At 63.3% G+C, this 55217-nt stretch carries 57 protein-coding genes and 1 riboswitch (1 of these 58 running past the window's edge); of the genes, 31 read left to right on the top strand and 26 right to left on the bottom strand.

Going from position 1 to position 55217, the window contains the following annotated elements:
- Positions 1-433, top strand: the 3' end of a protein-coding gene (locus CIT26_RS15900; protein WP_095493451.1) for an HlyC/CorC family transporter. The gene continues 461 nt to the left of window position 1, outside the view; only the last 433 of its 894 coding nucleotides appear in the window; its start codon lies off the left edge, out of view; the stop codon is at positions 431-433.
- 108 nt (positions 434-541) lie between these two features.
- Complete coding sequence (locus tag CIT26_RS15895) at positions 542-1345, top strand: alpha/beta hydrolase (protein ID WP_095493450.1); 804 nt, start codon at positions 542-544, stop codon at positions 1343-1345.
- A gap of 3 nt (positions 1346-1348) precedes the next feature.
- Here the strand turns inward: CIT26_RS15895 and CIT26_RS15890 are convergent, their stop codons facing one another.
- The gene (locus CIT26_RS15890; RefSeq protein ID WP_077372975.1) at positions 1349-1651 is read right to left on the bottom strand and encodes a BolA family protein; all 303 of its coding nucleotides are present in this window, start codon (positions 1649-1651) and stop codon (positions 1349-1351) included.
- 193 nt (positions 1652-1844) lie between these two features.
- Here CIT26_RS15890 and CIT26_RS15885 point away from each other — a divergent pair, with 193 nt between their 5' ends.
- The 4 genes from CIT26_RS15885 (at position 1845) to CIT26_RS15870 (ending at position 6557) form a co-directional block, all read left to right on the top strand.
- Entirely contained in the window at positions 1845-2474 is a 630-nt protein-coding gene (locus CIT26_RS15885; RefSeq protein WP_036262308.1) for a J domain-containing protein, read from the top strand.
- 122 nt (positions 2475-2596) lie between these two features.
- A complete protein-coding gene (cobS, locus tag CIT26_RS15880; RefSeq protein ID WP_095493472.1) occupies positions 2597-3583 on the top strand; it encodes a cobaltochelatase subunit CobS in 987 nt (328 codons plus the stop codon).
- A 47-nt stretch (positions 3584-3630) separates the two neighbouring features.
- The gene (cobT, locus tag CIT26_RS15875) at positions 3631-5529 is read left to right on the top strand and encodes a cobaltochelatase subunit CobT (RefSeq protein ID WP_095493449.1); all 1899 of its coding nucleotides are present in this window, start codon (positions 3631-3633) and stop codon (positions 5527-5529) included.
- Positions 5526-6557: an esterase-like activity of phytase family protein gene (locus CIT26_RS15870; RefSeq protein WP_095493448.1), complete on the top strand. Its 1032-nt coding sequence runs from the start codon at positions 5526-5528 to the stop codon at positions 6555-6557. Before cobT ends, CIT26_RS15870 begins: the two co-directional genes overlap by 4 nt.
- 32 nt (positions 6558-6589) lie before the next feature.
- On the opposite strand, the gene CIT26_RS15865 is transcribed toward CIT26_RS15870, so the two are convergent.
- From CIT26_RS15865 to rpmB, 3 genes are all read right to left on the bottom strand, one after another.
- Positions 6590-7291: a spermidine synthase family protein gene (locus CIT26_RS15865; RefSeq protein ID WP_095493447.1), complete on the bottom strand. Its 702-nt coding sequence runs from the start codon at positions 7289-7291 to the stop codon at positions 6590-6592.
- Between the two features lie 62 nt (positions 7292-7353).
- Positions 7354-8034, bottom strand: coding sequence for a queuosine precursor transporter (locus CIT26_RS15860; RefSeq protein ID WP_095493446.1), 681 nt, complete (start codon positions 8032-8034; stop codon positions 7354-7356).
- A gap of 81 nt (positions 8035-8115) precedes the next feature.
- Positions 8116-8412 carry a 50S ribosomal protein L28 gene (gene rpmB / locus CIT26_RS15855; protein ID WP_023797188.1) on the bottom strand — a complete coding sequence of 99 codons (297 nt, stop codon included), beginning with the start codon at positions 8410-8412 and terminating at the stop codon, positions 8116-8118.
- Positions 8413-8668: 256 nt separating this feature from the next.
- Between rpmB and CIT26_RS15845 the strand changes: the two genes are divergently transcribed.
- From CIT26_RS15845 to CIT26_RS15835, 3 genes are read left to right on the top strand one after another with little or no spacing between them, the layout of a single operon-like run.
- Complete coding sequence (locus CIT26_RS15845; protein WP_095493444.1) at positions 8669-9457, top strand: DUF3108 domain-containing protein; 789 nt, start codon at positions 8669-8671, stop codon at positions 9455-9457.
- A gap of 28 nt (positions 9458-9485) precedes the next feature.
- Positions 9486-10373 carry an aromatic amino acid exporter YddG gene (yddG, locus tag CIT26_RS15840; protein WP_095493443.1) on the top strand — a complete coding sequence of 296 codons (888 nt, stop codon included), beginning with the start codon at positions 9486-9488 and terminating at the stop codon, positions 10371-10373.
- On the top strand, positions 10373-11041 hold the full coding sequence (locus CIT26_RS15835; RefSeq protein WP_095493442.1) for a lysoplasmalogenase: 669 nt from the start codon (positions 10373-10375) through the stop codon (positions 11039-11041). Before yddG ends, CIT26_RS15835 begins: the two co-directional genes overlap by 1 nt.
- Before the next feature lie 166 nt (positions 11042-11207).
- On the opposite strand, the gene CIT26_RS15830 is transcribed toward CIT26_RS15835, so the two are convergent.
- Complete coding sequence (locus CIT26_RS15830; RefSeq protein ID WP_095493471.1) at positions 11208-11636, bottom strand: cupin domain-containing protein; 429 nt, start codon at positions 11634-11636, stop codon at positions 11208-11210.
- A 22-nt stretch (positions 11637-11658) separates the two neighbouring features.
- Positions 11659-12426 carry a hydroxyacylglutathione hydrolase gene (gloB, locus tag CIT26_RS15825; RefSeq protein ID WP_095493441.1) on the bottom strand — a complete coding sequence of 256 codons (768 nt, stop codon included), beginning with the start codon at positions 12424-12426 and terminating at the stop codon, positions 11659-11661.
- Positions 12427-12626: 200 nt separating this feature from the next.
- On the opposite strand from gloB, the gene CIT26_RS15820 reads away from it, so the two are divergent.
- The 3 genes from CIT26_RS15820 to CIT26_RS15810 all read left to right on the top strand — a co-directional run bounded on the left by CIT26_RS15820 (position 12627) and on the right by CIT26_RS15810 (position 16247).
- The gene (locus CIT26_RS15820) at positions 12627-13403 is read left to right on the top strand and encodes a class I SAM-dependent methyltransferase (protein ID WP_095493470.1); all 777 of its coding nucleotides are present in this window, start codon (positions 12627-12629) and stop codon (positions 13401-13403) included.
- A 119-nt stretch (positions 13404-13522) separates the two neighbouring features.
- Positions 13523-15349: an ABC transporter ATP-binding protein/permease gene (locus tag CIT26_RS15815; protein WP_095493440.1), complete on the top strand. Its 1827-nt coding sequence runs from the start codon at positions 13523-13525 to the stop codon at positions 15347-15349.
- Between the two features lie 85 nt (positions 15350-15434).
- Positions 15435-16247, top strand: coding sequence for a DUF1194 domain-containing protein (locus CIT26_RS15810; protein WP_095493439.1), 813 nt, complete (start codon positions 15435-15437; stop codon positions 16245-16247).
- A gap of 73 nt (positions 16248-16320) precedes the next feature.
- Here CIT26_RS15810 and metW read toward each other — a convergent pair whose 3' ends face one another.
- Together metW and metX are read right to left on the bottom strand one after the other, a co-directional pair.
- Positions 16321-16935, bottom strand: a complete 615-nt coding sequence (gene metW, locus CIT26_RS15805) for a methionine biosynthesis protein MetW (RefSeq protein ID WP_095493469.1) — start codon at positions 16933-16935, stop codon at positions 16321-16323.
- 172 nt (positions 16936-17107) lie between these two features.
- Positions 17108-18277, bottom strand: coding sequence for a homoserine O-acetyltransferase MetX (metX, locus tag CIT26_RS15800; RefSeq protein ID WP_095493438.1), 1170 nt, complete (start codon positions 18275-18277; stop codon positions 17108-17110).
- A 119-nt stretch (positions 18278-18396) separates the two neighbouring features.
- A riboswitch (SAM riboswitch) is annotated at positions 18397-18474 on the bottom strand.
- A gap of 309 nt (positions 18475-18783) precedes the next feature.
- On the opposite strand from metX, the gene hisC reads away from it, so the two are divergent.
- On the top strand, positions 18784-19893 hold the full coding sequence (hisC, locus tag CIT26_RS15795) for a histidinol-phosphate transaminase (protein ID WP_095493437.1): 1110 nt from the start codon (positions 18784-18786) through the stop codon (positions 19891-19893).
- Between the two features lie 6 nt (positions 19894-19899).
- Positions 19900-20835: a prephenate/arogenate dehydrogenase family protein gene (locus CIT26_RS15790; RefSeq protein ID WP_206072771.1), complete on the top strand. Its 936-nt coding sequence runs from the start codon at positions 19900-19902 to the stop codon at positions 20833-20835.
- A 139-nt stretch (positions 20836-20974) separates the two neighbouring features.
- Here CIT26_RS15790 and CIT26_RS15785 read toward each other — a convergent pair whose 3' ends face one another.
- On the bottom strand, positions 20975-21898 hold the full coding sequence (locus tag CIT26_RS15785; RefSeq protein WP_095493435.1) for a sugar kinase: 924 nt from the start codon (positions 21896-21898) through the stop codon (positions 20975-20977).
- A 55-nt stretch (positions 21899-21953) separates the two neighbouring features.
- Positions 21954-22952: a DUF2125 domain-containing protein gene (locus tag CIT26_RS15780; protein WP_095493434.1), complete on the bottom strand. Its 999-nt coding sequence runs from the start codon at positions 22950-22952 to the stop codon at positions 21954-21956.
- A gap of 120 nt (positions 22953-23072) precedes the next feature.
- Between CIT26_RS15780 and CIT26_RS15775 the strand changes: the two genes are divergently transcribed.
- A complete protein-coding gene (locus CIT26_RS15775; RefSeq protein WP_095493433.1) occupies positions 23073-23618 on the top strand; it encodes a gamma-glutamylcyclotransferase in 546 nt (181 codons plus the stop codon).
- An 85-nt stretch (positions 23619-23703) separates the two neighbouring features.
- On the opposite strand, the gene CIT26_RS15770 is transcribed toward CIT26_RS15775, so the two are convergent.
- Positions 23704-24684 (bottom strand): quinone oxidoreductase family protein, encoded by a 981-nt coding sequence (locus tag CIT26_RS15770; RefSeq protein WP_167391421.1) that lies wholly within the window; start codon positions 24682-24684, stop codon positions 23704-23706.
- 168 nt (positions 24685-24852) lie between these two features.
- On the opposite strand from CIT26_RS15770, the gene CIT26_RS15765 reads away from it, so the two are divergent.
- From CIT26_RS15765 to CIT26_RS15755, 3 genes are all read left to right on the top strand, one after another.
- The gene (locus tag CIT26_RS15765; RefSeq protein WP_095493431.1) at positions 24853-25821 is read left to right on the top strand and encodes a GlxA family transcriptional regulator; all 969 of its coding nucleotides are present in this window, start codon (positions 24853-24855) and stop codon (positions 25819-25821) included.
- Positions 25822-25974: 153 nt separating this feature from the next.
- The gene (locus CIT26_RS15760) at positions 25975-26922 is read left to right on the top strand and encodes an aldo/keto reductase (RefSeq protein ID WP_095493430.1); all 948 of its coding nucleotides are present in this window, start codon (positions 25975-25977) and stop codon (positions 26920-26922) included.
- A gap of 124 nt (positions 26923-27046) precedes the next feature.
- The gene (locus CIT26_RS15755; protein ID WP_095493429.1) at positions 27047-27664 is read left to right on the top strand and encodes a LysE family translocator; all 618 of its coding nucleotides are present in this window, start codon (positions 27047-27049) and stop codon (positions 27662-27664) included.
- 26 nt (positions 27665-27690) lie between these two features.
- On the opposite strand, the gene CIT26_RS15750 is transcribed toward CIT26_RS15755, so the two are convergent.
- Together CIT26_RS15750 and CIT26_RS15745 are read right to left on the bottom strand one after the other, a co-directional pair.
- Positions 27691-28485 (bottom strand): lysophospholipid acyltransferase family protein, encoded by a 795-nt coding sequence (locus CIT26_RS15750; protein WP_095493428.1) that lies wholly within the window; start codon positions 28483-28485, stop codon positions 27691-27693.
- Positions 28486-28564: 79 nt separating this feature from the next.
- A complete protein-coding gene (locus tag CIT26_RS15745) occupies positions 28565-29476 on the bottom strand; it encodes a LysR family transcriptional regulator (RefSeq protein WP_095493427.1) in 912 nt (303 codons plus the stop codon).
- Positions 29477-29583: 107 nt separating this feature from the next.
- Between CIT26_RS15745 and CIT26_RS15740 the strand changes: the two genes are divergently transcribed.
- From CIT26_RS15740 to CIT26_RS15730, 3 genes are all read left to right on the top strand, one after another.
- On the top strand, positions 29584-30135 hold the full coding sequence (locus CIT26_RS15740; protein WP_095493468.1) for a carboxymuconolactone decarboxylase family protein: 552 nt from the start codon (positions 29584-29586) through the stop codon (positions 30133-30135).
- Positions 30136-30251: 116 nt separating this feature from the next.
- The gene (locus CIT26_RS15735) at positions 30252-30722 is read left to right on the top strand and encodes a nuclear transport factor 2 family protein (RefSeq protein ID WP_095493426.1); all 471 of its coding nucleotides are present in this window, start codon (positions 30252-30254) and stop codon (positions 30720-30722) included.
- A 12-nt stretch (positions 30723-30734) separates the two neighbouring features.
- Positions 30735-31367: a pyridoxamine 5'-phosphate oxidase family protein gene (locus CIT26_RS15730; RefSeq protein WP_095493425.1), complete on the top strand. Its 633-nt coding sequence runs from the start codon at positions 30735-30737 to the stop codon at positions 31365-31367.
- A 17-nt stretch (positions 31368-31384) separates the two neighbouring features.
- Here CIT26_RS15730 and CIT26_RS15725 read toward each other — a convergent pair whose 3' ends face one another.
- From CIT26_RS15725 to ftsE, 3 genes are all read right to left on the bottom strand, one after another.
- Positions 31385-32104, bottom strand: coding sequence for a YdcF family protein (locus CIT26_RS15725; protein ID WP_095493424.1), 720 nt, complete (start codon positions 32102-32104; stop codon positions 31385-31387).
- An 81-nt stretch (positions 32105-32185) separates the two neighbouring features.
- The gene (locus tag CIT26_RS15720) at positions 32186-33175 is read right to left on the bottom strand and encodes a cell division protein FtsX (protein WP_095493423.1); all 990 of its coding nucleotides are present in this window, start codon (positions 33173-33175) and stop codon (positions 32186-32188) included.
- On the bottom strand, positions 33168-33827 hold the full coding sequence (gene ftsE, locus CIT26_RS15715) for a cell division ATP-binding protein FtsE (protein WP_010911739.1): 660 nt from the start codon (positions 33825-33827) through the stop codon (positions 33168-33170). Before ftsE ends, CIT26_RS15720 begins: the two co-directional genes overlap by 8 nt.
- Before the next feature lie 192 nt (positions 33828-34019).
- On the opposite strand from ftsE, the gene CIT26_RS15710 reads away from it, so the two are divergent.
- From CIT26_RS15710 to CIT26_RS15700, 3 genes are all read left to right on the top strand, one after another.
- Positions 34020-34664: a hypothetical protein gene (locus CIT26_RS15710; RefSeq protein ID WP_095493422.1), complete on the top strand. Its 645-nt coding sequence runs from the start codon at positions 34020-34022 to the stop codon at positions 34662-34664.
- Positions 34665-34690: 26 nt separating this feature from the next.
- Positions 34691-35233 (top strand): hypoxanthine phosphoribosyltransferase, encoded by a 543-nt coding sequence (gene hpt, locus CIT26_RS15705; RefSeq protein WP_095493421.1) that lies wholly within the window; start codon positions 34691-34693, stop codon positions 35231-35233.
- A gap of 63 nt (positions 35234-35296) precedes the next feature.
- On the top strand, positions 35297-35668 hold the full coding sequence (locus CIT26_RS15700; RefSeq protein ID WP_095493420.1) for a response regulator: 372 nt from the start codon (positions 35297-35299) through the stop codon (positions 35666-35668).
- A 19-nt stretch (positions 35669-35687) separates the two neighbouring features.
- Here CIT26_RS15700 and CIT26_RS15695 read toward each other — a convergent pair whose 3' ends face one another.
- The gene (locus CIT26_RS15695; protein WP_095493419.1) at positions 35688-36638 is read right to left on the bottom strand and encodes a DMT family transporter; all 951 of its coding nucleotides are present in this window, start codon (positions 36636-36638) and stop codon (positions 35688-35690) included.
- Positions 36639-36861: 223 nt separating this feature from the next.
- On the opposite strand from CIT26_RS15695, the gene CIT26_RS15690 reads away from it, so the two are divergent.
- Positions 36862-37719, top strand: a complete 858-nt coding sequence (locus CIT26_RS15690; RefSeq protein WP_095493467.1) for a LysR family transcriptional regulator — start codon at positions 36862-36864, stop codon at positions 37717-37719.
- A 12-nt stretch (positions 37720-37731) separates the two neighbouring features.
- Here the strand turns inward: CIT26_RS15690 and CIT26_RS15685 are convergent, their stop codons facing one another.
- Both CIT26_RS15685 and CIT26_RS15680 read right to left on the bottom strand, forming a co-directional pair.
- The gene (locus tag CIT26_RS15685; RefSeq protein WP_095493418.1) at positions 37732-40380 is read right to left on the bottom strand and encodes a TIGR02302 family protein; all 2649 of its coding nucleotides are present in this window, start codon (positions 40378-40380) and stop codon (positions 37732-37734) included.
- A gap of 173 nt (positions 40381-40553) precedes the next feature.
- The gene (locus tag CIT26_RS15680) at positions 40554-41495 is read right to left on the bottom strand and encodes a threonine/serine dehydratase (RefSeq protein ID WP_095493417.1); all 942 of its coding nucleotides are present in this window, start codon (positions 41493-41495) and stop codon (positions 40554-40556) included.
- A 50-nt stretch (positions 41496-41545) separates the two neighbouring features.
- Here CIT26_RS15680 and CIT26_RS15675 point away from each other — a divergent pair, with 50 nt between their 5' ends.
- The gene (locus CIT26_RS15675) at positions 41546-41848 is read left to right on the top strand and encodes an ArsR/SmtB family transcription factor (RefSeq protein WP_095493416.1); all 303 of its coding nucleotides are present in this window, start codon (positions 41546-41548) and stop codon (positions 41846-41848) included.
- 349 nt (positions 41849-42197) lie between these two features.
- On the opposite strand, the gene CIT26_RS15670 is transcribed toward CIT26_RS15675, so the two are convergent.
- The 4 genes from CIT26_RS15670 to argH form a co-directional block, all read right to left on the bottom strand.
- On the bottom strand, positions 42198-42500 hold the full coding sequence (locus tag CIT26_RS15670; RefSeq protein WP_095493415.1) for a DUF1236 domain-containing protein: 303 nt from the start codon (positions 42498-42500) through the stop codon (positions 42198-42200).
- A gap of 232 nt (positions 42501-42732) precedes the next feature.
- Positions 42733-44001 (bottom strand): diaminopimelate decarboxylase, encoded by a 1269-nt coding sequence (gene lysA, locus CIT26_RS15665; protein WP_095493414.1) that lies wholly within the window; start codon positions 43999-44001, stop codon positions 42733-42735.
- 52 nt (positions 44002-44053) lie between these two features.
- Positions 44054-44260, bottom strand: a complete 207-nt coding sequence (locus CIT26_RS15660; protein ID WP_095493413.1) for a lipoprotein — start codon at positions 44258-44260, stop codon at positions 44054-44056.
- 227 nt (positions 44261-44487) lie between these two features.
- On the bottom strand, positions 44488-45888 hold the full coding sequence (argH, locus tag CIT26_RS15655; RefSeq protein ID WP_095493412.1) for an argininosuccinate lyase: 1401 nt from the start codon (positions 45886-45888) through the stop codon (positions 44488-44490).
- A 35-nt stretch (positions 45889-45923) separates the two neighbouring features.
- On the opposite strand from argH, the gene tlpA reads away from it, so the two are divergent.
- The 5 genes from tlpA to CIT26_RS15630 all read left to right on the top strand — a co-directional run bounded on the left by tlpA (position 45924) and on the right by CIT26_RS15630 (position 51130).
- Entirely contained in the window at positions 45924-46610 is a 687-nt protein-coding gene (gene tlpA, locus CIT26_RS15650; RefSeq protein ID WP_095493411.1) for a thiol:disulfide interchange protein TlpA, read from the top strand.
- A 310-nt stretch (positions 46611-46920) separates the two neighbouring features.
- Entirely contained in the window at positions 46921-48231 is a 1311-nt protein-coding gene (ugpB, locus tag CIT26_RS15645; RefSeq protein ID WP_095493410.1) for a sn-glycerol-3-phosphate ABC transporter substrate-binding protein UgpB, read from the top strand.
- Between the two features lie 82 nt (positions 48232-48313).
- A complete protein-coding gene (gene ugpA, locus CIT26_RS15640; RefSeq protein ID WP_095493409.1) occupies positions 48314-49198 on the top strand; it encodes a sn-glycerol-3-phosphate ABC transporter permease UgpA in 885 nt (294 codons plus the stop codon).
- 8 nt (positions 49199-49206) lie between these two features.
- Entirely contained in the window at positions 49207-50055 is an 849-nt protein-coding gene (gene ugpE, locus CIT26_RS15635; protein WP_095493408.1) for a sn-glycerol-3-phosphate ABC transporter permease UgpE, read from the top strand.
- 7 nt (positions 50056-50062) lie between these two features.
- Complete coding sequence (locus tag CIT26_RS15630; RefSeq protein WP_095493407.1) at positions 50063-51130, top strand: sn-glycerol-3-phosphate import ATP-binding protein UgpC; 1068 nt, start codon at positions 50063-50065, stop codon at positions 51128-51130.
- 49 nt (positions 51131-51179) lie between these two features.
- On the opposite strand, the gene CIT26_RS15625 is transcribed toward CIT26_RS15630, so the two are convergent.
- From CIT26_RS15625 to CIT26_RS15615, 3 genes are all read right to left on the bottom strand, one after another.
- On the bottom strand, positions 51180-52262 hold the full coding sequence (locus CIT26_RS15625; protein WP_095493406.1) for an ABC transporter ATP-binding protein: 1083 nt from the start codon (positions 52260-52262) through the stop codon (positions 51180-51182).
- Positions 52259-53845 (bottom strand): ABC transporter permease, encoded by a 1587-nt coding sequence (locus CIT26_RS15620; RefSeq protein ID WP_167391420.1) that lies wholly within the window; start codon positions 53843-53845, stop codon positions 52259-52261. The genes CIT26_RS15625 and CIT26_RS15620 overlap by 4 nt, the downstream gene beginning before the upstream one ends.
- A 176-nt stretch (positions 53846-54021) precedes the next feature.
- On the bottom strand, positions 54022-55029 hold the full coding sequence (locus CIT26_RS15615; protein WP_095493466.1) for an iron ABC transporter substrate-binding protein: 1008 nt from the start codon (positions 55027-55029) through the stop codon (positions 54022-54024).
- Between the last annotated feature and the right edge of the window lie 188 nt (positions 55030-55217).

Genomic DNA, 55217 nt, shown 5'->3' with positions numbered 1-55217 from the left:
ACCGTGGTTCGTGCCCGACACCACGACGCTGCAGGAACAGCTCAACGCCTTCCTGCGCCGCAAGGCGCATTTCGCCATCGTCGTCGACGAGTATGGCGAGGTCGAGGGGCTGGTGACGCTGGAGGACATCATCGAGGAGATCGTCGGCGAGATCGCCGACGAGCACGATATCGACATGCAGGGCGTCAAGCAGGAAGCCGACGGCTCCGTTGTCGTCGACGGCACTGTGTCGATCCGCGACCTGAACCGGGCGCTCGACTGGAACCTGCCGGACGAAGAAGCCACCACCATTGCCGGTCTCGTCATCCACGAGACGCAATTGATCCCGGACGAGAAGCAGGCTTTCACCTTTCACGGCAAGCGCTTCGTCGTCATGAAACGCGACAAGAACCGGATCGCAAGGCTGAGGATCAGGCCGGCCGGCGACATTTAGTTCTGGTAGCTCTGGTAGTTCTGGTAGGTTCTGTCCCGGCTAACCAATCCTTGACTGGACGCTCGCCGCGCCGGCGTGCACTTTCGACTGGACTGTCTGGAGATGACGGTGATCGATCGGCGAACCCTGCTTTTGATGTCGATGGCCTTGTTGCCGGTCGGCGCTCCGGCGGCATCACGCCGGCGCTCGCCGTCTCCGCAAACCTTCGACTACGGACCGGCCAGGCTCGACATCTACTCGCGCGATGGCGCAAGCTCCCTGCCTGTGGTCCTTTTCATCCATGGCGGTGCCTGGCGGGCCGGCAATCGCACCAACGTCAACGTCAAGCCGGCCTTCCTGCTCGACAATGGCTTCTGCTTCGTCTCCATCGACTACCGGTTGCTGCCTAAGGCCGATGTCGCCACCCAGGCCGAGGATGTCGAGCAGGCATATCGCTACGTGCGCGCCAACATCGCCAAACATGGCGGCGATCCGAACCGGATAGCGGTCATGGGCCATTCGGCCGGCTGCCATCTCGCTGCATTGACCGGGCTGCGCGGCGGTCTGCCCGGCGTCGCGGCGCTGGTTCTGAACGACACCAGAGCCTATGACCTGGAAGCGCTTGCGAGGAGCGGCGGCATGACACCGGCCTATGCCCGGGCATTTCCCGACCCGGCGCAGTGGCGCGCGCTGTCGCCTGCCACCCATGTCGGGAGCCGCAAACATCCGCCGACCTTCATCGCCTATTCGCGCGCAGCGGGTCGTGCGGCAGCCTCACGGGCCTTCGCCGAGCGCCTGCGGGCGACCCGAACGGAGGTGACACTGTTCGACGGCAGCGCCTATTCGCACATGTCGATCAATCGCAATTTCGGCGACGAAGGCGACGCCTTGACCCGTGCGGTGATGATTTTCCTGAAGGCAGCGCTCGGCTGAGGCCTACCACCTGGTCTTTTCGTCCGGCGCGGCCGGCTCGATCGCCAGCGCGTGAACACCAGCCTTCAGCTCGTCGGCCAGCAATGCGTTGACCGCGCGGTGGCGCTCGATGCGACTCATGCCGGCAAAGGCCGAGGAGACGATGCGGACGCGGAAATGCGTCTCGCCGGTACCGTCATAGGTGCCGTGATGGTCGGAGTCCTGATGGTGATGACCGGCATGCAGATGGCTTTCGTTGATGATGACCAGCCGCTCCGGCGAGAACGCCTTCTTCAACTTGCCTTCCATTGTTGACTGTATGGACATTCGTACTTCCCTTCACCACATATGGCTGGCGCATGACCCCAGAAAATCGGTGCCCTTTGCGCGTCCAGAAGGACGCGCGGTGCCGCCGCCGCGACAAAATTCGCCGATCGCCCGCTTTATGCCGCGATTCAGCGGTTAGGGCGATCATCGCGAAAATGTCAATTCTTGTTTCGCACCAGCGAACAGCCCATAAATGGGTGAGATGAAACCGTACCCCAAATATTTCGAGAAAATCCGCATCCGCCCGGAGAAGGATGCGGAGCTGAAGTCGCGCTCGCCGATCTGCCAGTGGGACGGTTGCAAGGAGGCCGGCACCCATCGCGCGCCGGTCGGACGTATGAAGGAGGGCGAATATTTTCAGTTCTGCTTCGATCATGTGCGCGAGTACAACAAGGGCTTCAATTATTTCTCCGGTGTCCCCGATACCGAGATCGCCCGCTTCCAGAAGGAAGCGATGACCGGCCACCGGCCCACCTGGAAGATGGGCGTCAACGGCGCCTCGACGCGCTCCTCGCCCGATTTCGCCCAGCAGCGCTCCGGCCGCGCCGGCTACTACAACCGCATGCGCGATCCGTTCGACCTGTTCAAAGGCCCGAAGGATCCGCGCGAAGCCCGCGAGCGCAAGGCCAAGCCGCTTGAGGCCAAGGCGCTGGAAACGCTTGGCCTTGATACAAAGGCGACTGGCAAGGATATCAAGGCGCGTTATAAGGAACTGGTGAAACGCCACCATCCGGATGCGAATGGCGGCGACAGAGGTTCGGAAGACCGGTTCCGCGATGTGCTCCAGGCCTATCGCGTGCTCAAGCAGGCAGGATTGTGCTGAGCGACGTTACGGTTCGTGTCGTTTTCCAACTTTCACAAGGTTGGAAAAGTCTTTAAGACCGCCCCCGAACAAATCGATTGCCGGCGAAATCAGGCGTTTCGCCCGTGGAGACGTTGATAAAGATGAACAAGGTCGATCGCGACATCGCCAACCTGCCCGACACCACCGTGTCGGTGAAGGAGAAATTTGGCTTCGAGTCCAAGATGGTGGTGCCGGCCTATTCGGTGACGAGCGAGCATGTGCCCGACATCGACCCGGACTATCTGTTCGACAAGAACACGACGATGGCGATCCTCGCCGGCTTCGCCTACAACCGCCGCGTCATGGTGGCGGGCTATCACGGCACCGGCAAGTCGACGCATATCGAGCAGGTCGCCGCCCGCCTCAACTGGCCTATGGTGCGCGTCAATCTCGACAGCCATGTCAGCCGCATCGACCTCGTCGGCAAAGACGCCATCGTCGTCAAGGAAGGGCTGCAGATCACCGAATTCCGCGACGGCATCCTGCCCTGGGCCTACCAGCACAATGTTGCGCTGTGCTTCGACGAGTACGATGCCGGCCGTCCGGACGTAATGTTCGTCATCCAGCGCGTGCTGGAATCGTCCGGCCGGCTGACGCTGCTCGACCAGAGCCGGGTCATCCGCCCGCATCCGGCGTTCCGGCTGTTCTCGACCGCCAACACCGTCGGTCTCGGCGACACCACCGGCCTTTATCACGGCACCCAGCAGATCAATCAGGCGCAGATGGACCGCTGGTCGATCGTCACCACGCTGAACTATCTGCCGCACGACAATGAGGTGAACATCGTGCTGGCCAAGGCCAAGCACTATCGCGACGGCAAGGGCAAGGAGATCGTCAACAAGATGGTGCGCGTCGCCGACATGACGCGTTCGGCCTTCATCAATGGCGACCTGTCGACAGTCATGAGCCCGCGCACGGTCATCACCTGGGCCGAGAATGCCGAGATCTTCGGCGATATCGGCATGGCGTTCCGGCTGACCTTCCTCAACAAGTGCGACGAGCTGGAACGCTCGCTGGTCGCCGAGTTCTACCAGCGTGCCTTCGGCCAGGATCTGCCGGAGAGCGCCGCCAACGTGGTGCTGGGGTAAGCATGGCTCGATTCCGATTTTCGGGGTCATGCTCCAAGGAATGATCGATGGCGGGTCCGGGCGACAACACGCGCAACAAGTCGAAGACGGGGTCTGAAGCCGACAGCTTCAAGCGCGCCGTCACCGTCTGCATGCGCGCGATTGCCGGCGACAAGGACCTCGAAGTCGGTTTCGCCAAGGATCGGCCGGCGCTCGCCGGCAGCCGCGCCCGGCTCCCTGAACTGCCGAAAAAAGCCTCGAAGGCCGACATCGCCATCACCCGCGGGCTCGGCGATTCCATGGCGTTGAAGCGCGCCTGCCACGACACGCGCATCCACACCAGGCTGGCGCCGGAGGGCAAACAGGCCCGCGCCATCTACGATGCGGTCGAGCAGGCCCGCGTCGAGGCGATCGGCTCCCGCGCGATGCAAGGTGTGGCCGACAACATCGGCTCGATGCTCGAGGACAAATACGCCAGGGGCAACCTGATCGACGTCAAGGACAAGGCCGATGCGCCGATCGAGGAAGCGCTGGCCCTGATGGTCCGCGAAAAGCTGACCGGCCGCGCCGTGCCGAAGAGCGGCGAGCGGCTGGTCGACCTCTGGCGTCCATGGGTCGAGGAGAAGGCAAGTGCCGATCTCGACGGGCTGTCGGCAAAGCTCGACGACCAGCAGGCCTTCGCCCGCGTCGTGCGCGAGATGCTGGCTTCCATGGAAATGGCCGAGGAACTCGGTGACGACCAAGAGACCGAAGACTCCGAAGACAATGACGAAAACCAGCCGCAAGGCGAGGAGCAGAGTGAGGAGGGCGGAGAGGACGATTCCGGCTCCGAGCAGTCGCAGTCCGACGACACCGAGGCGTCGTCCGACGACGAGCAATCGGCCGAGACGGAGGCATCCGATGCCACCGCCGACGACCTGTCCGACGATGACGACGCCGATGCCGAGACACCCGGCGAGGCGCGCCGCAACGACAATCCCTTCACCAATCTGTCGAAGGAGATCGATTATAAGGTCTTCACCACCGCCTTCGATGAGACGGTGGGTGCGGAGGACCTGTGCGAAGAGGAAGAACTGGATCGGCTGCGCGCCTTCCTCGACAAGCAGCTTGCCAACCTGTCGGGCGTTGTCGGCCGGCTGGCCAACCGGCTGCAGCGCCGCCTGATGGCGCAGCAGAACCGGTCCTGGGATTTCGATCTCGAAGAGGGTTATCTCGATCCGGCGCGGCTGGTGCGCGTCGTCATCGACCCGATGCAGCCGCTGTCCTTCAAGCAGGAACGTGACACCAAATTCCGCGACACGGTGGTGACGCTGGTGCTCGACAATTCGGGCTCGATGCGCGGCCGGCCGATCACGGTCGCCGCCACCTGCGCCGACATTCTGGCGCGCACGCTGGAACGCTGCGGCGTTTCGGTCGAGATCCTCGGCTTCACCACCCGCGCCTGGAAGGGCGGGCAGGCACGCGAGAAATGGCTGAAGGAAGGCAAGCCGCCGAATCCCGGCCGGCTCAACGATCTGCGCCACATCATCTACAAATCCGCCGACCATCCGTGGCGGCGGGCGCGCCGCAATCTCGGCCTGATGATGCGCGAGGGCCTGCTCAAGGAAAACATTGATGGCGAGGCGCTGCTGTGGGCGCACAACCGCCTGATCGCCCGGCCGGAGCAGCGCAAGATCCTGATGATGATCTCAGACGGCGCACCGGTCGACGATTCGACGCTTTCGGTCAATCCGGGCAACTATCTCGAACGGCATTTGCGCGCGGTGATCGAACTGATCGAGACGCGCTCGCCGGTCGAGCTTTTGGCCATCGGCATCGGCCACGACGTTACCCGCTACTATCGCCGCGCCGTCACCATCGTCGATGCCGAGGAACTGGCCGGCGCCATGACCGAGCAACTGGCCTCGCTGTTTGGCGAGGAAAGTACGCGGGACACGCGACGCGGTGGCATGCGGCGCGCCGGATGATTTTTTTGCGGGGCGGCTTTCGGCAGACGCTTTTCACCGCCACAGCGCTGTTCGTTGCCGGCATCGCCTTGTCGCCATGCATCGCCGCCGGCACCGTTTCGGTCGAGCCGATCGAAATCTCGGCACGGCCTATAGACCGGTTTCACATCGGCCGTGACGAAAAGCGGTTCGGCCCGCTCGAATTCGTCGGCGGGCTGGAAATGACCTCGCCATCACGCGATTTCGGCGCGCTGTCGGCGTTTCGCTTCCTCAAGCCCGGCAGTGATTTCATCGGCGTCGCCGACACCGGTTTCTGGTTCTTCGGCACCGTTACCCATGATGCCGACAAGCGCCCGTCGGGCATCGAGAATTTCCGTATGCAGCAAATGGCCGACGAGGCGGGCCAGCTGATCGACGAGAAATGGCAGGTCGATGCCGAAGGGCTTGCGGTCAAGGACGGCATTGCCACGGTCGGCTTCGAGCGCAACCCCCGTGTCGCCCAGTTCAGCATTGCCCCGAAAGACATGAAGCCGCCGTTCAGGCAGCTCGACTTCCTGGTTCCTGCCTGGGAGCTCCGACGGAATCGTGGCTTTGAGACCATCACCCACGCCAATCCTCACGGGCAGCACGAAGCCGGGCTGGTCGTGGTCTCGGAAAAGAGCCTCGACAAATCAGGCAACATCTATGCGGCTGTTATCGAAGGGCCGCACAAAGGCGTTTTCACCGTTAAGCGCAACGGCGATTTCGATATCACCGACGGCGCCTTCCTGCCGGACGGCGACCTCTTGCTTTTGGAGCGCAGCTATTCGATGGCCCGCGGCGTCAAGATCCGGCTGCGGCGCATCTATGGCGAGAGCGTCGAGAAGGGCGCCGTTGCCGACGGGCCGGTGCTGATGGAAGCCGACATGAGCTACCAGATCGACAACATGGAAGGGCTAGACGTCTGGACCCGCGACGACGGCGCGCTGATGGTGTCGCTGATCTCGGACGACAACCACTCGATGCTGCAGCGCAATCTCTATCTGGAATTTGTGCTGCACGAGGATTGAGAGGCGGTCGGCAAGGGACGGCCGATAACAAGCTACAGCTTGGCGCCGGTTGCGGCAGGCCGGGGTCCGTTGGTCGCGATCCAGATGACGTGGCGCGCGCCGCGCTTGCCATTGGCGCGGACCTTGACTTCCTCGACCGCGAAGCCTGCCTGCTTGAGCCTGCGGGCGAAGCCGCTGTCGGGTCCCTGCGACCAGACCGCCAGCACGCCGCTGGGCTTGAGCGCTGCTCTCGCGCTGATCAGCCCGGCTATACTGTAGAGAGCATCGTTGGCCTCGTGGACGATTCCTTCCGGACCGTTGTCGACGTCGAGCAGGATGGCATCCCAAGCCGAGGCTTCCGATCGTATGATCTGCCCGACATCCTGCTCGCGAACAGTCACGCGCGGATCGTCGAGACAGCCGCCGAAAACCGCCGCCATCGGGCCGTGTGCCCATGCCACGACGGCTGGCACCAACTCGGCGACAACGATACCGGCATTGGCGCCGAGCTCGGCAAGCGCCGCACGCAGCGTGAAACCCATGCCCAGCCCGCCAATCAGGATTTTGGCTTGCGGGCGGCCGGCAATCCTTTGGCAGGACAGTCTTGCCAGCGCTTCCTCGGAACCGCTGAGGCGGCTGTTCATCAGCTCGTTCGAGCCGAGCATGATCGAGAATTCGGTGCCGCGTTGTTTCAGGCGAAGCTCGTGGTCGCCGTCAGGCGTTTTCGCGGTATCGAGCTGGACCCATGGGATCATGCTCGAGAACCTGTGAGCATGATCTTTTCCGAAAACCGGTTCCCACTTTCAGGGATCATGCTCTATGCCGCCAGTGCCGGCTGGCTCCAGCGGGCGGCAAGCAGCCTGTAGGGGATCAGCGCCACCACGGCTATGATCAGCTTCACGCCGAGGTCGCCGAGCGCCCATGACACCCAGCGCATGGCCTCGACCGGCAGCACGCCCATCAGCGGCGCGGTTTCGAGCGCGAAGCCATCGTTCGGGCCAGCGAAGGCGAAAGCCGCCGAAAAGGCGACGGTGAAGAACACGGCGGTGTCGAATACCGAGCCGACCAGCGTGCCGACGATCGGCGCCCGCCACCAGCTCTGCCGGCGCAGCTGGTTGAATACGGTCACGTCGAGCAGTTGCGCGATCAGGAACGCGGTGCCGGAAGCCGCCGCAATGCGCACCAACCGGTCGGCGGCCGTTTCGAACTCGATCAAGCCGTAGCGGAACAGCAGGGGCGGGATGAGGACCGAGCAGATCACCGCCGCCGCGAAGCCGACAAACACGATCCGGCGCGCCACGGCCGGGCCGTAGCGGCGGTTGGCAAGGTCGGTGACCAGGAAGGAGAACGGATAGGTGAAGGCGCCCCAGGTCAGAATGTCGGCCAGCGACAAGCCGCCGATCGCACCTTGCAGCGGGAACTGCACGAGGATGTTCGACGCCACCACGACAAGCGCCATGGCCGCAACAAAGGACAGATATCGGGAGACAAAACTCATTTTTTTATCCTGGGTAATGGAACCAGCGGGGTGTCATGCCGAGTTCGGACGACACTCCTTGGAAGGCGGTTGCCTGAAAAATTAAGCGGCCGGCTGTTCGGCAAGCTTCTTGGCGATCTGCTTCTTCAGCAGGCGCGCGCGCTGCGACAGCTCCTTGGCGTCGGCCTTGGCCAGGAACGCATCGAGGCCGCCGCGATGCTCGACCGAACGCAGCGCGTTGGCCGAAATGCGCAGGCGAACATTCTGGTTCAGCGCTTCCGAGATCAGCGTCACATTGACGAGATTGGGCAGGAAGCGACGCTTGCTCTTGTTGTTGGCGTGGCTCACATTGTTGCCGGACATGACTGCCTTGGCAGTGAGTTCGCAGGTGCGGGACATGGTTCTAAACCTTCAGTTCTCGGTCTGGCCAAACATTCGACCCGCGCCGGGTGGCGCGCGGTTTCGGTCAGGCGGCCTTATGGAAAAAGTTGGCGTTCCATAGTTGCATTTCGCCGATGCGTCAAGCTCCGGCTTGCGCGCGGGTGTGACGACGCCTTTCACATAAAGGCCGGAATTCAGCCTATAAGCGATCGCACAAGGAGATGCCAGGCCGGAGTTGTCCGCTTCCGCTGAAAAATCGAGGATCGATCCCGCCATGCTTCGTTCGTCCCATGCTCTCCTTGCCTCTCTCGCCGTGGCGCTGCCGACGGCAGCGTCTGCCGCCACGCTACAATCCTTCAAGGGCGAGTATACAGTTTCGGTCCACGGCTTCTCGGTGGCCAAGGCAAGCTTTTCCAGCAGTTACGAAGGCGATACCTATTCGATCGAGGGCAGCGTCTCCAGCGCCGGCCTCGCCACAATATTCGACGACACGCGTGGCACGGTCTCGTCAAAAGGCAAGATTTCGGGCAAGCAATTGCAGCCGCAGGCGTTCCGCGCCGACTACAAATCGGGCGAGAAGGCATCGATGATCGATATCCAGTTCGCCAACGGCGCCGTTACCGCGACGAAGGTCGTGCCAGCGCCGAAGAAGCGCAATCCCAAGAATTGGATACCGCTGGGCGCCAGCCATCTCGCGTCGGTGCTCGATCCGATGGCCGCCACCGTCATCCATGCCGATAGTCTCGACAAGGTCTGCGGGCGCACGGTGAAGCTCTATGACGGCGAGATGCGCGCCAATCTGACGCTGACCTACGATTCGAAAGGCTCGACCTCGGTGCGCGGCTACAAGGGCGATACCGTCACCTGCAGGCTGGGCTTTGAGCCGGTGGCGGGTTACCGCAAGAACCGCAAATCCTTGGATTACCTAAGAAAGCGCAGCCGCATCATGGTGACGTTTGCACCGGTTGGCCAAACCGGCGTATATGCGCCGATCCACGCCACGGTCGGTACGAAAATCGGCACCCTCACCGTCAGCGCGGAGCGGTTCGAAGCGACAGAATAGGCGCGATCGCGCGCCGCCGGAGACGGACATGGGGCGCGCAACACTGATCGGCTTCTCGGCGGTCGCCATGTGGGCGCTGCTGGCGCTGCTCACGGACGCTTCCGGCGCGGTGCCGCCGTTCCTGCTTTCAGCGATCACCTTCACGATCGGCACCGGCGTCGGGCTCGTCGCGCGGCTGTTCATGCCGGCCGCCGCCAGCCGGCAGAAGATACCGCCGCAAGTGTGGGTGATCGGCATTGCCGGCCTGTTCGGCTATCATTTCTTCTATTTCACCGCGCTGCGCAACGCACCGGCGGTGGAGGCGAGCCTCATCGCCTATTTGTGGCCGCTGCTGATCGTGCTCGGATCGGCGCTGATGCCGGGCGAGCGGCTGGCCTGGAACCATGTCGTCGGCGCGCTGCTCGGCCTTGCCGGCACTTTCCTGATCGTCACCAAGGGTGGCGGGCTTGCCTTCGACGCACGCTATGCCTTCGGCTATGCGATGGCCGGCGTCTGCGCCGTGCTGTGGTCGTCCTATTCGCTGTTGTCGCGCCGCTTTCCGTCGGTGCCGACCAGCATCGTCACCTGGTTCTGTGCGGCTACGGCAGCGCTTTCGCTTGTCTGCCATCTCATGCTGGAACAGACGGTGCTGCCTGTCGGCGCCGGCCAGTGGCTGGCCGTGCTCGGCCTCGGACTGATGCCGGTGGGCGCGGCCTTCTACGCCTGGGATATCGGGGTCAAGCGCGGCAACATCCAGGTGCTGGGCGCGGCGAGCTATGCCGCGCCACTGCTGTCGACGCTGGTGCTGATTGCTGCCGGTTTCGCCGAACCGTCCCTGCGCATCCTCGCCGCCTGCGTGCTGATCACCGGCGGGGCAGCCCTTGCGGCGAAATCGCTGTTCTTGCGCAAGCGGGCAACGAGCGAGGCCGGGGCGTGATGCCGTTTCCCGGCGGCATCGAAGCCAACGCCAATGCGACGCTGCTGTTTTCGCTGGTGGCGGCAGCGATCTACGCCTTCACCATCGACATGCCGCCGACGCTTGCGCGTTCTGCGGTCAAGACACTGGCCGTGGCAATGCTTGCCGTGGTGGCATCGCTGCAGGGCGGTCCGTGGCTGCTCGTCGCGGCTCTGACGTTCAGCGCCATCGGCGACGCGTTCCTGTCACGCGACGGTGAAAAGGCTTTTCTTGGCGGGCTGGCCAGTTTTCTCGTTGCACATGGGCTTTACATCGCGCTGTTCCTGCGCTTCGGCAACGGGGTCGGGCTGCTGTCGGCCGAGCCGTGGCGCGCGGCGATTGCCATGGCAATGGCCGTGTTCGCGCTCGCCATGCTTTTTGCGCTCTGGCGCCGTGTCGGCCCCGCCTTGCGCCTTCCGGTCGGCGTCTATATCGCGGCAATCCTCGCCATGGCGATTTCAGCCCTCACCCTGAGCAATTTCTGGATCATCTGCGGCGCCGTGCTGTTCATGGCGTCCGACGGGCTGCTCGCCTCGGAAAAGTTCCTGCTGAGCGCCATCTCGCCACACCGCGCCTGGATGCGCTACGCAGTCTGGATGCTGTATTACGCCGCCCAGCTGGCGATCACGATGGGTTTCCTGCTGGGTTAGGGAGGTCGATATTCAAGTGATGCGGGTTTGCAAACGGCGGTTTCCTGCGCTTCCGGCACTCACGTACCCAAACGTTACGCTCCGTTCCGATTATCGGAGTCCACCTGTTTGGTCGCTTCGCGCCGGTCTTCGACTCCGGCTCGGCCTGACCTGAATCTCGACATAGCTAGGGCGTTCCCGGCTGCCAGCCCGATTCGGCCAGTTCGAAGGCGGCGAAATCGAAGCCTGGCGCCACGGTGCAGCCGACCAGCGTCCACTCGCCCAGGCTGCGTGCCGATTGCCACCAGCCTGCCGGCACGACGATCTGCGGCCGCTCGCCCGCCGCCAATGCCTTGCCGAGCACCTGCTCGATCACCGGTCCGTTTTCCCGGTGCATCGACAGCGCCAGCGGAGCGCCGGCGTAAAAGTGCCAGACCTCGGCCGCGTCCTTGACGCGGTGCCAGGCCGACACTTGCTCCTGCTCCAAAAGGAAATAGATCGCGGTCGAATGGCTGCGCGCGCCCTCCGTGCCATCGCGGAAGGTTTCGGCATACCAGCCGCCTTCCGGATGCGGCTTCAGGCCGAGCGTTGCGATGATTTCGGCGGAACTGGTCATGATTTCCAGCACGTCATGGTGTTCAGAAGTTGTCCTTGCGCTTGCGAATTTCGGCGAACACTTCGGAGTCGGAGGCTTTCTCCATGCCAAGATGCTTGCGGATTGCCGGGTCGTGCCAGCGCAGGAACGGATTGGTCGACAGTTCCTCGCCGATCGTGGTCGGCAGCGTCGGCTTGTCATCGGCGCGCAGCGCCTCGATTTTCGCAGCGCGCTCCTTCAATGCCGAATTGGTCGGGTCGACGGTCAGCGCGAAGCGGGCGTTGGAGAGCGTGTATTCATGGCCGCAATAAACGACCGTCTCGGCCGGAAGTGCCGCGAGCTTCTTCAGCGATTCATACATCACCGGCGGCTTGCATTCGAACAGCCGGCCGCAGCCGAGCGCGAACAGCGTGTCGGCGGTGAACGCCACTTTCGATGCCGGCAGATGATAGGAGACATGGCCTGCCGTGTGGCCGGGCGTGGCGATCACGTCGATCCTCTCGTCGCCGAGGTGGATGACCGAACCTTGCTCGACGGTTTCGTCGATGCCGGGGATTTTTGCCTTTTCCGCTTCCGGTCCGACAATGCGCAGCTTGAAGCGCTCCTTCAGCGCCAGATTGGCCTCGACATGGTCGACATGGTGATGGGTGGTCAGGATCATCGTCGGCGTCCAGCCGGTACGCTCGATCGCGGCCAGGATCGGCGCCTCCTCGGGCGCGTCGATGATCGCGGTCTGGCCGCTTTTCGGGTCATGCACCAGCACGCCGAAATTGTCGCTGCGGCACATGAACTGTTCGATTTCAACCGGCATGGCGTCTCTCCACTAGTGCGCCGTGCGTCCAGTTGGATGCACAAAGGACGCTCTAACACTTTTCATCTGCTGCATCGTGCTTTCCGAAATTGAAACCGATTTCGGGCCGATGCAGTTGTCGCCGCAGACATAGGGCGCTTGCCCGCGGATGTCATCCGCCTTTGTTGAACTTGGACAGCATCGAAGATACCGTCCCGCGCATGCATTCCGATATCATCGACCTTCGCTCGTTTTATTCGACCACGCTCGGGCGATTGGCCGAACGCTCGATCACCATGGCCTTGTCCTCGATATGGGCTGTCGTGCCCAATGAGCGGCTGGTCGGCCTCGGTTACACCTTGCCGTGGCTGGAGCGGTTCGGCACCGACGCGGAGCGTGTCTTTGCCTTCATGCCGGCAACGCAAGGCGCGGTGGTCTGGCCGGCTACGGGGCCGACCGCCACCGCACTGGTCTTCGATGAGGAATTGCCGCTGGTCGATGCCTCCATCGACCGCATGCTGCTCGTCCATTCACTCGAACATGCCGAGAACCCGCGCGAGACGCTGAACGAAATCTGGCGGGTGCTGTCGCCCGCCGGCCGCGTCGTCATCGTCGTGCCCAACCGGCGCGGTGTCTGGGCCCGTTTCGAGCATACGCCTTTCGGCAGCGGCCGGCCTTTCTCACGCGGCCAGCTCACCGAGTTGCTGCGCGAAGCGAATTTCACGCCCGCGGCCTGGTCCGATGCCCTGTTCTTCCCGCCATCGCGGCGACGCTTCATGATGCAGTTCCACAATGTGCTGGAGCGCGCCGGCCGCAGGTTCTGGCCGATCTTTTCCGGCGTTATCGTGGTCGAGGCGCAGAAGCGGCTCTATCAGGGCGTGCCGGTCGTCCAGCGCGCATCTCGCCGCGTCTTCGTGCCGGTTTTCTCGCCGCACGGCGCCACAAGGCTCGGCCGGATATCGCCGACCGGGAACGCAACATCGCCGATCCGTCGATGACATGTTCGTGATCGGAATCGCGTTTTTTCTCACCTATCTGTCGAGGGCGGGTTTGCTACCCAAATGTGTCGACATGTTCACCGGTTTCAGCACCGCTTGCGAATTCAAGGACTTCACCAATGGCTGATCATCCGGATGTCGAGGCCAGCGCCAAGTCGGTTGCCGCGTCGATCGAGGCCAGCAGCCTGCGCGACCAATTGGCGACGATCAAGCTGGCGCTGGGGACCTCGCCGATCCGCAAACACCTGCTCTGGGCCTGCGTCGGCATAGTCGCCGTCATTGTGGCAACCTCGATCGGGCAGGTTCTGCTCAATCGCTGGAACGAGCCCTTCTACGACGCGCTGGCTCGGCGCGACATGCAGGGTTTCCTGCACCAGCTTCTGGTCTTTGCCGCCATCGCCGGCGGGCTTTTGGTGCTCAATGTCGGCCAGACCTGGCTCGACCAGATGATCCGGCTGAAGCTGCGTGAGGCGTTGACCCTCGATCTGATCGGTGAATGGATGCGGCCGGCGCGCGCCTTCCGGCTCGCCAACGCCGGCGCTATCGGCGTCAACCCTGACCAGCGCCTGCAGCAGGATGCCGGACATCTCTCCGATCTTTCCACCGGCCTCGGCATAGGGCTATTGCAGTCGTTCATTCTGCTTGTTTCGTTCGTCGGCGTCTTATGGTCGCTGTCTTCGGGCTTCGTTTTCCATATCGGCGGTTATTCGCTGGCCATTCCGGGCTACATGGTGTGGGCTGCGATCCTCTATGCCGGCACCGCCTCCTGGCTGAGCTGGCTGGTGGGACGGCCGCTCATTCGTTTCAACAGCGACCGCTATACCCGTGAGGCGGAACTGCGCTCCTCGGTGGTCCGCGTCAACGAGAATGTCGACGCCATCGCGCTGGCGCATGGCGAGGCCGACGCCAGACGACGGCTCGAGCTCGACCTCGGCACGGTGCTGGGCGCGATGCGGCGCATCTACAGCGCCCAGATCAATCTTTCCTGGGTGACCGATACCTATGGCTGGATCACTGTCGTCGCGCCGATCCTTGTCGCCTCACCGGTCTATTTCGCCGGCGATATCAGCTTCGGCGGGCTGATGATGGCTGTCGGCGCCTTCAACCAGGTGCATGCCTCGTTGCGCTGGTTCATCAACAATATCGGCGGCATCGCCGATTGGCGCGCCACGCTGATGCGCGTCGCCGATTTCCGCATCGCGCTCGTTGAAACGGATGTGCTGCACGACACCGAAGAACGCATCATGATCGGCGAAAATCCGAATGGCAGGCTGACATTCGAGAACCTCGAGGTTGCGTCGCGGGATGGATGTACGAAGCTCGCCGAACCCCATGTCGAAATCCGCGCCGGCGAGCGCGTCATGATCACCGGAGATCCGCGCGCCGGCAAGACGCTGTTCTTTCGCGCCATTGCCGGTCTGTGGCCGTGGGGAAGCGGGCGGATCGGCATGCCGGCCGGAGAGGTGCCCGCCTTCGTTCCCCGCAAGCCCTATTTCCCGCTCGGCACGCTGCGCGAGGTGCTCAACCACGCCGATGCCGCGCTCAGCGACGCCGACATCTCGGCGGTGCTTGCCGAGGTCGGTCTCGGGCGTCTGTCGTCCTCGCTCGATCGCTCGGCGCGCTGGGAGCGCGAGTTGAGCGATGACGAGCAGCGCCTGCTTGCCTTTGCCCGGCTGGTCTTGCGGCAGCCGAAATGGGTGATCATCGACGAGGCCTTGGACACGTTCGACGGCGCGACGCTGAGGCGGGTGCTGTCGATGCTGGAGGCGCGTCTGGCCGACGCCGCAATCCTCAATATCGGCCGAGGCCAGCAGAACATTGAATTCTTTCCACGCTCATTGGCGATCGTGAAAGACATCGAGCGACCAGCTCTCAAGCCAGTGCGTGTCAGGGCCGGCGCGATCGAACCACCCCCGGCCGTCGCGGCAGCCTACCAAGAGACGTAGCCGGCCATACGCCGGCAAGCTTTATTTCGCCGTGATCGCGGCGAAAGATCGCCGGTATAGTTCGGAAGCCTGCGGCGTTGGAACCATGCTTGACGCGCTTAGCCTGTTTGCCTGCCTCGCCTGCGCCCAGGCAGCGCCACTGGCCACGCCCGCCGATACCATTGCAGTGGACGTCGAACTGGTGCTGGCGGTCGACATTTCGCACTCCATGGACGAAAAGGAATTCGCCCTGCAGCGCGCCGGCTATGTCGAGGCGCTGCGCCACCCCGACTTCATCAATGCGGTGCGTTCGGGCGTGACCGGCCGCATCGCGCTGGCCTATTTCGAATGGGCAGGCACCGTCCGCGACGATGCGGTCATTGCCTGGCAGGTCATCGACAATGCTGAGAGCGCCAACGCTTTCGCCGACAAGATCGAGGCGCGCCCGTTCAGGAGCTTTGGCGGCACTTCGATTTCCGGTGCGCTCGCCTTCGGCGCCAAGCTTTTGGATGGAGCCGCTTTCGACGCGACGCGCAGCGTCATCGACATTTCAGGCGATGGCCCCAACAATACCGGGACGCCCGTCACCACGACACGCGACGCCGCGGTGGCAAAGGACATCGTCGTCAACGGCCTGCCGATCCTGATCAGCCCGTCGCCCAGCTTAAGCCATCTCGACCAATACTATGCCGAGTGCGTTACCGGCGGGCCAGGCTCCTTCGTGCTGCCCGTCTATGCCGCTTCCGAATTCGTGACCGCCATACGCCGCAAGCTGGTCCTGGAGGTCAGCGGTGTTGCCGGTCCCGGGGCCGATCCTGGATCGATCCGGGTCGATGCGGCAGCACCGGTCGACTGTTTGCAAGGCGAGCGCGACCGGCGGTTTTTCTCCGACCCGTATTTTCCGGAACTTAATCGGTAGACTGGTCGATGAATGGCAATCAATCCTAGATGGTCTCCGGACTCGTGCCGGCCGCGCCCATATGCGACGGCCGTTATCGCTTCAGCAGGAACACCGCTTGCTGGCCGAAGAAATTCCAGAACCACCATGGCATCGACAGGCCGATCTTCTGGCCATTGGCGTCGAGCGCGGTTGCCTTTTCCACCGTTGCGCCGAGCTCTTCGCAGAGATTGACGAAGTCGCGGATGGTGCAGAAATGGATGTTGGGCGTGTCGTACCAGGAATAGGGCAGGTCCTTGGTCACCGGCATCCGCCCTTCGACGAACAGCGAAAGGCGCACCCGCCAGTGGCCGAAATTGGGGAAGGAGACGATGGCGTGCGTGCCGATCCTGAGCAATTCGTCGAGCACCAGCTTCGGGTTGCGGGTCGCCTGCAAGGTCTGCGACAGGACGACGAAATCGAAACCCTTGTCGGGATAGAATTTGAGGTCCTTGTCGGCGTCGCCCTGGATGACGGACAGGCCGCGCGCCACGCACTCGTTGACGCCGCGCTGCGACAGTTCCATCCCGCGGCCGTCGACCTGCTTCGTCGCCTGCAGCAATTCGAGCAGCAGGCCATCACCGGAGCCGACATCCAGCACCCGCGACTGCGCCGGGATGAGATCGGCGACGACTTCGAGGTCGACGCGCTGGGCGTGGTTGACACTCATGATCGTGCCGTTTGTCTGGCGCATGATCCCGGTCCGAAAAGTCTGCAACTTTTCGGGGTCATGCGCTGACGCCTGGCGCATGATCCCGGTCCGAAAAGTCTGCAACTTTTCGGGGTCATGCGCTGATGCCTGGCGCATGATCCCAGTCCGAAAAGTCTGCAATCTTCAGGGATCATGCGCTGAGCCCCCTGGCGCGAGCCGCCGAGGCGATGAAGCCGTTGATGGCGGCAAACAGCTCCGGCTCGTCGAGCAGGAAGGCGTCGTGGCCGCGATCGGTCTCGATCTCGACGAAGGACACCGAGGCGCCGGCCGCGTTCAGCGCATGAACGACCGAGCGGCTCTCCTCGGTCGGGAACAGCCAGTCGCTGGTGAAGGAGACCAGGCAGAAACGGGTTCTGGTGCCGGCAAAGGCGTCGGCCAGCCGGCCGCCATGATCGGCGGCGAGGTCGAAATAGTCCATCGCCCGGGTCATGTAGAGATAGGAGTTGGCGTCGAAGCGGTCGACGAAGGTCATGCCCTGATGGCGCAGATAGCTCTCAATCTGGAAGTCGGCGTCGAAACCGAAGGTGAGCGCTTCACGGTCCTGCAGGTTGCGGCCAAACTTCCGGTGCAGGGCCGCCTCCGACAGATAAGTGATGTGAGCGGCCATGCGCGCCACAGCCAGTCCCTTTTCCGGGCGCTTGCCCTGCTCGAAATATTTGCCGCCATGCCAGTCCGGATCGGCCATCACCGCTTGCCGGCCGACCTCATGGAAGGCGATGTTCTGCGAGGAATGGCGCGCGCCAGTGGCGATCGGCAGCGCTGAGAAAACGCGCTCCGGGTAGCTCGACGCCCATTGCAGCACCTGCATGCCGCCCATCGAGCCGCCGAGCACCGAGAACAGTTTTTCGATGCCGAAATGGTCGACCAGCATCAACTGCGCCCGCACCATGTCGCGGATGGTGATGATCGGCAGGTCGAGCCCGTAGGGCTTGCCGGTGGCTGGATTGGTCGAGGCGGGGCCGGTCGAGCCGAGGCAGCCGCCGATGACGTTTGAGCAGATGACGAAGAAGCGGCTGGTGTCGATGATCTTGCCGGGGCCGATCAGCACTTCCCACCAGCCTGGCTTGCCGGTCACTGGATTGGTGCTGGCGACATGCTGGTCGCCGGTCAGTGCATGGCAGACGAGGATGGCGTTGGAGCGGGCGTCGTTGAGCGTGCCGTAAGTCTTGTAGGCGATCTGGAACGGTGACAGCAGCGTGCCGGCATCGAGCTTGAGCGGCTTGTCGGCACCGAAACGCAACACCGGGCTCGACGGTTCGTCGGCCTCGTTATTGGTTCTTTTAGTGCGCAGCGCGACCATCGCATCCTCTTACATTAACCCATCGCGCTTTCCGAAAGTCGATTCCGATTTTCGGGTCGATGCGAATGTCCGGCCGGCTACGGACAACAAAAAACCGACATCGCCTTCGCAAAGCCGGTTACAGGATGCAAACGGCCCTTTAGCGAGTTGTTTAACGTGGCTGCAAGCCGACCGGCCAAATCACCACGGGATTTCGCCTTTCTTCTAGGACCGGAGCGTCTCGGCGTCAACGGCCAGTCGTTCACCCATGCCAGTCGCTCACCCATGATCGCCGCCTCTCGACATTCCAGGCCACGGCTTGTATTTCCGCTGCGGCTTCTAGTGTGGCGAATCCGAAATTCGCATCGCGTTGGAGCAGCGCAGTGGGCGAATTTCGGATTCGCCACACTAGCAACCAATGAATTCTAGTGTGCTGGATTTGAAGTTCCTGAGCGCTGTTGCCACCAAATGGCAGGAACTTCAAATCCACCACACTAGGTGGAAGCGTTCTCGACGGATTTTGCAATATGAACCAGGCATCGGATCAGGCACGTCCAACGCCCCGCGCGGGGATCATGGACATCGAAGCCTATGTGCCGGGCAAAAGCACGGCGCCGGCCGGCGTTGCCAAGGTCCACAAATTGTCGTCGAACGAGAACCCGCTCGGCCCCTCGCCGAAGGCGATAGAAGCCGCGCGCGACGTCGCGGCCAAACTCGACATATATCCCGACGGCACCGCCAGGCGCCTGCGGGAGGCGATCGCCGAGGTGCATGGCCTCAACCCGGCGAACATCGTCTGTTCCAATGGTTCCGACGAGATTCTCGGCCTGCTTGCGCAGACCTATCTCGCGCCCGGCGATGAAGCTGTGATCACCGAACACGGCTTCATGGTCTACAAGATCTACATCCAGTCGGCAGGTGCTGTCCCGGTGTCGGTCAAGGAAACCAATGAGCGCGCCGACGTCGATGCTATCCTCGCTGCGGTGACGCCGCGCACCAGGATCATCTTCCTCGCCAATCCCAACAACCCGACCGGCACCTATTTGCCGTTCCAGGAGGTGCGCCGCCTGCATGCCGGCCTGCCTCCAAACGTGCTTCTGGTGCTGGATGCAGCCTATGCCGAATATGTCCGCCGCAACGATTATGAAGCCGGCGTCGAACTGGTGGCTGGCGCGGAAAACGTGGTTATGACCCGCACCTTCTCCAAACTAGGCCTCGGCGGTGCGCGGATCGGCTGGATGTACGCGCCGATGCATATCATCGACGCGATCAACCGCGTGCGAGGTCCCTTCAACGTCAACGCGACGGCGATCGAGGCCGGCATTGCCGCGATCCGCGACCGCGCCCATGTCGAGCGCAGCGTGGCTCATAACGACACTTGGCTGCGATGGGTGAGCGAGGAGTTGACCAAGCTCGGACTGCGGGTGACGCCGAGCGTCGGCAATTTCGTCCTCATCCACTTTCCCGAAGACAAAAAACATTCGGCGGCGGCTGCGGACGATTACCTCTCCGCGCGCGGCTATATATTGCGGCGCGTTTCCGGCTACGGCTTCCCCAATGCACTGCGCATGAGCATCGGCACCGAAGAGGCCAATCGCGGCGTTGTCGCCGCCCTCGCGACATTTCTGAAAAGCTAGAAGACCATGACATCACCGATGTTCGAAAAGATCGCGCTGGTCGGCATCGGCCTGATCGGCTCGTCGCTGGCGCGCGTAATCCATCGCGAAGGCCTTGCCCGCCACGTTGCCATCTCGACGCGCAGCGAAACGACGCTGGCGCGGGCGAAGGAACTCGGCCTCGGCTCCTCCTACGCGATGGATGCGAAAGAGGCGGTCCGCGATGCCGACCTGGTCATCGTTTCGGTGCCGGTCGGCTCTTCGGGCGAGGTCGCCGAGCAAATCGCACCGGCGCTGAAGCAGGGCGCCATCCTCACCGATGTCGGCTCGACCAAGGCGTCGGTCATTGCGCAGATGCAACCGCATGTGCCTGCCGGCGTGCATTTCATTCCCGGCCATCCACTGGCCGGCACTGAAAAATCGGGTCCGGACGCCGGCTTTGCCGAACTGTTCGAGAACCGCTGGTGCATTTTCACGCCGTTGCCCGGCACCGATCCCGAGGCGCTGGAAAGACTCTCGGAATTCTGGCGCCGCTGCGGCTCCAACATCGACACGATGGATCCCCAGCATCACGACATGACGCTGGCCATCGTCTCGCACCTGCCGCACATCATCGCCTATAACATCGTCGGCACCGCCGACGATCTGGAGTCGGTGACCAAGTCCGAGGTGATCAAATATTCGGCCTCCGGCTTTCGCGATTTCACTCGCCTTGCCGCTTCCGACCCAACCATGTGGCGCGACGTCTGCCTGCACAACAAGGACGCCATCCTCGAAATGCTGGCGCGGTTCTCGGAAGATCTGGCCTCGCTGCAGCGGGCGATCCGCTGGGGCGACGGCGAAAAGCTGTTCGACCTGTTCACCCGCACCCGCGCCGTCCGCCGCTCGATCATCGAGGCCGGCCAGGACATCGATGTGCCGGACTTTGGCCGGCAGGCGGTCGAGCACCCATCCAAGGGATAGAGCATCGCGCAAAAGTGCGCAGCGGTTTTGCGATAACGACATGCATGAAACAAGAACTTAAAGCGCGCCGCATGAATCCATTCAAACGCGACGCGCTTTAGCGCGGCGGTCCGATTCGATTTGAAAGCCCGCCGCTGTCTCAGGCCGGCCAATGGGCCGCCATCATCGCCAGTGTCTCGGCCCTGTCTGGCGCGCCCAGCCGGCCGCCGAAGCGCTGGCATTTGAGCGCGGCGGCGGCGCTGGCAAAGCGCAATGTCCGTTCGATCGGCATGGCTTCCGCCAGCCCGACGGCAAAGGCCCCGTGAAACACGTCGCCCGCGGCAAGCGTGTCCACTGCCTTGATCCTTGGCGCCGCGACATGGCGCACGGACCCCACCGAGCGGTCGAACCACCAGCTTCCCGCCGCGCCGCCGGTCACCGCGACAAACGCATCGGTGCGTCTGCCCAGCGCTTCACAGGCCTTTTGCGGACCTCGTTCCTCGCCGCAGAGGATGAACGCCGCCGGCTCCGACGCGACGATGTGCGAGGCCAGCGGAAACAGCCGTTCCAGCACGTCCCGTGGCGCGGTGTCGGCGTCCAGTATGGCCGGACGGCCGATTTCGCGCGCCGCCGCCAGGGCCAAAGCTGCTGCGCCCGGCCAGCGCACATCGGCCAGGACGGCGTCGAATGCGGTTAGATCTTGAATGGGGAGCGCATCGGGGTCGGCCTGGGCGAGCTTGTCATAAAAAGGAACGATGATGCGCTCGCCATGCGTGTCGACCAAGATGGCCGACAGTGCCGACCGCGCGCCGCCGACGCGCCGGACAAAGCTGCAATCGACGCCCTCGGCCTCGATCCCGGCGACCAGTTGATCGCCGACGAGGTCGTCGCCCGCGCTCGCCCATAGCGATACGTCCGCGCCGAGGCGGCGTGCGGCGCAGGCCGCGCTCGAAGCCATACCCGAGGCGATCTGGAGGCCGTCGGATGCAATGAACTTGCCCGGACGTGCCGGAAGCGTGTCGACGCCAAGGATCGTATCGAGCGTCAGCGCGCCAACACTCAGGAGCTTCACCGGGCTGTTCATCTATCTTCCTGTTTCTTCATGATTTTTCTCCGAACTGAAGGTTCGCAATCATGGTCTAATCGACCGGCTTGATCCTACCCAGCGGGATAAAACCCAGCGAGGCCTTGCCCTTGACGACCTTGAGGGGCATCGACGGTTCGTTGCCAAGCAGCGCCAGCCCGGCAAAGCCGGTTTTGATCTGGTTCTTCTGCTCGGGAATGGCCTTGCCGAGGATTGCCGCCACCGCCTTCGGATCGCTGAGCTTGATCATCAGGTCGGCGTCGATCAGCCCGTCGGCATCGACCGACACCGGTCCGGAAACGGTGACGCGCGCGGTCCCCGACGACAGATCGAGCTTGACGATATCCACCGCCTGGCCGCGCATGCTCTCTGTTTGTGTCTTGATCAGCGCCACGCCGTTCTTCAGCGTCACGTCGCCACTGCCGTCGAGCGGCGGCAGCACGCGGCCATCGATCGCCCCTGGATCGATTTCGAGATTGGTGAAACTCCCGGAATAGTCAATGTCCTGGCCGTTCGGACGCAGTTGTCCGGCCGCTGTCCCGGCGCTGAACAGCTCGACCGGGTCAGTGCCATCCGCCGGATCGGTTTGGGCTGACAGACCCTGGGCCTCCAGTGAAACGCGCCGGGGCAGGGGCCAGGACAGTTTGACGGTCGCTCGCAGATTATCCCAGTCGATCCACAGCGGCGCCATCCCCGGCGCGGAGGCCCTGAGCGGGCCCCGCAGGTCGGCGCCGGGCGACAGGATCTGGGTGATGTGCGTGACGGCGTTGAGGCTGCCGAGGGAGGCGGCGACGTTCCTGGTGTCGTCCTGATAAGCCAGGCTGTCGCAGGAGATGGCGAAGCTCGAGGGATAGCCGCTGACCGTGAGATTGGCGCAGTCCGCCTCGATGCCATTGCCGTTGAGCTCGGCCACCGCTTTGTCGGCTTCGCTCTTGACCTTGTCCGCCAGGTAGAACCAGCCGGCGCTGTAGAGGCCGAACAGCACAAGGATGAAAGCGCCAAGCCAGAAGAGGCGGCGGCGAAAATTCGGCGGACGCTCGTCACTTGACGTCATGCTGCGGCTCTCGCTAGCGCGTGTTGCAGAGGGGACTGTCGTTTCCGGCAACATCAGGTAGACGGAGACGGATTGAAAAAACACCGATTCCAGTGCGGTGCTGCAACCAGGCTTGGCGATATGGGCGATTTTTGGGTTTTTGGCTACGGTTCGCTGATCTGGCGGCCGGGCTTTGCGCATGTCGAGACGCGGCGCGCCCGCCTCCACGGCTACCGCCGCTCGCTGTGCGTCTACTCCTTCGTGCATCGTGGCACGCGCGAACGGCCCGGCCTGGTGCTCGGCCTCGACCGTGGCGGCTCCTGCATCGGGTTGGCTTTCCGCGTCCCCGGCGATCTGCGCAACGAGGTCATCACCTATCTGCGCGAGCGCGAGTTGGTCACCAATGTCTATCGCGAGCGCATGCTTAGCATTCGCCTCGACAATGACGCTACGAACGGCGAGACGGATGGGGGCGAGACGGTCTCGGCGGTCGCCTATGTCGTCGATCGTGCCCACGAGCAATATGCCGGCGCGCTCGATGCTGCCGATGCGGCGACCGTCGTTCGCGGTGCCGTCGGCCAATCGGGAAAGAACGAGGACTACGTGCTCAGCACGCTGGAGCACCTCGAGGCGCTGGGCATCCGCGACCACTGGCTGGAAGAGGTAGCGAAACGGATCGGGTCATGATCTTCTTTCGTTGTTTGACCATGATCCCGAAAACCGGTTCCCACTTTTTGCTTCGCTGACCTTCGGTTCGGGATCATGGTCCGGGTTACATCCCGAAAATCTGCTTTCCGAGATCGGCGCGATCCAGGCTGTTCGTCACGGCGAGCTCGAACTCCGCCAGCGGATGGATGCCGCCAACAGGGACATGGAAATCGGGTTGGCCGAAGATGTCGACAATCTCGCGCAACACTGGTCGGTCGGCTTCGACAGGCGGCGAAAAGAAGTAGCGGTAGATATTTGCCCTGATCTCGAGGCCGCTCAGCAGCACGTCGAAATTGTGCAGTTCGAAACGCTCGGTGCTCATGCCGCCATTGATAACCATCTGCCCGCCCATCGCCAGGGTGCGGATCAACTCGCCACTGACGGGTCCGCCGACATTATCGATGATCCCGTTCAGCCCGGCGCCGTCGGTCATGTCCATGATCGCTTCCCTGATGCCGACCTTCAAACCCGACAGATCGAGGATGGCGGTAGCACCAAGCCCCTTCAGGTCCAGCCTGTCGCGAGATCGTCGCACGAGCGCAATCACGTTGATGCCGCGCCGTTGGGCGAACTGCATCACCATCGTCGAAACCGATGAATAGCCGGCCGTGACGGCCAGCCACTGTCCAGGCTGCACACGGGAATCCGCCAGCAGGTCCCAGGCGGTGATGGGGTTCACCATCTGCCCGGCGCGTTCGACCGGATAGCCGGCGGGCAGCGGGATCAGCCAAGCGGCCGGAACGGCGGCATATTCAGCCCAGCTGTTGTAGTAGCTGAATGCGACAAGCGTGCCCGGTTTCAAGGCGACGTTCGCGCCCACGGCCTCGACAATGCCGGCGCCATGGTTTCCGGCGATCTGGCGCGGGAAATGCGGCTTCTTCGGTTCGGGATAGAGGTTCTGGATGAACAGAAAGTCGCCAGGGTTGATCGAGGCGGAGACCATCCTGAGCAGCACCTCACCGTCGCCGATTCGCGGCATGGGCACGTCGCCGAGATAGAGCACGTCCTGCGGCGAGCCGATTGCGTCGAATACAACTGCTTTCATGGCGGTCTCCAATAGAGGGCGATCTGGCCATGCAATCTGGACGCGGCCAGATCGCAGGCACGGTGTTTGCATCGGCGTCGCGGAACCTAAGGCCGCTGGCAAAAATCGGAATTGGCAGATTTGACAATCTATGTGCTAAACTTGCCATAGCTGCTCAAAGGAGCCATCTTGGACAATCGTCCCGTCCACGCCGTGATCTGGCTGCCGTCGACGTTCTATTCGGCTGTCGCCGCGACGCTTGTCGAAATGTTCGAGCTGGTAAACACCATTCGCGGCGCGCCGGCGATTTCCTTCGAATTCGTGGCACGGCAGGCCGACGCCACGACGACGCCTGGAATCTCCTTTCACACCAGACGCGAACCCTCGCAGCGCATGGAACTGCTGATCCTGCTGGCCATGCCCGGCATGCAAATCCCGGAGCTTGTTGCCGCGCTGGAGGAAGAGAGCCGCCACGCCGCGCCGCTTATCGCAAGCGCGCAACGCGACGGCGCCATCATCGCCGCGCATTGCGGGGCCGGTTACTTCCTGGCAGACGCCGGTCTTCTCGACCGAAAGCGCGCGACAATCTCCTGGTGGCTGAAGACCGATGCCCAGCGCCGCTTTCCAAAGGTGCGTTGGGACGCTTCACGTGTGCTGATCCGGGACGGACGGATCTATACTTGCGGCGGCGGCTTTTCAGGTCTGGAGCTCGGCAAGGCGCTTCTGCGGGACCTTGGCTTCGCCAGGGAGGAGCGCCTGGTTCGCAAGTTGCTGGTACTGCCGCCGTCGCGGCAGATCCAGACACCCTACGAGTTCCCGCTCACCGATCTGCTGCCTTCGCAAGAGCCGTTCCGCGACCGGCTCGAAACCCTGTCCAGAAAACAGCTCGGGGCGCTCGACCTTACCTTCCTTGGTGCGCAACTCGGTCTGTCGCCGCGAACGCTGGCGCGCCGGTTTTCCGATGAATTGCACACCACTCCCGGCCGATGGATCCAAGACCGGCGCCTTGAGGCCGCGAAAACACTTCTTGAAAGCACCAAACTCGGTATTTCGGAAATATGTTACCAGGTCGGATACCGGGACACGGCCTCATTCAGCCGGCTTTTCAACCGCGTGGTCGGACTGCCGCCTGGTGAATACCGGCGCCAGAGCCAGTAGACATCGGCTGGAACGTCGAACGCGGCGGATCGCGCCCTTGTGAAAGCACTGGTCCGTCGGAAAGAACGGCCAGGCCTTTGACCTCGGCGCGGTGAGACCTAGGTAAGCGAGGGCTTTTCGCCCCCTCCTTTCCATTCCCCACGGAGATCAGTCTTGCAGAAACGTCGTCTCGGTCAAACCGACCTGTCCATCGCGCCGCTGGTTCTGGGCGGCAACGTCTTCGGCTGGACCGCCGACGAGAAAACCTCTTTCGACCTGCTCGACCGGTTCATCGGCGCCGGCCTCAACGCCATCGACACCGCCGATTCCTATTCGCGCTGGGTTCCCGGCAACAAGGGCGGCGAATCCGAAACGATCATCGGCAAATGGATGAAGAGCCGCGGCAACCGCGACAAGGTCGTGGTGATCACCAAGGTCGGGTCGGACATGGGGCAGGGCAGGAAAGATCTCTCCGCCGCCTATATCGAAAGGGCCATCGATGCGTCGCTGAAGCGGCTGCAGACCGATGTCGTCGATCTCTATCTGTCGCACTGGCCGGACCCGACCACCCCCTACGAGGAAACGCTCGGCGCCTACCAAAAACTGCTCGCCAAGGGCAAGATCCGCCATGTCGGCGCCTCCAATCTCGACGCCGGCCAGTTGCGCGCCGCGCTCGACGTGGCAAGCCTGCGGGGCCTGCCGCGCTATGCGGTACTGCAGCCGGAGTACAATCTCTACGACCGTGCCTCATTCGACGGGCCGCTCCGCGAGCTGTGCATGGCCGAGGATATCGGCGTCATCAGCTATTTCAGCCTCGCCAAAGGGTTTTTGAGCGGCAAGTACCGCAGCGAAGCCGATCTCGGCAAAAGCGCGCGTGGCGACGGTGTGAAGGGCTATCTCAACGGGCGCGGCATGCGCATCCTGGCGGCACTCGACGCCGTGTCGGCGCGTCACGCGGCCAAGCAGGCGGAAGTGGCGCTCGCCTGGGTGATCGCGCGGCCCGGCGTAACGACGCCGATCGCCAGCGCCACGACGCTGGACCAGGTCGACAGCCTCGTCCGCGCCGCATCATTGAAGCTCAGTCCGGACGATATCGCCGAGCTCGACAGCACGAGCGCATAGACTCAAACAGCAGCCAAGAACCGTGCGCGGCCTGCGCCGGAAGGCTCCCTGCACGATCGTTCAAGACGCCCTGGTCTGCCCTGCCATACCATTGCCCGCATCGCGCCTGGATACTGGTATACAGATGGCCGAACAGGTCTTTTCCCATCCGGAACTATGGCAGCAATTGCTCGCGCTTGTGCTGGCATCGGCGGTCGTGATGGGCAGTCCGGGGCCGGCGACGATAAGCGTCACCGCCGTTGGCGCCGCCTTCGGCCTGCGCGATTCGCTCCGCTACGCCTCGGGCATCATTCTTGGTACGGTCGCCGTGCTTTTGGTCGTGGCGACGGGCATTACGGCCATGCTCGCCTCTGTGCCGAAGCTCACACCGCTCCTGACGGTCGCATCCGCAGCCTACATCCTCTACCTCGCCTTCAAGATAGCAACGGCTCCGCCTCTGGCAGCGCGTACCGGCGGGGCGGCACGTCCCACATTCCTCGGCGGGTTTCTTCTGGCCGTCGCCAACCCGAAAGCCTATGTGGCGATTGCCGCCGTATTTGCCGGCACGTCGTCCGCCGGTGAGCTCGATGCAGGGCTCAAGCTGGCGGTCCTCGCTTCGATGATCGTCGCCATCCATGTCCTGTGGCTTCTCGCCGGGGCAGCGTTTGCGCGCTTCCTGCGCAAACCCGTGGCCTCGCGGATCATCAATCTGACGTTCGCGGCGACACTGGTTTTGACAACGGCGCTGGCTGTGGTCCCCTAGGGGATACTGCCGACCAAGCAGATGGTTCAGGCCGGGGTATCGGAGCCAAGCTCCCTCAGCCGCTTTACCGCCGTCGGCGGCATTGGCGGCGGGTTTGGCGCCTGGGACGCCTCGATGAGCAGCTGGTCGCAGGCGGCTTCCGTCTCGCCGATCAGCCGTTCCATGAATTCCTCCTTGCCCAGCCCTGCCGGGATCGGCGGCAGGAAGCGCGCCTTGATCGTGCCGGGATAGCGAAGGAATTTCCGGCGCGGCCAGTAGAGGCCGGCGACATGGGCAACCGGCACCACGGGAATGCCAAGCTGGGTATAGAGTTCTACGATGCCGTATTTATAGGCCGGCTCGTCGCCCGGCGCCCGGCGCGTGCCCTCGGGATAGATGATCAGCTGGCGGGGATTGCGCGCCAGCTCCTGCCTGGTCGCGGCGACCACCGCTTTCAGCGCTTTCGAGCGGCTGCCGCGGTCGACCGGGATCATCCGCATTTTCAGGATGTACCAGCCGAAGAACGGGATCCAGGTCAGTTCCCGCTTCAGGATGTAGATCGGATCTTGCAGGAACGGGAAGAAGGCGATCGCGTCCCAGAAGGATTGGTGCTTCGGCGCCAGGATGAATGAACCCTCGGGCAGGTTTTCCTGGCCGGTGATCTCACTTTTTGTGCCGGCGATCTTGTCATAGAGCCACATGCTGGTGCGCGACCAGAATTTCGGCACAAACCAGGCGCGGTGGCGCGGCGACAGAAAATAGTACGGGGTCCAGAGGATCATCTGGACGATCAGATTGACGTAAAAGACGAGGTTGAACGCCAACGAGCGAATAAGGAGCATGTGGGAAGTGCCCGGTGAGGAGGTGTGCGTTGGTTACACCAAGCGCAGGCAAAAAGGAAACGGTGCGATGGCCCGTTCGTCAGGCCTGCCACGTCGCTTGCACCAGCCGCTTCTTCAGGCGTGGGGCGGCGAAATCGAGGAACGCGCGCAGTTTCACCGGCAGTAGATCCTGGCCGGCATGCACGAGACTGACCGACCATGGCTGCGGCTCGAATGCCTCCAGCACGGTGCGGAGCGTGCCGGACCGCACCGCAGCAGTGATCTGGTAGGAAAGCACCCTCGTCATCCCGGCGCCGGCAATCGCGGCATCGATCGCCGCTTCCGCGGTGTTGACCCGAAGCCGTGAGCGGATCGGAACAGTGAGGTCGCTCTTGCCGGTGGAAAAAGTCCATGCGGCAGGAGCGGTCAGCCCCTCGAAGGTGACGCAGCTGTGTGCCGCGAGGTCTTTCGGCGTCTTTGGCATGCCGTGCTCGGCCAGATAGGCCGGGCTCGCGCAAACAACGCGCCGGATCGAGCCGATGCGGGTGGCCACCAGGCTCGAGTCGGGAAGCTCGCCGATGCGGACGGCGAGATCGATGTGCTCCTCGGTCAACTGGGTTATCCGGTCGGCGAGCATCAGGCGGATAGCCACGTCGGGGTAGGCGGCGAGGAAGCCAGTGACGACCGGCAGCACATGCAGGCGGCCAAAGATGATCGGTGCGGTGATGATCAGTTCGCCCGTCGGCGCGCTGTATTCGCCGGCGGCGGTACGCTCGGCCTCGCCGACCTCGTCGAGAATGCGATGGCAGGCAGCGAGGTAGGCGTGACCCGCGTCGGTGAGCGTTAGCTGCCGCGTCGAGCGGTTCAGGAGACGCGTCTTCAGATGCCGCTCCAGGTCGGAGACTTTGCGGCTGACCGTTGCAAGGGGGATGCCGAAACGGCGTCCGGCCGCCGAAAGGCTGCCGGCCTCCACTGCGGCGACAAAAAGCGACATTGCCTCGAGGCGATCCATACTTCTCCCGGAAATTGGAAGGATCAATTGCAAATATGACAGCTACATCCGAATGATGGAAGGGGCCATGTTTTGGCGGCGAAGCTGATCAACGAGAAGGAATGCCGATGCCCCGTATCCCTACACCCGCGTCCATAGAGGCCGCGCCTGCTGCGTCGCAGCCGATGTTACATGCCGTCGAGAAGCAACTCGGCGTCGTGCCAAACCTCTTCAGGCTTGTTTCCAATAGCCCGGCTGCGCTTGAAGGCTATCTCAGTCTGTCCGGAGCGCTTGCCAAAGGCCGCCTGCCCGCGCCGACGCGCGAGCGCATCGCTCTGGCGATAGCCGAGGTCAATGGCTGCAGCTACTGCCTTTCCGCCCACACCTATCTCGGCAAGAACCTCGCCAAGCTTGACGATGCCGAAATGGTCGCCAACCGCGCGGGCGGCTCCAACGATCCCAAGGCCGCCGCAGCCGTGCGTTTCGCCACGAAGATTGCGCGCGACCGCGGCCATATCGGTGACGAGGATCTCAGCGCCGTCAGGCTCGCAGGCTACGACGATGCGCAGATCATCGAGATCGTCCAGCATGTCGCTCTCAATGTCTGGACCAACTATGTCAATGAGGTTGCCAGGACGGAGATCGACTTTCCTGTCGTTTCTGCCCGCAAGACAGCCTGAATTCAGCGACCACTGTGTCGGTTTTTTGGAAAATCCGATGCTCAAACAAAAGAGACAGAGCGGCGGTACGGTTCGACTTGAAAGTCCGCCGCTCTAGCCCATCGCAAGGAGTTCCCATGTCTGAAAGCCGCCCACCGCTACCGCCATTCACCGCCGAGACCGCCGCACAAAAGGCACGCATGGCGGAGGATGCCTGGAACTCCCGTGATCCGGCACGGGTCGCGCTTGCCTACACAATCGACAGCCGCTGGCGCAACCGGGCCGAGTTCCTGCAAGGGCGTGAGGCCATCCAGACCTTCCTCACACGCAAATGGGGTCGCGAACGCGACTACCGGCTCATCAAGGAGGTCTGGGCCTTCCGCGACAACCGTATCGCCGTGCGTTTCGCTTATGAATGGCACGATCACAGCGGCTCGTGGTTTCGCAGCTACGGCAACGAGAACTGGGAGTTCGATGAACATGGTTTGATGCGCTTGCGCATCGCCAGCATCAACGACCTGCCGATCCTCGAGGCCGACCGCAAATATCATTGGCCGCTCGGCCGCCGGCCGGACGACCATCCCTCTCTGACGGAACTCGGCCTTTGAAGGAGGCTTTCCATGAATGCTCACGTCTTCACCAGCGATGTCGCCTTTACGCCAACCGTCAAGGCGATCCAGGCCCGCAAAGGCTCACGCGAGGCCTATGCCCGCGTCGAGGAGCGCGGCAGCTGGCAAGCTGATATCACGCCCGATCTCGCCGCCTTCATCGAGGCGCAGACCAGCGTCTTCCTGTCGACGGCCAATGGTGACGGCCAGCCCTACATCCAGCATCGAGGCGGGCCGGCCGGCTTCCTCAAGGTGCTTGACGAGCGGACGATCGGCTTCACCGATTTCTCCGGCAACAGGCAATTCATCACCCAGGGCAATCTGGACGATAACCCCCGGGCTTTCCTGTTCCTGATCGACTATGCCCACCGGCAGCGCATCAAGATCTGGGGCAGCGCGCGTGTCGTCGAGGACGACGCCGAACTGATGGCGAAGCTGATGCCGGAAGGCTACAAGGCGCGCCCCGAGCAAATCATCCTGTTCACGGTTTCGGCTTGGGATTCCAATTGCCCGCAGCATATTCCACAGCGGTTCGAAGCGGCCGATGTGGCGGCGGCGCTGGCCGAGCGGGACAAGCGTATCGAATGGCTCGAACAGGAGATCGCGCGCCTGCGCGGAACTTCAAGCGCCACGGTCAAGGAATGATACCGGTCCAGATAGGCTCAGTTCGGCGCAGCAGCCTCGGCCAGCGCGATGCCGGTTGGCGTTGGCTTCACCGGCACGATGCCGCGCGCCAGCGCCAGCAGATATTTGTTGTATTCGGTGAACAGCACGCGCAGTGCCCTGGGCTTGGTCAGCCAGCCGCCATTGCCAAGATTGCTGTTGACCACCGGATACGGCTCGAGCTTGGCCTTGTGCAGCAGCCGGCCCATTTCCAGCAGGCTGCGCGGCATGTGATAGTTGTTGGTCACGAGGATCACGGTGCCATAGGCGTGGTCTTCCACCCACTTGGCACTTTCCTCGGCATTGCCGATCGTGTCGAGCGCGGCGCGGTCGATATCGACGCAGCAGGAAAACAACTTCTTGTCGCCGCGGGTCGCGACCTGAAGCTGGCGGCGGCTGGCGGAAGGATGCACGCCGCTGATCAGCAGCCGCTCACCCTTGCCGGACGCCAGCAGACCCATAGCGGCGTCGAGACGCGAATGGCCGCCCGTCAGCACGATGATGGCATCGGCTTTTGCCGGATTGGCGGGCGTCGCGAGACGGCTGACGGTATTGGCGAACCAGCCGAAGCCGCCGGCAAACAGCGTTGCCAGCACGAGCAGAAAGAAAGCGGAGATGCGTAACGCGCCCGCCAATCGGCTGGGCTTGACGCGCTCGCGGGAACGCGTAATCACCAAGGGCAACTGTCCAGCCATTCCGGTCGAGTCGCGCGCGTCCATCGTCTCTATCGTTAACCCCGAAATGCGGCGTTTAGTAGGTGGAGAAGCACACATTACGTTACGCTAATTCTCTATTCGTGATCACCCCGCGTCCGGTTGGCGGACATCGATGTCGCTGAGATAGGTGACGACGGTCACATGGGAGGTTGCCGCCGTCAGCGCACCGATGACCAGCACCATGAGGACGACGCCGAGATAGCCCGCCGAACCGATGGCGAAATTGCCGAACAAGGCGGTCGCCTGATCGGCCTCAGGCGTTGCCATGTTGCGCGACGACCACCATGAGAAGACGATGAAGACGAGCACTGCCGCCGCACCCCCGGCGGCTGCGCCTTTCATGCCGGTGACCAGAAAATGGTGGCGGAATTCGCGCGCGATAAAGCGCGCTTCGGCGCCGACGAAATGCAGCACCTCGATGATGTGGCCGTTGCCGGCCATGGCGCCGCGCGTCGCGAACACCACGGTCAGCACGGTTGCCGACAGCATCAGCGCCAGCACGGCGATGCCGATTGTCACCGTGGTACGGGCCATGGCCACCAGCCGGTCGACCCAGGTGCGATGGTCGTCAAGTGCTGCACTGGGCAGCTTCGGCGTGATCGCGGCGCGCATTGCGGCGAAGTCGGGCGGATTGTTCTCGTCTATGGTGACGATGACCAGCCGCGGCACCGGCAGGTCGTCGATGTTGAGACCCGAACCCAGCCACGGCTCCAAAAGCCGCGCGGTGGCATCGCGGTCGACGATCCTGGCGCTCTTCACGCCAGGAAATTCGCCGGCGATCTGCGAGGCCTGGGCAAGTGCTGCCTCCATGTCGAGGCCGTCTATCGGCTTGATCTGGATCGTCGCCTCGCGGGAGATCTGGTTCTCCCAGACCGAGGCGGTGTCGCGCACCAGCGTCACCGCGCCGAAGGTCAGGCAGGACAGGAACGTCATGATGGCGATGACCAGGACCAGCGCCCGGCCGGCGATGTTCTGCGCCGGCACGATCGGCGCCATCTTGCGCTGAACGCGCTGCGTCGTCGCAGCCTTCCCGGCGTGCTGGTCTTCGACATGGTGAACGGAAAGGTCAGTCATAGATATCCAGCCTTCCGCCGGCCAGGATCATGCGCCGCGCGTCGACCTGTTCCATCAGGCCGAGGTCGTGCGTTGCGATCACCACCGCGGTGCCCAGTCGGTTGAGTTCGATGAACAGCCGCAGCAGGCGCCGCGCCAGCGGCGGATCGACATTGCCGGTCGGCTCGTCGGCAAGCAGGATCTCGGGCTGCTCGATCAGTGCCCTGGCAATTGCGGCACGCTGTTTCTCGCCACCCGACAGCACCGGCGGCAGCACATGCATACGCTCGCCAAGGCCGACCCATTTCAAGAGCTCGGTCACGTCGGTGCGGTAGCTCGCCTCCTCGCGACCGCGCACGCGCAGCGGCAAGGCCACGTTCTCGTAGGTCGTCATGTGGTCGAGCAGGCGAAAGTCCTGGAACACGACGCCGATGCGCCGCCGCAGATGCGGCAGCTCGGTGCGCGAGATGCGCGAGCGGTCTTTGCCGAAGATGGTGATCAGCCCGCGCGTCGGCTTGAGCGACATGAACAAAAGCCGCAGCAGCGTCGTCTTGCCGGCGCCCGAAGGGCCGCTCAGGAACTGGAAGGAGCGCTCCGGTATGTGCAAGGAAATGTCGCGGAGGATTTCCGGACCCATGCCATAGCGGAGGCCGACATTTTCGAAGCGGATCACGTTCGACGACCTGAAGCTTGCGGCGGCGACGAGCCAGCCTTCTCTGAGAAAAGACCATCGGCCGGCATGGTTAACCGACGGTTAATTCTGAGGTTTTTTGGGCGCGTCACAGGGGTACCGATGGGGAAGCGTTAACCATTTCCGTTTACGCAAAAGAAACGAAGAGCGAACAAGTTCCGTAGTGCTGGGGCCATGATGGCTGAGGATCGAACCGCGCGCCCGGTTTCCGGCGAAATCATGGCCGACACGGCCGCCGCGCCGGAACGCATCATGCGTGATCCGGCCGACGACATCGTCGATGCCGACTACGAGGTGCTGCCGCACCGCACCGCCAGCATGGACCCTTCACCGCCGCTTTCGCGCGTAATCGCCACGCCATCGATCGAAGGCATGGACATGCTGCGCAAACCCGAAGCCACGATGGAACGGCTGCGGGCGTCGCGCGGCGGGCCGATCTTCTGGATCGCCGGCCTCGGTGCCGCGTTTGCAGCCTTCTGGATCTCGGGCGGGCACGCGCTGGTGCGCCAGGCGCCGCTTCTTCTTGCGGCACAGGAAACGGGCGCTGCACTCACCATTTCAGGCGTTACGTCGCGTGTCGATGCGTCCGGGCCGACACCTGTCCTGTTCGTTGGTGGCGAGGCCGCGAATGACGGCGCCAGTCCGTCGCCGTTGCCGCCGCTGGAAATCCGGGTCACCGGCAATGACAGGCGCACAACCCGCTATACGCTGGAGACATTCAACCGTTCACTGGCGCCCGGCGAAAGATTTGGCTTTTCGAGCCGGCTCGACATGCCTAGAAACGGGGTCAAGACCGTCTCGGTCACCTTCGCCAACTAGGGCGATCATTTCTGGAAAGGCTGCCAATGCCAGTCGTGCGCGGCAAGGATATCGAGGTTCTGTTTTCGGCGTCGGCGATTGCTCGCCGCAATCTGGAGCTCGCCAAGGAGATCGCCGAGCGCGACTATCAGGACCTTCTGGTGATTTCGGTGCTGAAAGGATCGTTCATTTTCGCCGCCGATCTCATCCGCGCCATGCACGATGTCGGCCTGTCGCCCGAGGTCGAATTCATCTTCATCTCCAGCTACGGCGCCGGCACCACCAGCGGCGAGGTGAGGGTGCTGCGCGACATCGACAACGAGGTCGCCGGCCGCGACGTGCTGTTGATCGACGACATTCTCGAATCCGGCAAGACGCTGTCCTTCACCCGCGACCTGATGCTGTCGCGCGGCGCCAAAAGCTGCGCCATCGCCGTGCTGCTCGACAAGCGCATGCGCCGCCAGACCGCGCTCAACGCCGACTATGTCGGCTTCGACTGCCCCGACTATTTCGTCGTCGGCTACGGCATGGATGTCGCCCACGCCTTTCGCGAACTGCCGTTTGTCGGCGTCGTCAAGGGCGACGCCTAGATTTATCTTCGATGCCGTTTGCGGTTCAGGAAAAGTCAACTTTTCCCGGCGAAACTTTCCGCTATGGCAAAGCTCCTGATCGTCGAGGACGATGAGTCCGTCCGCACCCTCGCCGCCCGCGCGCTCGAACGCGCCGGGCATATGATCGACATCGCCGCCGACGGCGCGCAAGGGCTTGCCCTGATCCGCGCAGCACGTGGCGGCTACGACCTTGTCGTCTCTGATATCCGAATGCCGGAAATGGACGGCATCCAAATGGCCAAGGCGGCGGCGTCGCTTTTCCCGACGATGAAGATCTTGCTGATGACCGGCTATGCCGACCAGCGCGAGCGCGCCGAGGAATTGAACGGTGTCATTGTGGACGTCGTGCAAAAGCCGTTCACGCTGGCCGAAATCCGCGCGCGTGTCGAAAAGGCGCTCGCCTGTTTTGCCTAGAATCCAAGCCTAACCGCGGTCAGGCCGGATCGCAGGTCGCCGCGATTGCCGGCGCGCTGCTCCGGTGCCGGCTGGCATTGAGCGCGAACAGACCGGCGCCGATGATGAGGGCGGCGCCGACCACGGTGGTCGATCGCGGCACTTCGGCAAAGAACAGGAAGCCCCACAGCGGCGACCAGATGATGCCGGTGTATTCGAAGGTAGCGACGCTGTTGGCGGGTGCCAGCCGGTAAGCCTGCGACAACAGGATCATCCCGGCCGAGGCGACGAAGCCGCAGGCAGCCATCGTCAGAAAATCGACCGGCGTCGGCCAGATCCATGGCCTGACCAGGAATTCGAGGCTCGGATGCGTGGCGTGAGCAATTCCTGCCAGCCAGAACAGCCCGGCGACTGCTGCAGCGCCCAGGAGATAGACGCCGTTCTGATAGAACGCCATGACCGTGGATGATTCGGTGTCGCCGATCCTGCGGGCCATCAACTGCGAAAAACCGTACAGCACCGCCGAGGCCAGCGACAGCAGCGCCGCCCAGTCGAACAGCCCGGCACCGGGCCGCAGCATCACCAGCACGCCCAGCATCCCGACCACGACGGTGACCAGCGTCTGCCACGCCACCCGTTCGCCGAGATAAGGGCCGGCAAGCGCCATGATGAACAGCGGTGCCATGAAATAAAGCGCCACCGCGTCGGCAAGCGGTAGGGCGGCGATCGCCAGGTAGTAGACCGTGTAGGAGGTGAACAGGATGAAGGCGCGCATCGTCAGCATGCGAAATCGCTTTGAAAAGATCGCCCTGAGCCCGACATCGGCATGAACCAGCACGAGAAGAATGGGCAGGGCGACAATCGAGCGGATCGCCATCACCTCGGTCACCGGATATGTGCTCGATACGGCCTTGATCAGCGGGTCCTGGAGCGAGAACACCAGAACGCCGAGGCAAAGGCTTGCCATGCCGAGGACGATCCGGTTCTGCATGTTTTTCGACGGCTCCTTGCGTGTGCGGCCCGAGAGCCGGGCCCGCGTTCGGGCAAAAAGAACCCGCCACCGTTTCGGGCAGCGGGTACGAGTGAGGACTGATTGGTCCGCGGCCGATTTCGCAGCCGCATATCCAATGGGTGAAGCGACTATTATCCGCCGTTTGACATGTTGCAAACGAATTGGAATGATGCCAGCAATCAGATTTTCTTATGACGGACAAATGAAGCCCACGCTCGACAGCGATCTGCTGCGCACCTTCGTCGCGGTTGCCGACACCGGCAATTTCACCAAGGCGGCGGAGCAGGCCGGCCGCACCCAATCGGCGGTTTCGATGCAGATGAAGAAGCTCGAAGATGTGGTCGGCGACAGCCTGTTCGAGCGCGGCTCGCGTGGTGTGGCGCTGACGCGCCGCGGCGGCGAACTCATCGTCAACGCTCGCCGGATCGTGTCGCTGCTGGACGAGACGGCGGCATCGATGGTCGCAGCGCCGCTTGGCGGGCCGGTGCGCATCGGCATTCCGGAGGAATATGGCCACGCGATCCTGTCGCGCGCGCTCGGCGCCTTTGCCAAGCGCCATCCTCAGGTCGACATCACCGTCCGTTACGCGCATTCCGGTGCGCAGATCGCGGCGCTCGCCGCGGGCGAGCTCGATCTGGCGGTGGTGTTCGAATGGCAGGATCTCTCCGGCGGTGAGGTGCTGATGCATGACCCGACCGTATGGGTGACGTCGGAGCTGCATCACATGCATGAGGAGCGGCCGGTGCCGATCGCGCTCTACAACCGTGCTGGCTGGTGCAAGGATTTCGCCATCAAGTCGCTGGAACAGCGCGGTCTCGCCTATCGTGTCGCCTATACCAGCGATACCAATGGCGGCCTGCGGCTCGCCGTCACCTCCGGGCTGGCGATCGCGCCGATCTCGCGCAGCAACATCCCCGCCGGCTGCCGCGAACTTACGGCAGCCGATGGGTTCGGCGACATCGATTCCTCGAACGTGGTGCTGCGGCGCAATCCGAACGCCTCCGGCGAGGCCATCGACGGTATGCAAGAGGCGATTCGAGAGGCGTTCACCGACCGCTAGAGCAGGACGGCTTTATTTCAGCTCCAGCAGCCGCTCCAGATAGCTGCGCTCGATGTCGGGGCTGAGCGCGTTGCCGAGCCGCTTGCGGATCGCTTCGAGGATCTGGCGGGCGCGCTGCACGTCGATCTCGTCCGGCACCTTCACCGAATCGCCGAAATCGGGACCTTCGGTGGCGCGCGGCCGGCCGAGCGGATCGCGGTCGGCGTTCTGCTGGCGGCCGCCCCGCTCGCCGTCGCCCTCGTCGCCCTGCATGGCCTGCAATTGCTTCATCATGTCCTTGGCGCCCTTGCGCAGCGCTTCCAGCGCGCGCCCTTGATGACCGACGGCCTGGTCGCCATCGCTGTCGCCAAGCGCCTGTTCGGCATTGCCCATGGATTTGCCGGCCTCGCCAAATCCTTCATTGGGCTCGAGCCCCATGCCTTCGAGGCCCTTTCTCAGCTGGTCGAGCTCGCTTTGCAGCTTGCCCTGGCCTTCCTGCAACTGCTTCAGTGCGTCGGCGAATTCCTCCGGCGTCATCGGCTTCGGGCGGCCGAGCGGATCGCGGTCTTCCCCTGGGCCGGGCTGCTCGCCCTGTTCGCCCATTTGGCCCTGCTCACCGTTCTCGCCGAGCTGCTCTTCGCGATTCTGCCCGCGCTGTTGCTGGCCGCGCTGCATCTGGTCCAAGCGGAAGGTCTCGTTCATCATCTCCTGCTGGCGCCGCATGATCTCGCCGAGCTTATCCATCTGCTGGCGCATTTCGCTGTTCTGCTGGCCGCCCTGCTGCTGACGTCCGGCCTGCAGATTGTTCATCATGTCCTGCAGTTGCGAAAGCAATTGCTGCGCGCTGTCGCGGTCGCCTGATTTCGCCAGGTTTTCGATCTGGTCCATCATGCGTTCGATGTCGCTCTGGCGCAGTTCCTGGCCGTTCTGCTGCATCTGCGGCGAGTTCGGATTCTGCTGTGCACGCTGGGCGAATTCCTGCAGGAACTGGTTCATCGCCTCGCGCAGTTCCTTCATCGCCTTGTCGATTTCCTCGTCGCTGGCGCCGTTCTTGATCGCGTCCTGCAGCGCCTGCTGAGCCTGGCGCAGCCGCCGCTCGGCCTCCGAAAGATTGCCTTCCTCGATGCCGACCGCGATCTCCCACAGATAGGCGACCTCGTCGCGCAACTTGTCGTCGTTGTCGGCCATCTTCAACCGGGTGCGGGCGCTCATGATGGCGAGGTAGTGCGCCATGTTGTCGAACGTGTCTTCGGGCCTGAGCGTGATCGCGTCCATCAGGTCGAGCACGCGGCTCTTGGCGTTGGCGTCGAGCGCCAGCACGCGGCGCTGCTCGATCACGGCCCTCGCCAGCGGGTTGGAGAAAGGCCGCTCCGGCATCACCAGCGTCTTGGTTTCGCTGGTTGCCGTATGTCCGGCATCGTCGGTGGCGACAAGCCTGAGCTTAATGTTGCCGCCGGCCCAGACATGCTCGGTCAGGTCCTTCGTTGTCTTGGCGGCATTCCCCTTGGCGCCGCGGCGCGGCAGCGTCAGCGGCATTTCGGGCGGGCCATAGAGCGGATGCGCATTCGGCGCCGGTGGATCGGCCAATACGAAATCCGCCTTGGCGGAGGCCGCGCCATAGTCGTCGTCGATCTGGTAGTTGAGTTCGAAGGAGCCGTTGACGGCGCGTTTCGGCTCGCCGACGAAGCGGATCTGCGGCGGCTTGTCCGGGATCACCGCGAAGGCCCAGTTTCCGAGTTCATCATTGCCCGATTGCAGCGTCAGCGTGCCGTTGGCGGTCAGCTTTCCGGTAAACTGGCGCACCGTGGAGGGCGTTGCCGTGGAGGGCGTTGCCGCCGCCGGCTTGGCCGCGTCGGCCTGCTGCCCGGCCGGCTCGATGGTGCGGGCGTTGCCGTCGGCGTCCGCGTAGCTCAGCGTTTCCTCGCCGGAACCGCCGGTGACGCGCAGCGACACATCGCTGCCTTCCGGAACAGTGAAGGTGGGCGCAGCCTGATTGCCATTGTCGGCGAGGGCTGGGTTGGCGAGGGCTGGGGACGTGAGGAAGACCGGCGGCCTGCCGGTGTAGGCCGGCGGCGTCACCCAGGCGTCGATGCGCGGCGGCACGGCGTCCCGCGCCGCGTGGGCACTGAACCCGTCTGCGATGCGGCCGCCCGACGGTCCGAAGGAGAAGGCAAAGGCGGTGACCAACAAAAGCGCCGCCACGGCGCGCAGCCCCCACGGGTCGCGCTCCGGCACCCGGGTGCGCGGCAGGTCGCCACCGAGGTTGCCGAGTTTTTCGGCCATGCGTTTCTGGTGCTCGCGCCACAGCGCTTGCGAAAATATGCTTTCCCTGCCGCTCGGCCGGTCGGTCTGCACCAGCACCGGGCTGTGCAGCAACTGGTTGGCCGCCTCGATGCGCCGGTCGATCTCGGCGCTGGTCGGCACGCGGAAGAAACGTAGGGGATAGAGCGCGGCAAGGGCTGCGATGCCGAACACTGCCATGAGGCCCATGCGCGCCGCGTCGAGCAGCAGAAGGAAGAGGCCGAGCCACGAGGCGCTGAGGAACAGGCTGGCGACAATGAGCAGCGGAAGCAGCAACGGCCAGCCACGCTCGACCGTCATCGAGACCCGCGTCGCCAGCCGGCTCAGGGCAAGGCGCCCGGCCAGGCTGCGATCGCTGGTGAAGGTGGGTCGTTGCGTCATCGGCCCTTCCTGCTCGGGCGGGATAACCCGAACCTCACAAATCTATCGCACCGGCCCGAAAATCGGATGCGAAGGACTCAAAGTTTTAGATGCACGTCACTTGAAGCATATCAACAAACACGGCGAAGGCGAGGCGGTTCCCGAAAACGTGAACAATACTGCCTCCATTATCGTCAGAATTTAGCCGGATTGGCGTTTGCACCGCAGACCAGCACGGCGACACGCTCGCCCGCAGCCGGCGCGTAGCGGCCGGACAGGAGCGCTGCGAACGCCGCTGCGCCGCCCGGCTCGGATATGATTCGCACCCGGTCCCAAAGCGCCGCCTGCGCGGCGATGATCTCGTCGTCGCTGACCAATATGGAACGCTCGACGAAGGCCTCGGCGATTGGAAACATCATTTCGCCGACGCGCTTCGGCGCCAGCGAATCGGCGGCGATGCCCTCGGTCGGCGCATCGACGGGCCGCCCGGCCTCGAAGGCGCGATAGAGCGTCGGCGCACCCTCGGGCTCGACGGCGATGATCCTGATGCGGCCGGCAAACCAGGCGGCGATGCCGCCGATCAGGCCGCCGCCACCGACGGCGACCAGCAGCGTGTCGAGCTCCGGCAGGTCAGCCTCGATCTCGAGGCCGAGCGTGCCTTGCCCGACAAGCGTTTCCTCCTGGTTGAAGGCGTGGATCTGCAGCGCGCCGGACTTTTCCGCGAAACTTTCGCTGGAGGCCAGCGCCTCGGCATAGCGCGCGCCGCCGACGACCAGCTCGGCGCCGTAGCCGCGGATGCGTTCCAGCTTGGCCGGCGGACTCACTTCGGGAACGAAGATCGTCGCCTTGTGGCCGAGCCGCATGGCGGCATAGGCGACCGCGGCACCATGATTGCCGCCGGATGCGGCGACGACGCCGGCCGCGGGAACCGGCCGTTCGAGAAGATTGGTGAACGCGCCGCGGGCCTTGAACGAGCCGGAATGCTGCAGACATTCCAGCTTCAGGTCGACGGCACGAGGCGGACGGCCGAAATCGGCCATGTCGACGCGCAGCACCGGCGTGTGGCGCACGAATCGCCGGATGCGCGGCTCCATTGCGGCGATGCGTTCGCGTGTGATCCTATTGCCGTTCAGCATGGCCTGCTCCCGTGGGTTGACATCACTTAGTAACTTAGCAAAATGACTAAATGCAAGAGGTTGATGTCTTCAAGGCGATTGCCAACGAGCGCAGGCTGCAAATCCTCGATTGGCTGAAGGATCCGCGCGCGCATTTTCCACGCCAAGCGGATGGCGATCTGGTCGAGGACGGCGTCTGCGCGCTGCTGATCGCGGAAAAGCTTGGCATCACCCAGGCGACGCTCAGCGAGCATATGCGGGTGCTCACCCAGGCCGGCCTTTTGCGCAGCAAACGCATCAAACAGTGGACATTCTATCGCCGCGACGAGGGCAGGATCGCGCAGACCAGGGCGCTGATTCAGGACCGGCTGTAGCGCTGCAGGCGCTCTAGTTGTGAGCATGGCTATTGAACAGACATGCCCGGCCGGCGTGCTGCCGAGCGAAGAAGCTGTCCTCTGCTCTACGGCCCCGAGCCTATCCATGAAGGCGAAGCAGTTGCGAAGGCAATCATTGAGACCGTCGAAAGGCTAAACCGGTAACGCGCCTAGGGAATGAAAGCCCGCGCCCTCTGGGAGATGGACGCGGGCTGATCGGAGGACACCGATTGCAGCATCGGTCTGCGAGAACATGCTGCAAAACTTCAAACTGTCGTCTAGAGCCTTTGTTCCAAACAAAAAGCCCGCCGCACCTTTCGGCACGGCGGGCGTCAGTCTGAAGAGTTCGTCAGTCGTACACCTTCACAATCTTGCGGGTAGATGGGTCGACCAGGACGGTTCGGCCATCGACGACTACGTAGCGGTACTGAACGTCCGGCACCTCGTAGAGCTCGACTGTATCGGGCAGAGCTGTGCCGATGTTGAGCTCCACGCCGAGAAGGCTGACGGATGCCATCGGTTTCTTTTTCACGTATTCCCGGATCACAGTATCCTGCTCGGGTTGAATGATGACGACGTCCTGGGCGGCGGCGGCGCTGACACCAACGAGCAGAAGGACTCCTGCCGCGGCCGAGGAAAGTTGCTTTCTCATATTACCTCCAAGCAAACTCCGCTGCGGCGCTTCATTGCTGCCGCGACGGATTGCTTAGCTTGAACGGTGCGGAGCAATTCTTGTTCCACTGGCAGTGCGCGAATCCGCTTACACAAACGCGCGCCCGCTCAAGGCTTAGGTGTTTAGTCCCGGCATTTGATTGGTGGGATCGAGTCGGAAGCGTTCGGGCTCTTTTGCCCAGATTTTGCAGATGAACTCATGGGATCGTGGTCTATTCCAACCAATCAGGCAGCGAATCCAGCCCGATCAGCTCGTCATAGGTCTGGCGCGGGCGCACGACATGGAAACGGTCGCCGTCGACCAGCACTTCGGGCACCAGCGGCCTGGTGTTGTAAGTGCCGGCCTGCACCGCGCCATAGGCGCCGGCGGTGGCGACGGCGATCAGGTCGCCGGCCTTGAGCCGCGGCAGGTCGCGGTCGAGGCCGAGATAATCGCCGGTCTCGCAGACCGGGCCGACGACGTCGACCGTCATGCGCGGCGCCGCGGCCGGCTGCTGCACCACCGGCTTGATGTCATGGAAGGCGTCATAGAGTGTCGGCCGGATCAGATCGTTCATCGCGGCGTCGACAACCAGGAAATTCTTGGCGTCGCCCGCCTTCACGAAGATCACTTGCGAGACGAGGATACCGGCATTGCCGACGATCAGCCGGCCCGGCTCGAACATCACCTTCAGCCCGAGCTTGGCGACGTGCTTCCTGACGATCTGGGCATAAGCGTCCGGCAAGGGAGGCGGGCTGTTGTCGACGCGGTAGGGAATGCCGAGGCCGCCGCCGAGATCGATATGCTCGATGGCGTGCCCGTCGGCACGCAGCGCGCCGACCAGCTCCACCAGCAGCGCGAAGGCGTCGTCGAAGGGCTGCAATTCGGTGATCTGGCTGCCGATATGGGTGTCGATACCGGTGACCTTGATGCCAGGCAGTTCAGCCGCGCGGGCATAGACCTGGCGCGCCTTCTGCCAGGGAATGCCGAACTTGTTCTCGGCCCTGCCGGTGGAGATCTTCTTGTGGGTCTTGGCATCGACATCCGGGTTGATGCGCAGCGAGATCGACGCGACCTTGCCCAGCGCCGCGGCGCGGGCCGACAGCAATTCAAGTTCCGGCTCGGATTCGACGTTGAAACAGAGAATGCCGGCCGAGAGCGCAAAATCCATTTCGCGCGCGGTCTTGCCGACGCCGGAAAACAGGATCTTGTTGGCCGGAATGCCGGCGGCCAGCGCGCGGCGCAGTTCGCCTTCCGAGACCACGTCGGCGCCGGCGCCAAGTTTTGCCAGGATCTTCAGCACCGCCTGGTTGGAATTCGCCTTCATGGCATAGCAGACCAGCGCGTCGAGCCCGGCAAAGGCCTGCGCAAACACGCGGAAATGCCTGGTCAGCGTCGCCGTCGAATAACAATAGAACGGTGTGCCGACGCTTGCGGCGATATCTGATATCGCCACGTCCTCGGCATGGAGCAGGCCGTCGCGGTAGTCGAAATGGTTCACAACAGAGATTCCGGAAGTTGGAGCACGATGAGATCGGCCGATCTCATCGGCTCTAGATCAACGGGTCGAGAATGAACTTCTTGTCCTTGACCGGTTTTTCCGGCTCGGGCGGCACGGGCTGCTCGGCCTTTTGTGCGTCCTTGCGCGCCTGCACGGCCGCCTCATAGGGCGTCTCAAGGCCGGCTTTCCTGCCGCAGGCCGTTACGGTTGCCAGCGCCGCCAGCAGCGCGAGCGTCACCAAAATCCTGCTTGCGGTCATCGATCCATCCGTCCGAAACTTTTGCCCGCCGCTTTTAGCCGAGTTTTTCTGGCATTGCACCTAGTGTGGTGGATTTGAAGTTCCTGGCATTGATGGCATTCACGTTGAGGAACTTCAAATCCAAAACCACACTAGAATTCATTAGTTAACTCGTGCGGCTTTGAATCCGAAATTCGCTCGCCGCGCTGCTCCAACGTGATGCGAATTTCGGATTCGCCGCACGAGCATCACGCCTTGGCGATGTGCTTTTTCCAGTATCGGATCTGCTTCCTCACTTCCGACGGCGCGGTGCCGCCGAAGCTCGTGCGGCTCTTCACTGAGTTCTGCACGGCAAGCACGGAAAACACGTCCGCCGTGATGCCGGGGTGAATGGACTGCAAGTCTTCCAGCGGCAGCCTGTCGAGCCCGATCTTCCTCTCTTCGGCCAGCGCCACCGCGCGGCCGGTGACATGATGCGCCTCGCGGAACGGCAGGCCGAGCGTGCGCACCAGCCAGTCGGCGAGATCGGTCGCGGTCGCATAGCCTGACCCGGCGGCCTTCTTCATGGCGGCGGCATTCACCGTCATGTCGCGCACCATGCCGGTCATCGCCGCCAGCATCAGGTCGAGCGTCTCGGCGGCGTCGAACACGGATTCCTTGTCCTCCTGCATGTCCTTGCCATAGGTCAGCGGCATGCCCTTCATCACCGTCAGCAGGCCGACCAGATGGCCAGTGACGCGGCCGGTCTTGCCGCGAACCAGTTCGGCGGCGTCGGGGTTCTTTTTCTGCGGCATAATCGAGGAGCCGGTAGAGAATGAGTCCGACAGCCTGACGAAGCCGAATTGCGGCGTCGACCAGATGATGATCTCTTCGGCCAGCCGCGACAGATGCGTCGCGCAGATCGCCGCCAGCCCTAAGAATTCAAGCGCGAAATCGCGGTCCGAAACGCTGTCCAGCGAATTGCGCATCGGCTCGCGGAAGCCGAGCGCCTTCGCCGTCTTGTGCCGGTCGATCGGAAAGCTGGTGCCGGCAAGGGCGGCCGCGCCGAGCGGGCTTTCGTCCATCCGTTCGATGGCGTCGCGAACACGCGACAGATCGCGCGAAAACATCTCGACATAGGCCATGCAGTGATGGCCGAAGGTCACCGGCTGCGCCGCCTGCATATGGGTGAAGCCAGGCATCACAGTTGCCGCATGCTCCTCGGCCCGTTCCAGGAACGCCGTGATCAGGCCCTTCAGCGCCTCGGCGACCCGAAAGCACTCGTCCTTGACCCACAGTCTGAGATCGACCGCCACCTGGTCGTTGCGCGAACGGGCGGTGTGCAGGCGGCCGGCGGCCGGCCCGATCAGCTCGGCAAGGCGAGCCTCGACATTCATGTGGATGTCTTCCAGCCTGGTCGAGAACTCGAACGTGCCGGCTTCGATCTCTGCCAGGATCGTGTTCAGCCCGTGAGCGATTTTTTCTTGATCGGCCGCCGAAATAATGCCCGTTTGCGCCAGCATCTCGCTATGGGCGATCGAGCCTCTTATATCCTGCGCGTAGAGCTTGCGGTCGAACGTGATCGACGCGTTGATGGCTTCCATGATCGCGGCCGGACCCGAGGCAAAACGTCCCCCCCACATCTGGTTGCTGGCCTTCTTGTCGCTCATCGCTATAACCCGTGCTCCGGAGCAGTTTTTAAAAAATGGCAGACGGCAATCGATTTTTTCCGGCCCCGCGCCTCATCCTCGCCGCTTTGGTGGCGGGCGTGCTGGCCGGCGCGGTCGCGGTATATGTCAGCGAGAGCGGTTCTGGCAACAACGCGCCCGCTCAAGTCGCCGTTGACGACAGCAAGGACGATGTCGCCTGTGCCGCCAAGGCTGACCGCGCCAAGACGGTCGCGGCGGCTGCCACCGGCCAGGTTGCCGCACTCTTGCCGGCCGATCCGCCGCAATCGCTGAAAAGCCTTGCCTTCAACGACCCTGGCGGCAAGCCGATGACGCTCGCCGACCATGCCGGCAAGACGGTGCTGCTCAATCTGTGGGCGACATGGTGCGCGCCGTGCCGCGCCGAAATGCCGGCGCTCGACGCGCTGCAGAAAGAAATGGGCAGCGACGCCTTCGAGGTCGTCGCGGTCAATGTCGATGCCGGCGACGACACCAAGCCGAAGAAGTTCCTCGAGGAAACCGGCGTCGAGGCGCTCGGCTACTACCGTGATTCGACGATGGCGCTGTTCAACGATCTCAAGACGCGCGGCCTGGCGCTCGGCCTGCCGGTCACCATGCTGATCGACGGTGAAGGCTGCCTGATCGCTCACATGAACGGCCCTGCCGAGTGGTCGAGCCCCGATGCCAAGCGGCTGGTCGAGACGGCGCTCGGCAAGTCGGACTAATGCATGTCGCGCAAAAATGCGCAGTGCGATAACGACATGCGTCAAAACAAGAACCTAAAGCGCGTCGCATGAATCCATTCAAACGCGACGCGCTTTAGGCGCCGGCGATTGACGGTCCCCATCGCCCTTGTTCGAACAGTAAGCCGGCTTGGCAATTCCTTTCCATCGATTCCCATTGGCAAGCGTGCACCACTTTAAGTGGAGATCGAGTTCATCGATCCGCAACAAAACCGTTGTCCAATTGTCACGAGCGGCACATATTGCCTTTGCGAGAGTGCCCTTTCGCCAATGACAAAACGGGAGATGAAACATGAAGTTCTTCGGCTTCGCGGCCGGTGTCGCCGCCACCATGACCCTGCTTTCCACCACCTCCGCTTTCGCCGTCACGCAGATCAGCTGGTGGCACGCCATGACCGGCGCCAACGCCGAGGTCGTCGACAAGATCTCCAAGGATTTCAACGCCAGCCAGAGCGACTATGAGCTGGTTCCGGTGTTCAAGGGCACCTATCCCGAGACGCTGAATGCCGGCATCGCTGCCTTCCGCGCCGGACAGGCGCCCGATATTCTCCAGGTGTTCGATGTCGGCACCGGCGTGATGATGGCGGCCGAGGGTGCGATCAAGCCGGTGGCCGAGGTGATGACCGGTGCCGGGATGACCTTCGACAAGAGCCAGTATCTGCCCGGCATCGTCGGCTATTATTCGAAGCCGGACGGCACCATGCTGTCCTTCCCCTACAACTCCTCCTCGCCGATCCTCTACTACAGTAAGGACATCTTCCAGAAAGCGGGCCTCGACGTGAGCAGCCCGCCGAAGACCTGGAACGAGGTGTGGGAAGCTGCCAAGAAGATCAAGACGAGCGGCGCCGCCTCATGCGGCTATACCTCGACCTGGCTGACCTGGATCCATCTGGAGAATTTCGCGGCATGGAATGATGTGTCGTGGGCCACCCAGCAGAACGGCCTCGCCGGCGGTGATGTCGAGCTCAAGATCAATGCGCCGATTTTCGTCAACCACTTCCAGGCGCTCGCAGACCTGGCCAAGGACGGCACCTTCAAATATGGCGGGCGCACCTCCGAAGCCAAGCAGATCTTCCTTGCCGGCGAATGCGGCATCTTCACCGAATCCTCGGGCGGCCTCGGCGACATCGTCAAGTCCGGCATGAACTATGGCATCGGCCAGCTTCCCTACGATACCGACGCCAAGGGCGCACCGCAGAACACCACGCCGGGCGGTGCCAGCCTGTGGGTGTTCGGCAACAAATCGGACGAGCAATATAAGGGCGTCGCGGCCTTCTTCGCCTACCTGTCCAAGACCGATGTGCAGGAATATCTGCACCAGAAGTCGGGATACCTGCCGGTGACGCTCGCCGCCTACGAGGCGACCAAGAAATCAGGCTTCTATGACAAGAACCCCGGCCGCGAGACACCCATCCTGCAGATGACGGGCAAGGCGCCGACCGACAACTCGAAGGGTGTGCGCCTGCCGAATCTGCCGCAGGTGCGCGATATCCAGAACGAGGAGTTGGAGAAGATGCTGGCCGGCCAGCAAACCGCTCAGCAGGCGCTTGACAACGCGGTCACGCGCGGCAACGCCGCGATCAAGGAAGCGCTAGAGAACTGACGAGATTATCTCGGTTGGTCGATTGGAATATCGCCCACGCGAGCTCGCGTGGGCGCCCCCTGGATAGCGAGGGAAAATCAGCCTGTCTCCACGCATCGTCTTTCCCAACAAGATCCTGCCCTACCTGCTGGTGGCGCCACAACTCGCCATAACACTGGTTTTCTTCTACTGGCCGGCCGGTCAGGCGCTTTACCAGTCGATGCTCAGGCAAGACCCGTTCGGGCTGAGGACCAAGTTCGTCTGGTTCGCCAATTTCCGCAAGGTGCTGGCCGATCCGGCCTACCTCAACTCGATCAAGGTCACGGTGGTGTTCTCGCTTGCGACCGCGATCGTTGCCATGGGTGTGGCCCTCTTGCTTGCGGTCATGGCCGAGAAGGCAGTGCGCGGCAAAGGCCTCTACCGCACACTGTTGATATGGCCTTATGCCGTGGCGCCGGCGATTGCCGGGATGCTGTGGCTTTTTCTGTTCAATCCTTCGATCGGCTCGTTGGCCTATTTGCTGAGAAGCCTCGGCATCGCATGGGACCCGCTGCTCAACGGCACCCACGCCATGATCCTGCTGGTGTCGGCGGCTGCCTGGAAGCAGATCAGCTACAATTTCCTGTTCTTCGTCGCTGGCCTGCAGGCGGTGCCGAAAACGCTGATCGAAGCGGCGGCCATGGATGGCGCCGGCGAGACCAAGCGCTTCTGGACCATCGTCTTCCCGCTGCTTGCGCCGACCACCTTTTTCCTGCTGGTCGTCAACACCGTCTATGCCCTGTTCGACACTTTCGGCATCGTTCATGCCGTCACCGGCGGCGGGCCGGGCAAGACGACCGAGACGCTGGTCTACAAGGTCTACAATGACGGCTTCGTCAATCTGATCCTGGGCGACTCGGCGGCGCAGTCGGTCATCCTGATGGCCATCGTCATTGCGCTCACTGCCATCCAGTTCCGCTACGTGGAACGCAAAGTTCATTACGGTTGAGGGCAGCGATGATCGGCCAGTCCCCGCTCCGCACCTTCATCGCCCATGCCGTGCTCATCCTCGGCATATTGATCGTGGCTTTTCCGATCTACTACACCTTCGTTGCCTCGACACACACGCTGCAAACCATCCTCAGGCCGCCGCTGCCGCTCTTGCCCGGCGGCCAGCTCTGGAACAATTACAGCGAGGCGCTGTTCGGCGGCATTGGTCGCATCGGCGGTGTCAGCGTTGGCCAACTGCTCCTCAACACCACGGTCATGGCGCTCGGCGTTGCGGTGGGAAAGATCTTCATCTCGATCCTCTCGGCCTACGCGATCGTGTTCTTCCGCTTTCCCCTGCGCATGACCTTCTTCTGGCTGATCTTCATCACCTTGATGCTTCCCGTGGAGGTGCGCATCCTGCCGACCTACAAGGTGATGGTCGATCTCGGCATGATCGACACCTATGCCGGCCTGATCATCCCGCTGATCGCCTCGGCCACCGCGACGCTGCTGTTCCGCCAGTTCTTCATGACCATACCGGGCGAATTGGTCGAGGCGGCGCGCGTCGACGGCGCCGGGCCATGGCGCTTCTTCTTCGATATCCTCTTGCCACTGTCGCGCACCAACATCGCGGCGCTGTTCGTGATCCTCTTCATCTATGGCTGGACGCAGTATCTTTGGCCGCTGCTCGTCACCAACAGCAACGATATGAACACCATCGTCATCGCACTGAGAAAGATGGTTTCCTTCGCCGATGCCGATACCGAATGGCACCTGGTCATGGTCACAGCGATGCTGGCCATTGTGCCGCCGATCCTGGTGGTTGTGCTGATGCAACGCTGGTTCGTGCGCGGCCTGGTCGAATCCGAAAAGTGAGAAGCCGATGGCGACCGTTGATCTGAAGGACGTGAAGAAGGTCTATCCCAGCGGGGTCGAAGCCGTGAAGGGCGTCTCCATCGCCATTCCCGACAAGGAGCTTTGCGTTCTGGTCGGCCCCTCCGGCTGCGGCAAGTCCACGCTGCTGAGGATGATCGCCGGGTTGGAGACTATTTCTGCCGGTACAGTCGCCATCGACGGCAAGGTGGTCAACGCCATTGGCCCGACCGAGCGCGACATCGCCATGGTGTTCCAGAACTATGCGCTCTACCCGCATATGAAGGTCTACGACAACATGGCCTATGGCCTGCGCAACCGCGGCACGCCGAAGGACGAGATCGACAGCAGGGTGCGCTCGACCGCCAAGGTGCTGGAGCTCTCGGCGCTGCTCGACCGGCGCCCGCGCGAGCTTTCCGGCGGCCAGCGCCAGCGTGTTGCCATGGGCCGCGCCATCGTGCGCAATCCGAAAGTCTTCCTGTTCGACGAGCCGCTCAGCAATCTCGATGCCAAATTGCGCGGGCAGATGCGGGTCGAGATCAAGAATTTGCAGCGCAAGCTTGGCGTCACCTCGGTCTATGTGACCCACGACCAGCTCGAGGCGATGACGCTGGCCGACGTCCTTGTTGTCATGAACGCCGGACTGGTCGAGCAAACTGGCGCGCCGCTCGACATCTACGAGAAGCCGGCCTCGATCTTCGTCGCTTCCTTCATCGGCGCGCCGCCGATGAATCTTCTGGCGCTGACCGGAAGTTCCTCAGGCCCGATGCTGGCCGACGGCACGGTGATCGGCTTCGCGGCCCCCGAAACACCAGCCGTGACACTCGGTTTTCGCCCGGAAGATGCCGACGTCACCTTCAATGCGGAGGCGCTGCCCGGTGCGCTCGTCCTGCCGGCGACAGTCGAGGCGGTCGAGCCGGTCGGTGCCGAAAGCTTTCTTCATTGTGCAGCAGCCGGCAGCCGTATCGTCGTGCGCGTCTCAGGGCGCGCCACCGCCAAGCCCGGCGACCAGTTGCGCGTCGTGGCCAGGGCCGAAAAGCTGCACTGGTTCGATCAGGCCGGTAAGCGGGTCGATTGAAGCCAGCCTGTCGTCCTGAACCAGCGAACTGCGAGAGACGCAAGACCGTTCAGGCAAACACATGCGCCTTTCCCGACACCGTCAGCCGGACGATCTCGCCAACCACCGGCGTGTCCATGCCCGGCTTGCGCAGGATCAACGGCGTATTGCCGATCGCGGCCGCGTCCGGCGGATCGGGACTGTTCAAGAGCCGCACCGCGATGGTGCACATCGAGCCGGCGAATTCGGCATCCATGACCTCACCGAACAGCATGTCCGGGGTGCCCGACATGCCTTCACGCGATGTCCGTTTCAGCAGCACCTGTTCCGGCCGCAGCATGATACGGACGATATCGCGCCGCTCGGTGCTGTCGACGGCGATGCGGCCGAGCGGCGAGCTGGCGAAGCCGTCCGCGATCTTTGCCGGCAGGATGATGGCATCGCCGAGGAATTCGGCGACCATCCTGTCCTTCGGCTTGAGATAGAGCTCGCGCGGCGTGCCGACCTGCGAAAATATGCCGTCGCGCATCACCGCGACCTGGCTGGCAAAGGACAGCGCCTCGGCTTGGTCGTGCGTGACCAGGATCGTGGTGATGCCGGCGGTCTCCAGAAGCTCGGCCACCGCCTTGCGCATCGAGGCGCGCAGCCCGGTGTCGAGCGCCGAGAACGGCTCATCGAGCAGCATCAGCCGCGGCTTCATGGCCATGGCGCGGGCCAGCGCCACACGCTGCTGCTGGCCGCCGGAGAGCTCGTGCGGCCGGCGTTTCAGGATCGCCTTGTCGAGCCCGACGATATAGGCGAGCTCGACGATACGCTCGGTGCGCTTGTCCTCGTGATGTCGCATGCCGAAACCGATATTGGCGGCGATGCTCAGATGCGGGAACAGGGCGCCGTCCTGCGCCACCACGCCGATGCCGCGCCGATATGCGGGCACGGCGGCGCCGCCATTGGCCAGCACCTCGCCGTCGAGCACGATACGGCCCTGGTCCGGCGCCTCGAAGCCGGCGATCAGCCGCAGCAAGGTCGTCTTGCCGCAGCCGGACGGCCCGACGATCGCGGTGCGGCTGCCGCTGGCCACGCTGAGGTCGACACCGGCCAGTGCGGCCACCGGGCCGTAGTGCTTATGCACATCGGTGAGTTCGAGGAAGCTCATCGTCCGGCCATCCGCTTCGACTGGACATAGAGCAGCCAGGTCAGGGGCAGCGACATCGCCACCATGATGAGGGCGTAAGGTGCGGCGGATGCATAGTCGATCTCGCCGCTGTGCGCCCAGAACGCCATCGCCAGCGTGCGGGTGCCGTTGGGCGCCAGCATCTGCGTGGCGGTCAATTCGTTCATGATGCCGAGCGCCACCAGCGCCATGCCCGCCGCGGCCCCCGGCGCCGAGAGGCGGATCGTCGTCGACCACAGCGCCTTGAGCGGTGACCGGCCGAGACTGGCGGCGGCGCGTTCGAGTTCGACCGGCGCCTGCGCGATCGACGCCCGCAGGCTGATCAGGGCGCGCGGCAGGAACATCAATGCATAGGCAACGAGAATCGTGAACAGGGTCTGGTAGAGCGGCAGAGCGATGCGCACGGTGATGGTGACCAGCGCCAGCGCCACGACGACGCCGGGCAGCGAGCCGACGATGTAGTTGCAGCCTTCCAGAAGGCGCTGCAGCGGTCCCGGCGCGCGGATCGAGATCCAGGCCATCGGCATGGCGGCGACGGTAGCGAGCAGGGCACCGGCGAGCGCCAGGAACAGGGTCTGGCCGAGCGCCAGGCCGATCTCATCGAGGCGCCAGACATCGGCACCGCCGGCCACAAGCCAGCGGCCGATGGTGACGAACGGCACGCCCAGCGCCAGCAGGGTGGTGACGACCGGCAGCAGCAGGCACGGGATCGTGGCGCGGCCGAGCCTTGTGCGTTGCTGCTGCCGCGCGGCGCCCGAGCCGACGCGGGCATAACGCTCCTCGCCGCGCACCAGTACTTCGATCCCAAGCAGCACGAAACAGCATGTCACCAGCACCGCAGCCAGCATGTTGGCGGCGGGGCCGTTGAAGGTCGATTGGAACTGGTCGACGATCGCCGTGGTGAAGGTGTCGAAGCGGATGAACACGTAGAGGCCGTATTCGGCCAGGAGATGCAGGCCGACCAGCAGCGAGCCGCCGCAGATGGCGAGCCTGAGCTGCGGCAGCACGACCCGCCGGAACACGCGCCACGGCCCGAGGCCGACGGCTGCCGCGGCATCTTCGAGAGCAGGATCGAGCCGGCGCAAAGCTGCCGCCACCGGCAGATAGAGGAACGGGAAATAGGCGACGACGGAAACCAGGACGCCGGCCCACAGGCCATGCAGTCCCGGCACCAGGGTGATCCAGGCGTAGCTGTGCACGAAGGCGGGGATGGCGAGCGGCGCCACCGACAGCCAGGCCCACAGGCGGGCACCGGGAAGACTGCTGCGTTCGGTCAGCCAGGCCAGCGCCACTGAGAGCACGATGCAGATCGGTACCGCCAGCACCACCAAAAGCAGCGTGTTGACCAGCAGCTCGCCGACGCGCGGCCGGAACACCAGTGCCGATACGGTTTCCCAGCCGGTCTGCACGGCAATCCAGATGATGAAGGCGAGCGGCAGCAGAGAGAAAAGTGAGACCAGGATGGCGGCGAGCGAAATCCAGGATATGGGCCTCCGGCGCGTCCATTGCCCAGCCACCACGCCGGTCGGCAAGCCTGAACGTGCAAGGTCGGCCGCAGACTGCATCAGCTCAGGCGCCGCGCCGCTGCCGCCCGGTGGCGGAAACGGTCGAAGGGCCGCAAACGTGGCCAAAAACGCAGCTTGTCGTCATGGACGAATGCCACCTCGAAAAACAGAGCGCTCCGGCGGAAGCGAATTCCCGCAGGAGCGCAGTCGGTTGCCCCTTTTAGGACCAACGCCGACTAAAGCAAGCCGGCTGCCGTCATCAGATCGGTCACCTTCTTGGAGTTCAGCGTCGTCGCGTCGACCTTCGGCGCCTGCAGATCGGCCAGCGGCACCAGCGCCGGATTGGAATCCGCGCCGTTGCCGACGGCGTATTCAAAGGAATTACCGGTCTTCAGCACGTCCTGACCACCCTTGCCGGTCACCCATTTCAGGAAGGCCTGGGCCTCCTTCGGGTGCTTGCTGGAGGCCAGCACGCCACCGCCGGAAACCGAGACGAACGCGCCCGGATCCTGGTTCTTGAAATAGTGGAGCCCGATGTTCTTGCTGTTCTCGCCGGTCTTGGCCTGGTCGCCGTAGTAGTAATAGTGATAGATCACGCCGCCTTCGACCTCGCCGGCATTGACCGCCTTCATCACCGTGCTGTTGCCTTTGTAGGCGGTGAAGTTCCCTTTCATCGCCTTCAGCCAGCCGGCCGTTGCGGCCTCACCCTTGAGCTGCAAAAGGGCGCTGACGATCGCCTGGAAATCGGCGCCGGAGGGCGAAGCGGCCCAGCGTCCCTTCCAGCTCGGATCGGCGAGATCAAGCAGCGACTTGGGCAACTGCTCGGAGGTCAGCTTGGTCTTGTTGTAAACAAAGACGGTGCTGCGCGCGGCGATGCCCACCCATTTGCCGCTGGCCGGCTGGTACTCCTGCGGAACTTGCGCTTGCGTATCGGCATCGACCGGCGCGAACAGGCCGGCGGACTCGACCAGCACCATGGCGGGTGAGTTTTCCGTGAGGAACACGTCAGCCGGCGAGGCGGCGCCTTCGGCGACGATCTGGTTGGAGAAATCGCTGTCGCCGCCGTGGCGAACGGTGACCTTGATGCCGGTTTCCTTGGTGAAACCTTCCACCCAGGCATTGGTCAGGCTTTCGTGCTGGGCATTGTAGACGATGATGCCGCCGTCCTGGGCCATTGCCGGGCCGGCGATCAGGCTGATTGCAAGTGCCGTGGCACCGGCAAGGGCGGAAAGAGCATATTTCATGGACGTCATCCCTCTCGATCTCGATGGTCTTGATTTAGCACGGCTGCACCTATCAATTCCTGATCGGTGTAGTCAAGATTGATGAGCTGCGTAATCGGGCGCCGGAGGTGAAACCTTCGTGATATTCCCATATTTTGGCTTGGACATTATTTCGCCGGCCACGTAACAAATCAGCGCCGAGGCGCGAA

Source organism: Mesorhizobium temperatum, from assembly GCF_002284575.1.
Lineage (GTDB): Bacteria > Pseudomonadota > Alphaproteobacteria > Rhizobiales > Rhizobiaceae > Mesorhizobium > Mesorhizobium temperatum.
The sequence above is the reverse complement of the archived record's forward strand: the minus strand, read 5'-3'. Positions and strand labels throughout refer to the sequence as shown.

Bases quoted from the DNA above. Each gene is read 5' to 3' on its own strand.
- CIT26_RS15890 (WP_077372975.1), bottom strand. From the start codon at position 1,651: ATGTCCATACAGTCAACAATGGAAGGCAAGTTGAAGAAGGCGTTCTCG.
- CIT26_RS15885 (WP_036262308.1), top strand. From the start codon at position 1,845: ATGGGTGAGATGAAACCGTACCCCAAATATTTCGAGAAAATCCGCATC.
- cobS (WP_095493472.1), top strand. From the start codon at position 2,597: ATGAACAAGGTCGATCGCGACATCGCCAACCTGCCCGACACCACCGTG.
- cobT (WP_095493449.1), top strand. From the start codon at position 3,631: ATGGCGGGTCCGGGCGACAACACGCGCAACAAGTCGAAGACGGGGTCT.
- CIT26_RS15870 (WP_095493448.1), top strand. From the start codon at position 5,526: ATGATTTTTTTGCGGGGCGGCTTTCGGCAGACGCTTTTCACCGCCACA.
- CIT26_RS15865 (WP_095493447.1), bottom strand. From the start codon at position 7,291: ATGATCCCATGGGTCCAGCTCGATACCGCGAAAACGCCTGACGGCGAC.
- CIT26_RS15860 (WP_095493446.1), bottom strand. From the start codon at position 8,034: ATGAGTTTTGTCTCCCGATATCTGTCCTTTGTTGCGGCCATGGCGCTT.
- rpmB (WP_023797188.1), bottom strand. From the start codon at position 8,412: ATGTCCCGCACCTGCGAACTCACTGCCAAGGCAGTCATGTCCGGCAAC.
- CIT26_RS15845 (WP_095493444.1), top strand. From the start codon at position 8,669: ATGCTTCGTTCGTCCCATGCTCTCCTTGCCTCTCTCGCCGTGGCGCTG.
- yddG (WP_095493443.1), top strand. From the start codon at position 9,486: ATGGGGCGCGCAACACTGATCGGCTTCTCGGCGGTCGCCATGTGGGCG.
- CIT26_RS15835 (WP_095493442.1), top strand. From the start codon at position 10,373: ATGCCGTTTCCCGGCGGCATCGAAGCCAACGCCAATGCGACGCTGCTG.
- CIT26_RS15830 (WP_095493471.1), bottom strand. From the start codon at position 11,636: ATGACCAGTTCCGCCGAAATCATCGCAACGCTCGGCCTGAAGCCGCAT.
- gloB (WP_095493441.1), bottom strand. From the start codon at position 12,426: ATGCCGGTTGAAATCGAACAGTTCATGTGCCGCAGCGACAATTTCGGC.
- CIT26_RS15820 (WP_095493470.1), top strand. From the start codon at position 12,627: ATGCATTCCGATATCATCGACCTTCGCTCGTTTTATTCGACCACGCTC.
- CIT26_RS15815 (WP_095493440.1), top strand. From the start codon at position 13,523: ATGGCTGATCATCCGGATGTCGAGGCCAGCGCCAAGTCGGTTGCCGCG.
- CIT26_RS15810 (WP_095493439.1), top strand. From the start codon at position 15,435: ATGCTTGACGCGCTTAGCCTGTTTGCCTGCCTCGCCTGCGCCCAGGCA.
- metW (WP_095493469.1), bottom strand. From the start codon at position 16,935: ATGAGTGTCAACCACGCCCAGCGCGTCGACCTCGAAGTCGTCGCCGAT.
- metX (WP_095493438.1), bottom strand. From the start codon at position 18,277: ATGGTCGCGCTGCGCACTAAAAGAACCAATAACGAGGCCGACGAACCG.
- hisC (WP_095493437.1), top strand. From the start codon at position 18,784: ATGAACCAGGCATCGGATCAGGCACGTCCAACGCCCCGCGCGGGGATC.
- CIT26_RS15790 (WP_206072771.1), top strand. From the start codon at position 19,900: ATGACATCACCGATGTTCGAAAAGATCGCGCTGGTCGGCATCGGCCTG.
- CIT26_RS15785 (WP_095493435.1), bottom strand. From the start codon at position 21,898: ATGAACAGCCCGGTGAAGCTCCTGAGTGTTGGCGCGCTGACGCTCGAT.
- CIT26_RS15780 (WP_095493434.1), bottom strand. From the start codon at position 22,952: ATGACGTCAAGTGACGAGCGTCCGCCGAATTTTCGCCGCCGCCTCTTC.
- CIT26_RS15775 (WP_095493433.1), top strand. From the start codon at position 23,073: ATGGGCGATTTTTGGGTTTTTGGCTACGGTTCGCTGATCTGGCGGCCG.
- CIT26_RS15770 (WP_167391421.1), bottom strand. From the start codon at position 24,684: ATGAAAGCAGTTGTATTCGACGCAATCGGCTCGCCGCAGGACGTGCTC.
- CIT26_RS15755 (WP_095493429.1), top strand. From the start codon at position 27,047: ATGGCCGAACAGGTCTTTTCCCATCCGGAACTATGGCAGCAATTGCTC.
- CIT26_RS15750 (WP_095493428.1), bottom strand. From the start codon at position 28,485: ATGCTCCTTATTCGCTCGTTGGCGTTCAACCTCGTCTTTTACGTCAAT.
- CIT26_RS15745 (WP_095493427.1), bottom strand. From the start codon at position 29,476: ATGGATCGCCTCGAGGCAATGTCGCTTTTTGTCGCCGCAGTGGAGGCC.
- CIT26_RS15740 (WP_095493468.1), top strand. From the start codon at position 29,584: ATGCCCCGTATCCCTACACCCGCGTCCATAGAGGCCGCGCCTGCTGCG.
- CIT26_RS15735 (WP_095493426.1), top strand. From the start codon at position 30,252: ATGTCTGAAAGCCGCCCACCGCTACCGCCATTCACCGCCGAGACCGCC.
- CIT26_RS15730 (WP_095493425.1), top strand. From the start codon at position 30,735: ATGAATGCTCACGTCTTCACCAGCGATGTCGCCTTTACGCCAACCGTC.
- CIT26_RS15725 (WP_095493424.1), bottom strand. From the start codon at position 32,104: ATGGACGCGCGCGACTCGACCGGAATGGCTGGACAGTTGCCCTTGGTG.
- CIT26_RS15720 (WP_095493423.1), bottom strand. From the start codon at position 33,175: ATGACTGACCTTTCCGTTCACCATGTCGAAGACCAGCACGCCGGGAAG.
- CIT26_RS15710 (WP_095493422.1), top strand. From the start codon at position 34,020: ATGATGGCTGAGGATCGAACCGCGCGCCCGGTTTCCGGCGAAATCATG.
- hpt (WP_095493421.1), top strand. From the start codon at position 34,691: ATGCCAGTCGTGCGCGGCAAGGATATCGAGGTTCTGTTTTCGGCGTCG.
- CIT26_RS15700 (WP_095493420.1), top strand. From the start codon at position 35,297: ATGGCAAAGCTCCTGATCGTCGAGGACGATGAGTCCGTCCGCACCCTC.
- CIT26_RS15695 (WP_095493419.1), bottom strand. From the start codon at position 36,638: ATGCAGAACCGGATCGTCCTCGGCATGGCAAGCCTTTGCCTCGGCGTT.
- CIT26_RS15690 (WP_095493467.1), top strand. From the start codon at position 36,862: ATGAAGCCCACGCTCGACAGCGATCTGCTGCGCACCTTCGTCGCGGTT.
- CIT26_RS15685 (WP_095493418.1), bottom strand. From the start codon at position 40,380: ATGACGCAACGACCCACCTTCACCAGCGATCGCAGCCTGGCCGGGCGC.
- CIT26_RS15680 (WP_095493417.1), bottom strand. From the start codon at position 41,495: ATGCTGAACGGCAATAGGATCACACGCGAACGCATCGCCGCAATGGAG.
- CIT26_RS15675 (WP_095493416.1), top strand. From the start codon at position 41,546: ATGCAAGAGGTTGATGTCTTCAAGGCGATTGCCAACGAGCGCAGGCTG.
- CIT26_RS15670 (WP_095493415.1), bottom strand. From the start codon at position 42,500: ATGAGAAAGCAACTTTCCTCGGCCGCGGCAGGAGTCCTTCTGCTCGTT.
- CIT26_RS15660 (WP_095493413.1), bottom strand. From the start codon at position 44,260: ATGACCGCAAGCAGGATTTTGGTGACGCTCGCGCTGCTGGCGGCGCTG.
- argH (WP_095493412.1), bottom strand. From the start codon at position 45,888: ATGAGCGACAAGAAGGCCAGCAACCAGATGTGGGGGGGACGTTTTGCC.
- tlpA (WP_095493411.1), top strand. From the start codon at position 45,924: ATGGCAGACGGCAATCGATTTTTTCCGGCCCCGCGCCTCATCCTCGCC.
- ugpB (WP_095493410.1), top strand. From the start codon at position 46,921: ATGAAGTTCTTCGGCTTCGCGGCCGGTGTCGCCGCCACCATGACCCTG.
- ugpE (WP_095493408.1), top strand. From the start codon at position 49,207: ATGATCGGCCAGTCCCCGCTCCGCACCTTCATCGCCCATGCCGTGCTC.
- CIT26_RS15630 (WP_095493407.1), top strand. From the start codon at position 50,063: ATGGCGACCGTTGATCTGAAGGACGTGAAGAAGGTCTATCCCAGCGGG.
- CIT26_RS15625 (WP_095493406.1), bottom strand. From the start codon at position 52,262: ATGAGCTTCCTCGAACTCACCGATGTGCATAAGCACTACGGCCCGGTG.
- CIT26_RS15620 (WP_167391420.1), bottom strand. From the start codon at position 53,845: ATGCAGTCTGCGGCCGACCTTGCACGTTCAGGCTTGCCGACCGGCGTG.
- CIT26_RS15615 (WP_095493466.1), bottom strand. From the start codon at position 55,029: ATGAAATATGCTCTTTCCGCCCTTGCCGGTGCCACGGCACTTGCAATC.